Here is a 56182-nt window from a genome sequence, read left to right on the forward strand (position 1 = left end):
GGCCAATGACAGCCCGTGGCTGGACTGGCCATCTGGCGGATACCGCGGAGGGCGGCGACTGGGCAGGCTCAGGGGTGAATGGGTGTCTCGGGTCATGCGTTCAACACACCGGGATCAGGAATCGAATGGAGCGAAGGCATGACGATTGATCAGTACTACCTTCTGGGGCGCTCAGGGTTGCGGGTGAGTCGCCTCGCCCTGGGCACCATGAACTTCGGGCTGGCTGGATATCACGCCGCCTACGGCAAGACGATCGACGAGTCGCGCCCGATCCTTCAGCAGTATCTGGATGCGGGCGGCAACTTCATCGACACGGCGGATATGTACACCGCCGGAGAGAGCGAGACGATTCTCGGTCAGCTGTTGGAGGAGACCGGTTCCCGTGATCGGGTCGTGTTGACCAGCAAGTTCACCAACAGCATGTTCCCGGGAGACCCCAATGGCGGCGGCAATGGCCGCAAGCACATGATGCGCGCCGTCGAAGCTTCGTTGCGACGGCTCAAGACCGACTACTTGGACGTGTACCTGCTGCACACCTGGGACCGCATCACTCCTGTCGAAGAGGTCATGCACACCTTCGACGACCTGGTGCGCTCCGGAAAGATTCGCTACGCCGGAATCTCCGACACCCCGGCCTGGTATGCGGCGCAGGCGCAAACCTACGCATTGGAGAACGGGCTCACCCCGCTGATCAATCTGCAATTGCCGTACTCCCTCATCGACCGCACCATCGAACTCGAGCACATACCGTTGGGACAGGCCCTCGGTCTGGGGGTCACCGCCTGGAGCCCTTTGGCGCAGGGGTTCCTCAGCGGCAAGTACCACGCCCAGGACAAAGGCTTCGGTGGGGACGGACGTCTCAGCGTCACCGGCGGCACCGGCGTGGCACTGACGGACAGGAACTGGCAGCTGCTGGCACCGCTGTCAGAGGTCGCCGACAAGCTGGGAGTGACGATGGCGCAAGTCGCCATCAACTGGGTAGCTACCCAACCCGGCATCGCCGCGGCCATCGTCGGCGCCAGCAGCGCCGAACAACTGGCGGGCACGATGGCTGCGCTGGACTTCGAGATCCCGGCCGACCTTCGGGCCACCCTCGACGAGGCCGGTGCTCCCGAAATGCAGTCGTTCTACTCGATGTTCACCCCCCAGTACCAGCAGCAGCTCATCAGTACCGGCACCAAGGTGGCCGATAAACCTGCCGGATACGCTCTTGGAGTGCGCAATTGGGTGTAAGTAAGCCCGAAGTCGTCGAAGAGCTACGCACGCTGTTCCTGTTCGAGACGCTCACCGATACCCAGTTCAACACACTGTGCCGCCATGGTGAGGTCCGTACATTGGAGCCGGGCCCTCTGCTGTGCGAGGGTGACCCCGCGCAGAAATTGTATGTGCTTGTCAACGGGGAAGTCGCCCTGTCCAAACGCGCCGCAGGCACCGACATCGAAGTGCTCAGAACGGAGCAGCCCGGGGTGTTCTTCGGCGCGGTCAACGCGGTCGTGCCCGGAGCCCAGGTCTACGACATTTCCGTGTGCGTGGTCGCGCCGTCGCGAATGTTCGTCATCGACGCCTGCGTCCTCGGTCGGTTCATGCACGAGGAGTTCACGATGGCCAGCCACTTCCTGATTGGCACACTTCAGGGACAGCTGACACTGACCCGGGTGGTCGGCCCGCACGACCGACTGGCACAGCTGAATGTGCTGACCGCCGGCTTGACGCACGAACTGAACAACCCGGCCTCAGCAGCCCAACGCGCTGCCTCGCAACTAGATGCCCGCGCCGCAGGCGCGAGGCGGGCGTTGCTGTCCGCTGCGGCCGACACTGCACTGAGTCCAGCGGCCATCGCCGCCCTGGACGAGATGGGAGCAGCTGCCGTCGAACTGGTGTCGGCGATGCCGCGGCGATCATCGCTGTATGAGGCCGAAGCCGAGGAAGCCCTCGAAGACTGGCTCCACACCCGCGGCATGGCTCAGGCCCGCAACGTCGCGGTGGACTTCGCCGAAGCTGGCTTTGACGTGTCCTGGTTGGAGTTGGTGGCGAGGCGTGTCGAGGGGGTCGGCCTCGCGCTGACCACCGCGCTGCCGTGGTTACATCACGCCATTCACACCACGGTGTTGACGAGGCAGATCATGGACTCAACTGCTCGAATGACTGCGCTGCTGACCCACGCTGCGCAGTACACACAGTTGGACCGGTCACCGTTCGACGTCGCTGACGTGCGGGTACTGCTGAGCAGCACGGTGGCGATGCTCGCACACCGGCTTGCCGGTGTCACCGTCGTCATGGCGTTCGATGACGACGTGCCGGTCATCTCCTGCTGGCCGGCCGAACTCAACCAGGTCTGGACCTGTCTGATCGACAACGCGGTCGACGCCATCGGGGTAGGCCCGGGCACTCTCACGCTGCGCGCACGGCGGCACGGCGGCGGTGTGTGCGTCGAGGTGTGCGACACCGGGGCCGGGGTGCCCGGCGAGCTGCGCCAACAGATCTTCGACCCGTTCTTCACCACCAAGCCGTTCGGCTCAGGCCAGGGGCTGGGGCTGGACTTAGCGGGCCGGGTGGTCCGCAAACATCGGGGACACCTGTGGGTGGAATCGCAGCCAGGTGACACCCGGTTCATCACCGTTCTACCCGGCGGCCGTGATGACCTCGGCGGCTGACACCACCTGGCTAGGATCTGCGGCATGTGTCGGCCGGCCGCAGATCAGGGGTGACCCTGGGGTGAGCGCAACGAGGCGACCGCGGCGGGCCCCGTTGATCGGGCGGGGGGTTGAACTCTCCGCCCTGCAGAGCCTGCTCACCGACGTCCGGTCGGGTGCGAGCCGGGCCCTGGTGATCCGCGGCGATCCCGGAGTGGGCAAGACCGCCCTGCTCGACGAATTCACCGCTCATGCGCCGAACTGTGTCGTCCTGCGTGCCAGCGGTGTCGAGTCGGAGATGGAACTGGCCTACGCCGGCATCCAGCAACTCTGCGCGCCACTTCTCGATCACGTGAATCACCTTCCACCGCCGCAACGCGAAGCGCTGAGTACGGCGCTGGGGTTGACCGCAGGACCGGCGCCGGACCGGTTGATGATCGGTCTGGCCGTCTTGGAGGTCTTCGCCGACGCCGCCGAGCAGCGGCCTCTGCTGTGCATTGTCGACGACCTGCAGTGGCTCGATCAGGCGTCGGTTCAGGCCTTGACATTTATCGGACGCCGACTTGATGAGGAGTCGGTGGGCCTGATCATTGCCACCCGCAGCCATCACCCCGGAATGCGTACTCTGCCCAGGCTGGAACTGACGGGCCTAGCTGATGCCGATTCGCATGCCTTGTTGGACACGGCTTTGACCGCACCGATGGACGAGCGTGTGCGCGCGCAGCTGGTCGCTGAGACTCGCGGTAATCCCCTGGGTCTGCTGGAACTACCCCGAGGTCTGTCCGCGCAGGACCTGGCGGGCGGTTTCGGGTTGCCCGCTGCAGCGGAGCTGTCGGCGGCGGTGGAGGAACGCTTCCGCCGGGAGGTAGCGGCGTTGCCCGCCGATACCCAACAGCTGCTGCTACTCGCGGCTGCCGAGCCGTTGGGCGATCCCGCGTTGTTGTGGCGCGCCGCAGTTCGCCTCGGAATCGGAACCGACGCAGCGACACCGGCAGTGCACTCGGGGTTGGCGGACTTCGCGATACGGGTGCGGTTCCGTCATCCATTGGCGCGTTCGGCCACCTACCGATCGGCGCCGCTGCGCGCCCGGCAGGAGGCCCATGCTGCCCTCGCCGCCGTTACCGACGAGCGGGTCGACCCGGACCGCCGGGCGTGGCATCGTGCGCAGGCCGCCCCCGGGCCAGATGACACCGTTGCCGACGAGCTTGACTCCTCGGCGGGCCGGGCGCGGGCGCGCGGTGGGTTGGCGGCGGCCGCAGCGTTCTATCAGCGGGCCGCCCTGTTGACGATGGATCCGGCTCGGCGCACGGCACGTGCGCTGGCAGCTGCGGCGGCGAATGTGGAAGCGGGCGCGCTGAATTCGGCAACCGAATTGCTGGCGATGGTGGAGCAGTCTGCGATCGACGTGGCACAGCAGGCTTACGTCGACCTGCTGCGCGCGCAGATGGCTTACGTCACCGGTCGAGGCCGCGACTCACCGGCGCTGCTGCTGCGGGCAGCACAGGGACTCGAAGGAGTCGACGGTGACCAATCACGGGACACGTACCTGGAGGCGATGTCTGCGGCGGTAGAGGCGGGACGATTTTCCAGTGGTTGCGGTGTGCGCGACATCGCTTACTCGGTCAGGCAGTCCCCGGTGCAGTCCAGTGGCCGCAGCACCGATCTGATCCTGGACGGCTTCGCGCTGCTGTACACCGAAGGGCACGCCGCGGCGTTGCCGACGCTGCGTGCCGGTGTACGGGCCGCCCGCGGCGACCGGTCGACGCAGGAGCGGTTGCACCTGCTGTGGATGGCGCACGTCGCCGCGATCGTGAACTGGGACGACGACAGTTGGTTTGCGCTCTCGACGAGTCATCTCGACCTGGCCCGCACGTCGGGGGCGTTGAGTGAGATGCCGCTGGCGTTGAGCGCGCGTGCGGTGATTCTCTTGTTCACCGGTGACTTGACCGCAGTGACCACGTTGGTTGATGAGTTCGAGGCGGTGGCCGCCGCGACGGGTGATGCGTTCACGCCGTACCCAGCGTTGACTCTCGCTGCGTTCCGCGGTGACCGCGCGGAAGTGGACAGGTTAGTGCGTCGAGCGGCCGCTGACGTGGCGCGGCGCGGCGATGGCGGCGGACTCACCGGATATGAACGGGCCCAGGCCGTGGTGCACAACGGGATCGGTGACTACCGCGCCGCAATGGAGGTCGCCAAACGCAATGCCGACAGCTCCGCCGATTTCGGTGGTACCGCGTGGGTTCTGGCTGAACTGGTCGAGGCCGCGGCGCGCTGCGGCGAACCGGTGATCGCGCGGCAGGCCCAGCAGCGTCTTCGCGAGTACACCAGTGTGGCTGCCTCGGATTGGGGGTGCGGAATGGAGGCGCGCACCCGGGCGATGGTCACTGACGGGGAGTCCGCCGGCGCGGCTTTCGAAGAGGCGATTGAGCGCTTGGGCCGCACCCGCATGCGCGCCGAACTCGCCCGCGCCCACCTGCTGTACGGGGAATGGCTGCGACGCCGACGACGGCGCGTCGAGGCGCGGACGCAGTTGCGCCTGGCTCACACCATGCTCGATGAGATGGGCATGCAGGCGTTCGCGGAACGGGCGCGCCGTGAGCTTCAGGCGACCGGGGAGACCGCACACAAACGCGAGATGTCACCGGGTGCCGGACAGCTGACACCACAGGAAGCTCAGATCGCGAGGCTGGCTTCGGAAGGACTGTCCAACATCGACATCGGCGCACGCCTGTTCATCAGCGCGCGGACCGTGCAGTATCACCTGCGCAAAGTATTCGCAAAACTCGACATCACCTCGCGTACCCAGTTGCATCTGGTGCTGCCGCCATCAGGGCACGTGTGACGCGCATCGGTGACCAGCGTGATGGCGGATGCGGACGGCTTCGTCTGTGCGGGATCGTCAATCCATGCCGCAGGATCTCGACACCCTCCCCGAACTCGCTGAGCAGTATCAGCGCGACGTGGTGCCGCTTCTGCCGCGGCTGTCGGGCCGAGCGCGGCAGTTGACCCGCAATTCGCACGATGCCGAAGACCTGCTGCAAGAGACCATGCTGCTGGCTTACCGAGGATTCCATTCCTACCGGCCGGGGACCAACTTGAAGGCGTGGCTGTTTCAGATTATGCAGAACCGTTGGATCAGCGTCAACCGCAGTAGAAGCTGCCGTCCAGGTGAAGTCCTGTTGGGCACTTGCAGTGACGAGCAGTTGCTGGCCGCCGACGACGTGGTGTTGGAGCTGTTCATCGACACCGACCTGCGCGCGGCACTGATGGGTCTCGACGAGGGCGTGCGCGCAGTGGTATTTCTCGCCTACTACCGCGACCTCCCGCACAAGGACATCGCCAAGGCCTTGGATCTGCCCGTCGGAACGGTGATGTCGCGGTTGCATCGTGGTCGTTCTCAGCTGCGCAGGACCATCAGCGCGTAATGAATGCCGCATCGCGACGGCACGTTATATGACAGCGAGAGTCCAATAGTCCTTGAGGAGAATCGAATGCGCAGCGTACGAACACCATTGGCCGCTCTGACTGCATGGGTGTCACTGTTGGCGCCGGGTTGCGCGGTCAGCAACGCAGAACCGGCCACCGGTCAGGAAGTGGTCCGAGACATCCTGCAGACCACCGCGATCGAAGCGCCGGTGCCACAGAACGCAGTCACCGGCCTGGTGATCTTCCCCCCGGGATCCTCAGCGGGACATCACATCCACCACGGCGTTGAAAGCGGCTACGTCCTCAGCGGGGAGCTGGAGATCATCAAAGACGGTGAGCCCCCACGTACCTATGGTCCCGGCGAAACGTTCGTAACCACACGCGATCACCCGCACATCTCCCAGAACACGGGCCCGGTCGAAGCGCGCGCAATCGTCACCTGGATCGTCGATGCCGGTGCCGCATTGACCACGCCGGTGCCTGAGACAGGCCAGGAGCTCCAGTGACTCGCGGCGCGGCTCCACTCAACGGGCGCCGGTCAGTACATCGGTAGGCCCGCATCCAGACCCAGATGAACTCGACCGGCGATTTCGAGATACTGGTCGGATTGAAGTGCGTGCTGGGCCAACGCCATTCCGTCGCGGCACAGCCCTTCGAGCCTGTGCGAGCGGTAGAGCGCCGCCGACCCTGCGAGGCGGTAGGCCGTCACGAAGATCTCCGTGCAGACCTCGGCGACGTTGCTCATCGCTGCACGCAGTCGGGCCCGTTGGCTCGTCGTTACCGTCGCCGCAGCCTGCGCAGATTCCTGCAGCGAACCAGCTGCGTCGTGCAGGAGCAAACGCGCCGCCGAGAGTTGAGCGTCAGACTTCGCGACCAGGTACTGAACGCGCGGATTGTCGGCTACTTTTCTGGCGGTGACCACCGTGACGAGTTCGTCTAGCGCCGCGGTAGTGACGCCCAGCAGCACCGCCGAACAGCCCGGGAACACGATCGAGGGCAGGTAACCCCGGTAGAGCGCACGGTTGATCACCGGCGCGCCGGCGAGCGGCGCCGCCAAGTCCTCAGCGATGAACGCATTATCGACCACCACGCCGTTGCTGCCGGTAGCCCTCATCGCCGTGACATCCCAGGTGAAGTCAATGCTGAACTGCTCGCGGTGGGCCATGACGAACCAAGGCTGCGGCATGCCGTCCTCGCCGGTCACGGGTGTGCCGTTCTCGGTGATGATCACGGCCAGCAACACCCAGTCTGCGTAATCGACGCCGCTGACGATGGGCCAACGGCCGGAGAGCCGGTATCCACCGCGGACGCGTTCGGCGGTTCCGGGTGTCCCGGAGTTGGCCAGCAGTGGTTCTTGAGTGCCGGCAAAGATCCGGCGCGCTCCGCTGTCGGGCAGCAGCGCGGCGACGAAGCCCATGTTGAGATTCCAGACCAGCGCACCGGTCGAGGCGTCGATGCGGCCGAACTGTTCGTATACGGTCAGTGCGGTAGTCAAAGGTGTTTCCCAGCCGCCGAATTCGCGCGGTGTGAGGAGCCGGAAGGCGCCGGCGTCACGCAACGCAGTGCACACGCGGGTAGTCATGTTGCCCTGCGCCTCGGCTTCGGTGGCATCAGCCTCGATGACGGCGCGCAATGCGGCGGGAAGGTCGGTGGCGCCGAGTTGAGGTGTCGTCATCATCGACCTACCGGGCTCCCAGTAGCCCGGCGAACGACTTCTTCAACGTGGCGGGTGCGGCCACAGGCAGCAACGCCGCCAGCGCCTTGCGTGTGAAACCGGCGGGCTGTCGGGTCAGCTCGACCTCGATGCGGGTGCCACCTCCGGGTGCGGGTGTGAGGCGAAACAACCAACCGCCGCCGGGGCCGAACACCTTCGAATCGTGTGTGGTGACCGTGACCGTTCCGTCGGCGTCATTCCAGTCGTAGCGTGCTCGCTCCCACGCCGACGCGGTTCCCTCGGTGACTTCTGCCCAAGTGTCGCCCAGGCTGTGTACCTCGAAGTGTTCGGAATCGATGGTCGGCCACATCTGCGCTCGTCGCGGGCTGAAATCGGTGAGGACGGACATCACCTGAGCCGGGTCCCAGCGGGAGTCGATGTGGAAACGGACAACGGGCATTCGGGTGTCACCTTCGCGTCGGTTGGGGCGTCTGTTCTCTACAACGCAGCGGCCCCGGATCGCATGCGCGCAGCAGGATTGTTCGAAGGAGAGGTTGGCCGCCGCTACGCCGTGCTCACATGGCGTGCACCGCGGTCACGGCGTCGGCGAAGGCTGCCGGCGCTTCCTGGGGCACGTTGTGCCCAATTCTGTCGAGCACTCGGTGCGAGTATGGCCCGGTGAACATGCCGCGGTAAGCCTGCCCATTCTTGTTCGGGCCGTCGAAGTCACTGCCGATCGTGATGGTGGGCACTGCGATGGTAGGGCTGGCGCCCAGAAGCCGATCCAATTCGGTGTATCGGGGGTCGCCGTCGGCCAAGCTCAGGCGCCACCGGTAATTGTGGATCACGATCTGCACGTGATCGGGGTTATCGAAGGCCGTCGCGCTGCGATCGAAGGTCGCGGTGTCGAAGTTCCACAGCGGTGATGCCTGCCGCCAGATGAGCTCGTTGAAGTCGCGGGTGTTGGCGCGATAACCATCCTCGCCGCGCTGGGTGGCGAAATAGTACTGATACCACCATCCAAGCTCGGCGGCCGGCGACAAGGGACGGAGGTTGGCAGCGAGGTTGACGATGAGATACCCGCTGACCGATACCAGTCCCACACAGCGTTCCGGCCACACCACGGCAACGCAGTCGGCGACCCTGGCACCCCAATCGAAACCAGCGAAGATCGCGCGATCAATCTGAAGTGCGTCCATGAAGTCGACGGCGTCCTGGGCCAGCGCGGCCTGTTGCGCAGTTCGCATCTCGGACTCCGAGAGGAACCTTGTGGAGCCGAAGCCACGCAGATAGGGGATCAGCACTCGGTAGCCGCGCGCGGCGAGCAGCGGAGCCACCTCGACGAAGCTGTGGATGTCGTAGGGCCAACCATGGAGCAGGATCACCACCGGCCCGTCGGGTGGTCCCACTTCGGCGTAGCCGACGTCGAGGACGCCGGCCTGAACCTGATGAAGTGCGGTGAAGGTGCCGGCTTGCGGCGCCGCGCCGGCGCTACCCGGCAGGGTCGAGGCGGCGATCGTCAAGCCCAGCCCGGTGGCGAAGGCGCGGCGTGTCAGTGGTTCCATCAGTCGCGTCCTGCCTCGATGATCTTCTCCGCCAACCCGACTGGGTTGGTGTACATCAACTCGTGCCCGCCCGGTAACTGCACCAACCGGTAGACACCCAGACGGGCGGACAGTCTCGGGTGCCATCCCCACTCACCGGGTGGCAGCGCGATGTCCTCGGTGCCCATGAGCCAACTGCGCGGGATGGTCAGCTTGTGGAACGCGGTCAGATCGACGGGCTCTGTCAACATGCTGTAGGGCTGCGGCGACAGTCTGTTGTATACCCACTGCGCGGTTTCCAGTCCGGCGTCGTTCATGAACGTTTCCCGGAACAGGGCGAACGGCATCATCACGGTGTTGTCGCCGGACTTGGCTGCCAGCTCACCCAAGATCTGCCGGGCGTGCGGCGGCCACACATCCATCACACTCTCGCCGATGTCAGGCACGATGGCGCTCCAGAACACCAGGCGCCGGATGCGATCGGGGACCACCTCGGCAGCCTTGGCGACCAGGGTGCCCCCGACGCTGTGGCCGAGCAGAATGACGTCACTGAGGTCACGTTCGGTGATGTAGTCGACAACCGAGGTGACCGACTGCGCAAGCGACACCCGCTTGTCTGCATTCTTGCCGTGGCCGGCCACAGTAGGTGCATGGGCCTGATGCCCGAGCTCGACAAGGCGTGCGAGCACCGCATCGAAGGCGGTGCCGTCATGACTGGCGCCGTGCACTAGGACGAACGTGGGCATGCGCATCCTCTCCATGACTTGTTCTCCTCAGCGTGTAACGCAGGATGCACCAACTACATTCATGCGTGCGCGGCCCACCGGTCGGGCGTAGCATCGCCGCTCATGACTGACGCTGCGGGGCTCCACGCCATCGGCAACACCCCTCTAGTGCGGCTGGGAACGCTCGGAGGCGCCGAGAGCGCAGAGGTCTGGGTCAAGATGGAGGCCGCGAACCCCACCGGCTCGTACAAAGACCGCATGGCGCTGACGATGATCGCCGTCGAGGAGGCCGACGGCCGGCTCGCTCCAGGACAGCCGGTCGTGGAATAGACCGGTGGCAGCACCGGATCCCGCATCGAACGTGCGGATGAGCTGCACCGACGGACCGAATTCGGTCCGTCATCAACGTCGTCTTGGCCCGCTACGCGACGCGCACGGGCAGCCGGACCGGTCCGTCGGCAGCTGCTGGGAGGCCACCGACGGCGCCAGCAGTGTGAGCCCGTGGGCGTCGGTGTACCGGAAACTGCGGTGTAGACGGTGACATGCATCGGCCCTTTAGGCTCGCCTGATGATCGATGGCCAAGGGCGAAGCGCAGCCGTCTGTGTGTTTTGTGGTGCTTCAGAGGGGAATCGGCGGGTGTTCGTCGACGCAGCGCGTGAGTTGGCTGAGGTTCTCTCTGGTGAGGACCTCGGCCTGGTGTACGGCGCGGGTGGTGTCGGGGTGATGGGTGCATTGTCGGAGGCGATGCTGCGGGCCGGGGGTCGTGTCGTGGGCGTCATTCCGCGTGATCTGGTGCAGCGAGAGATGGCGCGTCCTGATCTGGACGATCTGCGGGTGGTGGGGTCGATGCACGAGCGCAAGAAGTTGATGCACGACTTGTCGGATGGGTTCGTGGTGTTGCCGGGCGGGTTGGGGACCTTCGAGGAGTTCTTCGAGGTGCTGACGTGGGCGCAGTTGGGGTTGCACGACAAGCCGATCGCGGTGGTCGATGTCGCGGGGTACTTTCAGCCGTTGCGCGCGATGATCGCTCATTGCGTCGCATCAGGTTTCGTCAGCGAGGAGGATCGCAATTTGGTGACTTTCCTGGATTCGGTGGGTGATGTTCGCAGCTGGCTCCGCGATCGACTGGTCGGGTGAATACCGTGGTTGCCGTTGCCGACCGGGGTCGGCAACGGCAACCACGGTGTCCTCTCGGGGTGTTGGGCGGTTAGGGGATGATCTTCTGCGCCCGGAGGTCGTCGAACAGGTTGCGGAACATCTCCTCTGTGTCGATGTACTCATGGAAGCCGGCTCGGCGGATCTTGGAGGAATCGGCGAAGAAGTCGTAGTCGTAACCGAAGACGTGATCACCGAACGGCCAGGTGGATACCTCGTCGTAGGTGTACTTCAGGCCGTACTTCTGCGCCATGCGGTCCCAGAGGTCGTCGTGGCCTGCCATGGCTTCGGTAAGCGAGAAGTGCAGCGGGTCACCGACTTCGATGTCGAAGTACTTCGCGATCGCCGGCCAGAGCTGGTTCCACCGGAACAAGTCACCGTTGGCGACGTTGTACTCGTCGGCGCCGCTGCGGGGGTTGGTGGCGGCCCACACGGTCGCCTTGGCCAGCAGCGAGGCGTCGGTCATCTCCATGAGGGTGTGGTAGGCGCCGGGCTTGCCGGGGAAACGCAGCGGCACACCGAGTTCCTTGGAGATGGCCGCGTAGACGCCGATGACCAGCGCCAGGTTCATCGGCGTGCCGATGGCCGATCCGCCCACGACCGAGGGCCGGATGGCCGACCAGGTCCAGCTCTTGCCCTTCTGGCGTTCGACGACATACTTCTGCTGTTCGATGTTGTATTCCGGGGAGGCATGGGTGCCGTCGGATTCCTTGGCCGGGGTCTTGAACTGGCCGAGGTGGGCGCCGTAGACCTTGTAGCCCTGCATCAGGCTGATGTGCTGCAGGTCAGTGGCGATCGGTTCGACGACGTCGACGACGTTGGTGAGCAGCGCCAGGTTGGGGGCCACCATTTCGGCCCAGGTCGGCGCGGCGATGAACCCGCTGAAGAAGATGTGTGTGACCTCGGTGAGGTCACCCAGTTTGGCGCGGGTGTCGTCGGCGTCGAGCAGGTCGACCGAGATGTAGCGGGTGTCTGGGCTGTCGGTCCCGCCGCGGCGGGACAGGCCGATGATCTGCCAGTCACCCTGGGATTGCAGTTCTTCGACGAGTGTGGTGCCGACAACGCCGGTGGCGCCGATGATCAGGGCGGTCTTGGTGTGGGCGGTCATGCTGTGTCCTTCTTTGTTGGTGGTGTGGGGTGTTTTCGTAGTGGGGTTAGTCGGCGAGGGCACGGCGGCCTCCGGCTACTTCGAGGACGACGCCGGTGATGTAGCTGGCCTCGTCGGAGGCGAGGAACACCACGGGTGCGGCGATTTCCTCGGGTTCGGCGATGCGTCCCATCGCGGTGGTGTCGGCGATGGACTTCAACGTCACCGGGTCCATGTCGTCGGTGCCGGCCGAGCGGGTCGGGCCGGGTGCGACGGCGTTGACGCGTATCCCTTTGTCGGCGTATTCGGCCGCCCACACTCGGGTGAGCTGTTCGAGGGCCGCCTTGGACGCGGCGTACATGCCGGTGCCGGTGGTGGGCACGGTTGCGGCCAGGGTGCTGATGTTGACGATGGATCCGCGGCCTCGACGCGCCATGCCCGGGGCGAGGGCCTTTACCAATAAGTACGGAGCCCGAGTGTTGAGGTCCATGTGCAGGGCGAAGCGTTCGTCACTCATCTGCGCGGTCGTCAGGAACTGGTAGACGCCGGCGTTGTTGACCAGAATGTCGACATCGCCAGCCTCGGCGGCCAGTCGTTCGACGTCGTAGCCGTCGCCGAGGTCGGCTCCGACGAATCGGGCCCGGCCACCGGCGGCAGTGATCTCGTCGACGACTTCGCGGCCGCGCGCGGGGCTGCGCCCGTGAAGCACGACGCCTGCGCCTGCGGCGGCCAGTTGCAGTGCGATGGCGCGTCCGATACCGGCGGTGGCGCCGGTGACCAGGGCGGTCCTTCCTGATAACCCAGCCATCTCAGTCTCCTTGTCATTGAACGGGTGCTGGACTATTGAAGGAACCTTCAACTAAGCGGGCGCATTCCCTGCCCCGCGTACCGTTGTTGATGCAGGAACCTGAAACGACCGGAGGTGGCACGGTGCAGACCGAGCTCGACGAGTCCGAGGTGGCCCTCGGAGACCCGGAGTCAGTGGGTGCGTTGGCCTATCGACTGAAACTTCTCGACAATGCGCTCGTAGCTCGCAAGTCTGCAGCCGTGCGTGCTCTCGACCTCACCGAATCGCAGTGCAAGGTCCTCACCCTGCTCGCCGACGGCGTACCGAAGTCGGCCACCCACCTCGCGCGCGAAGCGCTCGTCACATCACAGACCATGACGGGGATCGTCAAGAACCTGGAGGTCAAGGGGCTGGTGACGCGTCACCCGTCCCCAGATCACGCCCGCGTCATGCTCATCTCGCTGACCGAACTCGGGGTCACACGCGCCGATCAGGCACACGAACTGGCACGGCACGTCGAAGCCGCTCTACGGAATGCGATGTCGGACAACGACTATCAACGTCTGCTTCGGCTACTGGAACAAGCCGTAGACCTCGCGCCGGCCCTTGACATCGACAGCTAGCACGACGACATCCGCCGCAGCGACGGCGGCGAGGCCGTCCACCGGGTGCTCGGCTCCATCTTCGCTCCCATCATGGCTGCGGGGGTTCATCCGAGCGCGACGGTGTACTTCTTCGGCTCAGCGGCGGCTCATTCTGGCCGCCGTCGCCCCTGGGACGGAGCCAGGGCGACGTTCTCGACACTTTCGTCTACATCACGATCGAGACGGGGCGCTGGTCGACGGTGACGGTCGACGGCCAGGTCCTTGGGGGATTCAGGCGTGTCGGCGCCGCGATTCGACGACGATCAGCCAGATTGCCGCGATCAGGAAGTAGAACGCGCCGAACGCGGCGTACGGAGCGATGACGGTGATCTGGGGCGCGGCGTCTGCTTGGGCCTTGGCGACGAATCCCACTCCGGCAGCGGTCGACTGGAGGCCACTGAGGATCATGGGCCATTGCCCGCCGCTACGCTTCCAGCGCCTTGCGGCGGTGGCCAACTGCAACAGACCCGTCAGGCCCGCCCACACCCCGAAGACTCCGAGGACGGCATTCATGCCCTGGGTGAGCGCGACGATGACGGCGACCGTCGTCACGGTGCTGACCACCAGGTTGAACGCTTGTGTCGGGTTGCTTCGAAGTCCACCGTTGTGCTGTGCATCAACGACATTGGCGATCGCATCCCACGCCGGGTAGATCACGAGGAGCGCGGCGACGAGCGTGGCCGGACCGTCGGCCAAGCCGAACGCTGCCGCCACCCACACGACGGAGAAGCCGGCACGGGTGAGGTAGTAGCGCTTGAGCCACGCGTTGCTCTCGGCCAGGTCGAGCGTGTGGTCAACCGTTTCCGTCATGTGTTTCTCCTGGGTCCGTAGAAGGCGCAACGAACGGCCGCGCCGGCTCGGCGCGGTCACGCCGCATGCGTGTAGTCGTGTGACTACACGCAACCTACACTGAATGTAGTCGATCGACTACACCGCTGCGATGGGCCAGATCTGGGGACATCGGGATGCGAGACGGAATGTGGGCGATGTAGTTGATTCAGTCGGCGCCAGTAACTGTCCGGACCGGCGGTGTTCACCACGACGCGTCACAAGCTGTTTAAGGCAGCAGACCTATCGCGCCGATCTAGGCCGGCGGGCCATCCACGGCACGGTGACGCGATCACCCACGTTGACCTGGTGGCGCACGTGATGTTTGAAACCTGGGCCAGCCTTCTACCGGAGAAGTTCAACGCAAGCTGGGTGGACCCGAACGGAAATCCGGTTCAAAACAAGGTGAACCTGCAGCCTCGACGAGATTTGTGGCGCAACTGCCTGCATGGGGGATTCCCGAGCTTCAAACAGGACTCGCGGGGCTACGGCACGGGTGACTAAATGCGCGACCTCCGCAAGCTCCGCAACCGCGTTTCACACGCGCATAGCGGTCCCGCGCAGCCCGCTGTTCTGCATTTGCGGTGTCTCTGTTGAACTCTGACGCCAGATCGTCGTAGTGGACATCGAAGTCATCGGGCACAACGAGGTCGGGTAGTTGACCAAAGCAGCGTGTCAGCGGCTCCGAGGTGTCGTCGCCGTCGCTCCTCACGCTTCCAAGGTGGGGAGTTAAACGATGGTGTGTCGCAAACCCGGACGAGATCCAGGCGGTCTCAGATCTAGAGAATGTGGACGGCTCAGATCCTGTCTCGGCTCAGAGGTCATTGGGGTCTGGGCACAGTTCACCGATGGGCGCTGTGACGGTATTGGTGGCGGGCTCCACCCACACTGCGCGGTCGTCGACGATGCGCGGATCCAAGATGCGCTGACCGGCGATAGGCCACTGCACGAACTCAGAGCCGGTCAATTCGTACTGAACGTCGTAAGCCAGCCACACCAGTGCCTGCGTAGGCGAGGTGTCGAGCCGGTAGTCCACGCAGCGTTGATACACACTGACGTCGGCCTCACCGCGTGTATCGAAGCCCACTGCTATCCATTCGTCGGACACCTGGAAACACCACAACACGTTGGCGAAGGTGATCGGACGACCGTGCCGGCGACAGGCGAGGTCGCGGGTTACCGCGCGGGTGGCGGTGGCCCACGGGGCGGGGAGATCAGCCGGTGGGTCGCCGTCGACGGCGAACCGCCATGATCGATCCGGTACGGCGAACCGCCATGGCGGATCCGGTACGTCCCACGACATGACTACACCGTCGCAGCACAAAGGCGATGATGTCGAACGCATTTCGAACCGGCTCCGGTGTAATCGGAGATCAGTGGTGGGCGGTCGCTGTCGCCGAACCTACGCAGATCCGGAGCGATCACGCGGTACCTGGCGTCGCGAAGCGCCCAAATCTGGTGGCGCGCCGCGCAAGATTGGGAAATCCGTGCAGCTGACGCGCAACGAGCCGGGTCCCCCATCTTCGCCCGTTGGCGGGGTACTTCAGGAGCAGAGATCCAGTCCTCGGGAAATCAGCGCGCTGGTATCAGGGCCTGCGTCTACGGGCTGTCTCTCGCCGTTGATCTCACGTACCCCAGGGGTCCGGGAGGGCGGGGACGGGCGATGGCCCCGATGTCTGCGAATTGACCCGACTGCACTGCTTTACTGTTGAGGGCGTACTCCACGCCGTTAGCCGCGAAAGTCACCTGATACGAATACCGGCACCTCAACACGCCCTCGGAGACGGTGAGTGGCCACGGTCCGGCCGTCCACGTCGCGTCCGATACCGCAGTGGCAATCGGTGGGGGCGCTTCAGCTGACGAGTTCGAACATCCTGCTGCAGCCATGGCGCCGATCAGCCCGGCACCGGCGATCGCTGCCCTGATTCGCACAGTTCGAGTTTAACTTCGCAGCTAACTTAGACTGTCTCGTTTACTCGAGATTCGAGATCGATCAAATCCCGTCTCGGCCGTCGGTCCGCACTACGCTGTCAAGTTCGACGCGGTATCGCTCTACGCCCGGATACTTCTCGCCGAGCGAGGCCACCGTGAACCCCGTGGCTCTGTAGAAGCCGACTGCGTCGCGGTCCGTTTCGGCGATGACCGGCAGTTCAGGTGGCGCGGCACGTCGAACCTCCGCTAGTAACCGACGACCGACCCCCATACGCCGGGCGTGGGGGGCCGTGGCGACGTGCAACAGGACAACCGTGGTGTCGCCGATCACCCTGTAACCGGCCAGGCCGAGCGTTTCGCCCGCCAATGTCGCGATGAGGAGCCTCGCGCTGCTGGCATCTCGATACTGGCGGACCGCCTCGTCGACGCGGGACTGACCGCCTCCGGCTGCCAGCGCGAGCAGGCTGTGCACAGCGGCGTCATTGGTGATGTCGCTGGGCACAGCGAGACCTCGATCGGGCCGCCCTTTCCCCCGGCTTCGAGTCGAGGCCGCATCTCGGTGCTTTGCCAATCTCGTCAGAGGGCTTGCGGCATGTTCCGGAACCCGGTGGCCCACGATCCGCATGCGCTACGCGCGGTGACCGACACCCAGCTGCTTGAACTGGCGACGACGCTGTCGCTAGTGCACCGGCGGCTAGATGTCGCCACCGTGGCGCATCCATCCGCCGCCCAATCGCGCAATACATGAAAGTGATTCCAGCACAACAGAATACGATCGCCTTTTAAGGGTCGGGGTGCTCCCCTTCGTCGTCTTCGTGGAGCCAGTCAACGTCCTCGCTGAAAACTTCCGGCGCCGCCGCCGCAAGTTCGCGGAGTGTCTCATAACGGTCGGTATTGCAGATCGCGTCATCACGCACGGGACCTGAACGCGGCGCCGGCGACGACCGAGTGGCACGAAACTGGTGGATGCAGCACTGTCGTTTCAGCACATGAGAGTGGCCTCGCCTGGTCGGAGGCTACGTCGAGTCGTCGGCTGAAGCGGTGAGAAGGCGGGTGACCTGGAGGTCGACCGCGCGTTTCAGCTCCGCCTCCGGCACGTCCTCGAGTCCGGCGGCGGCGCGCACGAACGGGCCGAAGAGTCGCCAGCCCAGCCCTAGTGCCACGGTGTGCGCCACGGCGAGTCGTGCGTCGGCTTCGCTGTCGTGACAGTTCCGGAAGCGGTCGACCAGCGTGGCAACGGTGGGGAACTGCCGTTGCAGCTCGCCCGGGTCGTAACCGTCGAGGACGCTGCGCGCCAGTACCTTCCATTGACGTTCGATCAGCGTCTCGATGATCGCCGGGTCGGCGGACGCCTCTCGGGCTGAATCGAGTTCCCGGGCCAGGTGGTCGAGCACCGCGCCGACGAGCTGATCCTTGTTGCCGACGTGCCGAAAGATCAAGCCCTGGTTGACGCCGGACCTCGCGGCGACGTCGCGCAACGACGTGGCTGCGGGCCCGCGCTCGGCAAAGAGGTCCGCGGCATGCGTCAGCACCTTGGCGGTGGTGGCGGCCCGGCTGGAGCCGGTGGCCGCGCGCGGCTCCTCCTGCGGCGTGGTCATCCGACCAAGCTAGCGTGTAGGTTGGTGTAGTCGATCGACTACACCAGGGTCACGGACCACGAGGAGCCGTCATGACGACCACTCTGCCGACCGCGCCGGAACCGCCACACCCCACGGTGCTGCCTGGTTTTCCCGTCGTGGCAGGCCCCTTCGGGCATCTTGCCGTCGAGCGAGAGCGTCTTTCCGCACTGCGGTGGAAGCACTTTCACGCGAAGCAGATAGGTGCGACGTTGGGGGCGGAGATCTCCGGCGTCGACCTCGACCCCTCCCTCGACGAGGCGGTGATCGCCGAGATCCGCCGTGCACTGCACAAGTACAAGGTGCTGTTCTTCCGCGACCAACACCTGACTGGTTCACGGCACGCTGCCGTCGCCAGGCGCTTCGGCGACCTGGAGGTCCATCCCGTCCTCGCCAAGAGCGGTGACGAGGACACCCTCGTGCGATTCGAGAAGAATGCCGACACGTCCGGCGTGGAAAACCTTTGGCACCACGACGTCACCTGGCGCCCACTGCCCTCGATGGCAGCGATGCTGCACGCCGTCACGGTGCCCGACATCGGCGGGGACACCTTGTTCTCCGACATGTACGCGGCCTACGACGCGCTCGACGAGCAGACCAAGGAGGAGATCGACGACCTGTACGCAATCCACGACTTCACCCACGCGTTCGGGCCGCTCCTGAACCCAGAGGAGGCGGCAAGAATGCGCGCCACGCACCCGCCGGTGCGACACCCGGTCGTCTGCACGCACGCGGTCACCGGTCGCAGGCACCTGTACGTCAACCGGGCGTTCGTCAGCCATTTCGAGGGCCGAGACCGAGCAGAGAGCCTCGAACTGCTCGACCGACTCTGCAGGTTCGCCGACTACCCCGAGCATCAGGTCAGGTTCACGTGGTCGGTCGATGCGGTGGCTTTCTGGGACAACCGCGCGGTACAGCACTACGCGGCCAGTGACTACTGGCCCCAGGTTCGAATCATGGAACGCGCATCGATCATCGGGCCCGCGCCTGCACGTTAGGGGCCCGCAGGGGTGGGACGCCGGGACGGGCGACGTGACGCAGGCGACCGCCGCGGAAGTGGCGCGATCCAGCCGCCCATCGCGACACTCGGAAGGCCCTTCAGCGCGGGTCGACGAGTTTCACTTTGAGGAACTGCGGAATCCCGACGCGCTCATAGGTCCTTGCCTGCTTCGGTGAGATCATGGGCAATGCCTTCGACGCGTCGATCAACTCGGGTTCGGTCACGTCGTGGGTGACGCCATCAACCGATAACGTGGCCGTGCCGGCGGCAAACACGTTCTGCAACCAGTCCACGTGGGTCCCGTACGCGACCGGGATGACGTACCCCTCAGGGGTGCGCTGCGCTCCGACTGGCGTCGAGTACTGTTTGCCCGATTTCCTGCCGGTATGTCGAATGCTCGCGGCGTACGCGTTCTTTCGGCCGGCGAGTGGACGCATCAACGGGTTGAGCACGTACTTGTTGAAGACGCGAACTCCGCGCAGCAGAGGACGGGGCCAGGTTCCTGGAGCAATCGCCACGCCCCTGACGATACTCATCGATGGTGCGCAGGAACGTGTGGAAGGCGCACCGCCCCTCGGCCATTGACGTCTCCTACGTCCGAGTCGTCGGCGCGCGCAGCGTCTCCCAGTCGTGTTCGCGTTCCAACTCGCGGAGGCGGTCGGCGGCGCGGTGCCGCAGGAGCAGCGTCGCGCCGACACCGATCACCACGGCGCAGACGAGCGCGACCCACGAGAACCGCGAGAGCCACCGTTCGGCCGCGACGCCGAGGTAGTAGACCACCGCCGTGGTGCCACCGGCCCAGACGAGCCCGCCGGTGGCGTTGGCCAGCAGGAAACGGGGATAGGGCATGTGCAGCGCACCCGCCAGCGGCCCGGCGAAGATCCGCAACAGGGCGATGAACCGCCCGAAGAACACCGCCCACACGCCCCATCGGGTGAAGAACTGCTTGGCCAGCGCCACGTGGCCGACGCCGAAGTGCCGCGGGAAGCGTTGCCCCAACCGTTCGAAGAGCGACATGCCGAAGCGTCGGCCGATGGTGTAGCCGATGGTGTCGCCGACGACGGCGCCGAGCGTGGCGGCCGCCCCGACGGCCACGGGATTGATGTCCAGCGTGTGCCGTGAGGCCAGCAGTGCCGCGGTGACGAGGGCGATTTCCCCGGGCAGCGGTATGCCGAGGCTCTCGAGGCCGATCACGAGGGCCACGACGACGTAGACGGCGGTCGGCGGAATCGTCGCCAGCAGCGTATCGACGGTCATCACAGGAGGATGCACCATGCACGCCGGAGGTCGCTGCCGTCCTGGCCCGCGGCGCCGACCATCCGAACGGTCAGCCGGGTCGGTCCGTCGGCAGCTGCCGCGAGGCCGCCCACGACGCCAGCAGCGTGAGCCCGTCGGCGGTCGGTGTACCGGTGGCTGCGGTGTAGACGGTGAGGTGCAGGGTCGGTTCGTCGGGGAGGTTCATCGACTCGACGTCCAGGTCGAGCCGGCCGACCACGGGATGCCGCAGCCGCTTGCGGCCCGACCGGTGCCGTCGCACGTCCTGCGACGCCCACCGTTGTCCGAACACCTCACTGCACGTGGACAATTCGCCGACCAGCGCGATCAACTGCTCGTCGTGCGGGTTGCGGCCGGCTTCCATCCGCAGCTTCGCCGCCACGTCCCGCGCGATCTGGTCGTAGTCGACGAAGAAGTCGCGCGCCTCTTCGGGGCGCAGGTAGACGAACCGCGCGGTGTTCGCCGCCGGGTGCGAGTCGACCAGCACCGGGGAGAACAGTGCACGCGCCATCGAGTTGGTCGCGAGCACGTCGTAGCGTCCGTTGCAGATCCAGGCGGGTGCATCCGAGAGCGCGTCGAGCACCTGCTGCAGGGCCGGCCGCACCGTCACCGCCGACGTGCGCCGACGTGGTCGAGCGGTGACCCCCGATCGGCGTGCGAGGTGGAAGAGATGATCGCGCTCCGCGTCGTCGAGTCGAAGGGCGGCGGCGACGGCGTAGAGCACGCCGTCGGAGGCCCCGGCGAGGCGGCCGCGCTCCAGACGCACGTAGTAGTCGACCGAGACGCCGGCCAGCATCGCGACCTCTTCCCGGCGCAGACCCGCGACCCGGCGGTTCGTGCCGTACGCCGTTAGGCCGGCCTGCTCCGGGGCGATGCGTGCGCGTCGCGAACGCAGGAATTCCCGGATCTCGGTCCGCGGGTCCACGGTGGTCATGCCTTCACGGTAGGCGCGCGCCCACGGAGCGGGGAGGTCCTGCCGGAACCCCCTACGGCGTGCCCGTCGCGGTCGTGGCCACGCCGCCGTCGACCGGGATGACGGCACCGGTGAGGTAGGACCCGGCACGGCTGGCGAGGAACACGGCCACCCCGGCCATGTCGTCGTCCCGACCGAGCCGGCGCAGCGGAGCCGCGGCGGCGATGGTGTCGCCGATCGCCTCGATGGTGGCGTCCATCATCTGCGAGGGGAACACCCCCGGCGCGACCGCGTTGACGGTGACGTGCTGCGGGCCCAGTTCCCGGGCCAGCACCCTGGTGAGCTGGTGCAGCGCTGCCTTGCTGCTGGCGTAGGAGTAATTCGGCGATTGCGCGACGTGGATGGCGGCGATGCTGCCGACGTTGACGACCCGCGCGGGATCGTCGGCGGTGCCCGCCGCCAGCAGCGCGGGCAGCAGGGCCCGAACCAACCAGAACGGCGCCTTGAGGTTGAGGTCGAGCACCGTGTCCCAGGCTTCGTCGGGGAAGGTCGCCAAGGGTTCGCGCCACATCGCGCCCGCGTTGTTGACGAGGATGTCGAGGCGCTCCGAATCCGACGTCACGAGGTCGGCGAGGCGTCGGCACTCGGCGTGTTGCGACACGTCGGCGGGGATCGCCCGGACGTCGCCGAACGCGGACAGCTGCTGCTGCGCCGCCGCGCACGCGTCCGCACTGCGGGAGCTGATGACCACGCGCGCGCCTGCCTGCAGCAGACCGCGAGCAATCATCAACCCGATGCCCCTGGTCCCCCCGGTGACGACGGCGTACTTGCCCGTCAGATCGAAAAGTGCGGTGTGCGAGGAGGATCGGTTGGTCGTCATCCTCTCCACGCTGGCAGCGGCTCACCGCGGTCGGGAGACCCCGGTGTGCCGGGTACTGCGAGGCCCCCGCGCCGATGGACGTTCGGAGCGCGAGGGCGACCGGCACGGCGGCTGATCATGCATCCGAATGAACGACTGCGGGTGTGCTGGGGTGGCCGGCACGTCCTGAACGTCGGGCGCCAAGACGGGCTGTGAAAGGCGCGGTCCAAGAACAGATCAGCCAATCGAATGTCGGGGGACGTGCCTGTGCATGCGGTCGAGTTTCAATCCGGTGCCGGTGGGGGGTGAGAGGTGTTGGCCCGCTGCTCAGCCCGTTGCCACGGTGAGGTGCAGGCGATCGATGATGCGTAGTGCTTGTGCAGGGTCGCCGCCGTCGAAGACTGCAGCGTGTATTCCGCGCATTGCGCCGGTGATTTCTCGCGCCGCTGCCGGCACGTTGGTGTCAGGATCGATTGCCGCGCTTGCGCGGCACCTCTCCAGGATCTGCTCGACGGCCTGCTCGAAGGTGTCGTGCCAACGCTGGGCGAAACAGTCGGAGCGCGGAACTCCCAGGTCGCGGAACAATACGTGCGCCGACGGTGTGGCGTAGATGGCTTCGGCCGACAGCCGCAGGAAGGTGCTCAACTGCAGGAGCGGTGCAGTTGGCCATTGGGCGCCTTCGTAGTGGTGACGCATTGCCTCGACAAGGACCATGGCAGCGTTGTCGATCGCAGCGCGAAAGAGTTCGCGCTTGCTCTCGAAGTGGTGGAAGGCCGTTCGCAGCGCGACACCGGAGTGACGGGCAACTTCCTCGACCGTTATCCGGCCGTAGTCCTGATCGCGGAGCAATTCCTGCGTGGCGTTCATCAACCGCAGGTCGGTGGGAAGCGACCCCGTGCTGCCGGCGGTCGCGTCGCTGACCCATCGGTGCACGGTGGCAGCGTGCACACCGACCTCTTTGGCAACCGTCGACGCACTTTGGCCGCCGAGCACTCGCTCGACGGCCGCCTGCCGTTCGGCGGCGCCACGACTCGACCTACCGGCCATTCGACGATCGTACGAGCATCACCACTTGCGACTATTGCACTTGAAATGCAATAGTCGCATCATGGAGGCGGCGTTCGCGGCCCCGTGATCGCCCTCGGGCCACCGACACGCATTGGAGGCAGCCGTGCGCAATGACTACCGAACGGCGCGCGCGATGGTGACGGGTGCAAGCTCGGGGATCGGACAGGCCTTTGCGAAGGCACTCGCTGCGCGCGGCTGTGACCTGGTCCTGGTCGCCCGCCGCCAGGACCGGCTCGACCTGCTGTCCAACGAACTGGAGGCGCGACATGGAGTCTCGTGCACTTCGGTGGCCTTCGACCTATCGGTCCAGCACCCGGGAGCCCGATTGCGGCGGCTCGTCGACGGTGACGTGGACATCCTGATCAACAGCGCTGGGTTCGCCGTTCAAGGTGCCTTCATAGAGGGCGACGCGGCAGACTTCGCGCGCGTGCTGGCCGTCGACGTCGCAGCGGTCGTCGACCTCTGCCACGCCTTCTTGCCGGACATGGTCCGACGTCGTCGGGGCGCCATCGTGAACGTATCCAGCACGACTGCGTATCAACCGGTGCCGAGCCTGGCCGTCTACGCTGCGGCCAAGGCGTTCGTCCTCAGCTTCAGTCAATCGCTCTGGTACGAGACACGACGACACGGTGTCACGATCTTCTCGTTCGCGCCGGGACCCACCCGCACCGAGTTCTTCGACGTGATCGGCGAAACTGCCACTGCGGTGGGCCACATGCAGTCCGCCGACCAGGTCGCGGCGGCCGGCCTGCGAGCGCTTGATCGTCGCCGTACGCCGCCCTCTGCCGTGTCGGGACTCAGCAACACGATCACCGCTGCGCTGGCACGGCTGATCCCACGGCGTGTGCTGATGCCCGCGCTTGCACGGTCGCTGCGATCGGTGGGGCCGCAATGAAGACCACCAACATCGTTCATCGCACGACGGTCCCGTTGAATCCTGAAGGTAGGAGCACGTCATGATCCTGGTTACCAGCGCAGCGGGCGGTGTCGGACGTCCTCTGGTTCGACAGCTCGTCGCCAACGGACGAGTCGTGCGGGCGTTCGTCAAGAACGAGGACCAGGCGCGACGATCGCGGGCAGACGGGGCAGCCGAAACCGTGATCGGCGACCTGCGGCGACCGGGCGATCTGGAGAACGCACTGCGCGGAGCCCGGCAGATCTACCATGCAGCCCCCACCCAGCTAGTCGTCGAAGTGCCCGTGGCCGAACGCCTGATCGCGGCTGCCAAGGCGGAACGGCTCGATCAGGTCGTGTTCCACTCGGTCATCCACCCTGACATCGCCGAACTCCCGCATCATCGGCAGAAGCTCGAGGTCGAAGCGATGCTGCACGACTCGGGTCTGCCCGTGACCGTGCTTCGTCCCTCGCACTACATGCAGAACGTGCTGGACTTCTGGAACTTCTTCGGCGCGGGGCTGCTCCCGTACCCCACCTCGCCGCAGAGCCGCATGGGCGTGGTCGACGTCGACGACGTCGCCTCCGCGGCGGCGAACGTGCTGACCCGCCCAGGGGATCACATCGGCGAGACCTATGACCTGTCGACGGTGGAACTCACCCGCCATGACATGGCGCGAGTCTGGGGCCGAGTGCTCGGTCATCCGATGGTCGCCGTACGAATCCCCCCGCAAGCACTGACGAGTCCGCTGTCGGCGGTGGGTCCCTTCGGGCCTGCCATCGTCAAATCACTGCTGTCGACCAGATTGCGTTCCCTCTCCCACGTCGTTCGAGGACTGCGCGCGGCACCGAACACACGAGGGTTTCAAAGCTGGTCGCCGGAAGCGCAGGACACGTACGTGCAGATGATGAAGTACTACGACGTCCACGGACTTCCGGCAGGCCATCTTGACCATCTTCCGATGGTTTTGCGAAGGTCACCAACCAATTACGAGCAATTCGCTCGTCGTGTCGTGGCGTCGCGGCGAGTGGACGACGTCGTATAGAAGGTCTCATTCACGCGGCGGTCCAGACGAGTGCGCACTGGTCCCCGAAGACCCGGCCGCCGCCGGTCACGCGGAGACGTCGAGCGCTGCGCTGACGATCGCGTCGTCGTCGATCCCGTGGTAGCGGTAGACGGCGTCGAGGTCGCCCGCTTGGCCGAAGCCGCTGACTCCCAGTGACTTACAGCGGACCCGATTGACCGTCGCCAAGAAGTCCAGCGTGTGGGGATGCCCGTCGAGGACGGTCACCATGGGCGCGGCCCGCTCGGCGGGGAATACCTGCTCGAGGATCCACGAAGGTTCCTCCGCAAGGCCGGCGCGGGCGCGGACGGCGCGGTAGAGCAGGTCGGCACTGGTCACACACACCACCTCGGCGTCCACTCCCATGCCGGCAAGCCGCGCGGCCGCTCGGAGCGCCTCGGTCACCAAGGCGCCCATCACCACGATGGTCACTGCTGGACTGCTGGCAGTGCGCAACGTGTATGCACCGGCGAGCACGTGGCGGCGCCGCCGATCGCGGGCTGCGGGGTCCTGCGGAACGAGGGCCAACTCCTGGCGTACCGGGCGTGTGGACAGCCGAAGATACGACGAGGTCCCGTCGGGTCGACCCAGTCGGCTGATGCAGTGCAGCAGGATCCATTCGACCTCGACGGCGAAGGCAGGTTCGTAGCTCAGGCAACCGGGTTGTTCCAACCCCACGGACGGCGTCGTGATCGATTGGTGGGCGCCGCCCTCGGCGGCCAGCGTGACGCCGGACGGGGTACCGACGAGGATGGATTGTCCGCCGGCGTAGATACCGAACGACCAGGGTTCGAGGGCGCGTTCGACGAAGGGGTCGTAGAGGACGCCGATGGGGAACAGCGGTTGCCCCCACCTGCTCCAGGAGGTGCCGAGTTCGCCGAGCAGGCCCACCAGGTTGACTTCGGCGATGCCGAGTTCCATGTGCTGCCCCGTCGGCAACTCGCGCCAGTGCATCAGCGTGTCCGCGTCGTCGGCGAACCAGTCGGGCCGCGCGGAGGGTGACCACACCCCGACCTTGTTCAACCATCCGGCGAGATTCGTGCTGGAGCTGACGTCGGGGCTCACCGTCACGACCCGCCGCGCGACTTCCGGGGCCTCTCGGGTGAGGTCGAGCAACGTGCGCCCGAGGGCGCTCTGGGTGTTCGACACGGCAGGCGGGGTGCGGCCGAGGTCGACCGGCACGGCCGGCGGTTCGACCACGTGCACGTCGGGCCGGCGGAGACGTTCGGCGGTCTGCCGGCACAGTTGGCCCAACGACGACTCCGGATCGAAGCGCCGGAAGGGTTGCCGAAGGTCTTCGCCGAGAGTCGCTGCCAGCTCGGCGAATTGACCGTCGGTCAGCAGCGAGGAGTGATTCTGCGGGTGGCCCTGCGTGGGCAGGCCGTGCCCCTTGATGGTGTAAGCGAGGATGACCGTGGGACGTGAGTCGTCGATTGCGGCGTAGGCGTCCTGCAGGGCCGCGATGTCGTGGCCTCCGAGGTTGGCGATCGCCCGTAGGAGCAAGCCATCTTCGAGTTCGGCGATGAGCGCGGCGACCGCGGCCGCGTCCGGTCCGTCACCGGGCAATCGTTGGCGTAGTTCGGGCGCGGCGCAACGCAGCAGGCGCTGATACTCCGGATTGGGCATCGCGAGGATGCGGCGTCGCAGAGCGTCGCCACCAGGGCGGCCGAACAGCGTCTCGAGCACTTTTCCGAACTTCACCACGAGCACCTGCCAGCCCGCTGCGGTGAACATGTCGTGGAGGCGCTCGGACGCGATGTGGGGCACGACGCGATCCAGCGATTGGCGATTCATGTCGACGATCCAGACGATCTCGCCGAGTTCGGGCACCGTGGGGTCCAACACGGCTTCCCAGATCGCGCCTTCGTCGAGTTCGGCGTCACCGACGAGCGAGTACTGGCGTCCCGTTCCCGCGCCGCCGAACGCGGTGTCGACGTAGCGCCGGGTGATCGTGGCCCAGATCGGCGCCGTGGCACCGATTCCCACGGATCCGGTGGAGTAGTCGACCGGGTCGGGGTCCTTGGTGCGGCTCGGGTAGCTCTGCAGGCCCCCGAATTCCCGCAGTGTCGTCATGTAGCGCTCGTCGAGCGTGCCCAGCAGGTAGTGGATGCCGTGCAGTACCGGGGACGCATGCGGTTTCACCGAGACCCGGTCACCCCGGCGCAGGTGCCCAAAATAGAGCGACGTCATGATCTCGACCATGGAGGCCGACGACGCCTGGTGCCCGCCGACCTTGACACCGCTCGGATTGGGGCGGACGCGGTTGGCGTGGTGCACCATCGCCGTGGACAACCACAGCACCCTGGCAGAGACGCGCTGCAGGTCGGGCACCGCTGCCGCGGGGTCGGCGATCGTCATGGGCGTTGGCTCTCGGCCCGAACGGACGTGGGCTTCCCCGGATCGTTCCGGCGGGGGTGGACCTGCTGCCACGCGTGGTCGACGAACTCGGCGAGCTGATCGATTCCCCCGCCGGAGCGGGTGCGCCACACGACGTGCCCATCGGGTCGCACGACGACGGCACCGTGCTCACCGACGTCGAAGAGCGCGATCAGCGCAGCCTGCCCGTCCTCGCTCGGTGCGGCCAGGGTGACCACCGTGAGCGGCGTCGCATGCCAGTTCGCCAGATGCGTGCCCCAGAGTCGGGGGTCCGCGGTGAACAGCGTGAGTCCCCTTGGGGCGATCGCGTCGTGGGTGGTCGTCTGCGAGCCGTCATCGCGACGGATGCAGGCGTGCGGCAGGCGAGCACCGGGATGGGTGGTGGGGTGGTAGCGCGCGACGTCGCCGCTGGGGCAGGGACCTTCGGCGTCGGCGATGAGGGGGCCGGTATACGAGTAGCCGAATTCGAGCCCGCTGGCGACGAAGTGCTCCTCTTGGTTCGGGATGGCCCTGGCCATCTGCTCGCGCAGGCGACGGCTGCGCGGGTTCTGGCGCAGTAGGCGACGGGTGCGGGAGGTCTGCGCGAGGGTCAGCGCGTCGGCGACGCGCGCGATGACGTCGTCGGGAACCCTGGACAGGGGCAGCGTGCCGAACAGCTCGGTGGCTCGGTGCAGTGAGCGGTTGGTGATGCCGAGTGGGGCGGTCACGTCGTCCAGTGTGAAGTGGTTGTGCGCGCTCTGGGCGGCGAATCGTTCGACGACCGGCCTCCGCTCGATCTCGTAGGTGTCCAGCAGCGTGTCGGGAGCTCCGGCGTGTAGGACGGCGTCGAGTTTCCAGGCGAGGTTGTGCGCGTCCTGAACGCCGCTGTTGAGTCCGAATCCGCCGGTGTGGGGGAAGCGGTGGGCCGCATCCCCGACGAGCAGCAGCGGTCCGCGACGGAAGCGATCCGCGATCTGCTTGGTCATGGTCCACGTCCCCGTCGAGCGGATGCGGTAGTCAGTGGAGCCGATCACGTGCGGCAGGACGCGGTCCCAGAATCGCCGGCCGTCGCGTGCGACCCGTTGAGCTGAATGAAGATACGGGGTCATGAGCACGTAGTCGTCGTCGGCGTGGGCGATCATCACTCCGCTGAAGCGAGGGTGGTAGATCCAACTGAGCAGTGGCCGGTCAGCACCGGCGGGGTACAGGTTGGGCGCGTGAAAGAAGACGCTGCCCATGTTGGCCAGCACCGGGCCGCGCATCGCGATTCCGACCGCGTCACGCAACGAGCTGTTGGCGCCGTCGGCGGCGATGACGTAACGCGCTGCGGTCGAACACGTGTCGCCGCTCGAGGAGCGCAGGGTCAACCGCTCGCCGTTCCACTCGGCGCGGTGTCCCCGCCGGAAGTCGATCAGGGGCTCCTCGTCGAGGGCCTCCCACATCGCGGGCATGAGCAGGTGCTGACCGATGTGGGAGATGAGGTAGGGACTGTGCGAGCGGACCTCGGCGAGCCGCTCGGGTTGCGAGAGCAGGTCGATCTCTCCGAGCGGTTGCGCTCGCACGTCGGTACACCAGCGGATGAGGTTCACGGTGTCGATGGCGGGGGTGATCGCCTCCAGGACGCGGCCGAGCGTCGGGGAGGCCTGGTTCCAGATCTCCAGCGTGCGCGCGTTGATGACGTGCGCAGCTGGATGCAAGCGTGGGTCCTCACGCTGATCGACCATGGTGCTGGGGATGTCGTACCGGGCCAACAGGAGCGCGAGGGTGGATCCGGCGGCGCCGGCACCGACGATGACGATGGGATCAGAGGCCACGTTTCACAGCGTCTTCCACGTGATGGCTCGTTTGTTGGCGCGAGGCTTGGTCCCCGGGCGTACTCCGGCGCCGCGCGTCAGCAGCTCGTCCGGGGTCGCGCCGGCCCGCAACTTCTCGAGCAGGTAGCTGGGATCGATGTTGGTGCCGATCGGATTCTCGGCGAACTCGTGACTGCCGAAGTACTCGGCCGTCTGTTGAGCGGTGGGGAAGTTCTCGGTCTGAAACTCGAGCCGAATGCCCTCCGGGTCCTCGTAATACAGGCTGGTGGTCGGCCCGTGGTAGATCGACCACACCGGGGTGATCCCCACCGCCTCCAGCCGTTCGTAGGTCAGCAACAGCCGTTCGATCGAGGTGAAGGTGAATGCGAGATGGTCGATGCCGTAGGTCTTGCGGCGCAACCGGGACAGCGGAAAGACGTAGCGCACCGGCGGCGGCAGCTTGACCAGAGCCAGCCGGTGGCTCTCGTGATCCCATGTCAGAAAGGCGATCTGGTGGTCTTCGTGCACCACGCGGGCGCCGAAGACGTGTCCGTACCAGTCGATCATCTCCGCACTGCGAGCGGTCTTGACCACCCAGTGGGCGATGAAGTCGGGAACCAGACGGTCGGGCAGCTCCGCGAGATCGGGCGTGGTCGTCGAGTCCGGCTCGTCCGGCTGGGAGGGTTGCAGCGGGCTGGGTGTGGCGCTCATGACGGCTCCTTGCACGTGGTGGGGGCGACGATGACGTTTCGTTGGGTGCCCAGGTCGATGGTTCCGGAGGCGTTGCGAATGGAGGAGGTGACGACGTCACCGGGTGACAGGTAGGGCTTGCGCTGGTTCCGTGCGATGAAGGCCGCCCACATCCTGTCCTCTGGCAGCAATGCGGTTGCCAGGCGTCGAACCGCGGCGGGTGGCGAGGTCGCCACACAGCCGTGTGGGGTGCCGGTCAACAGGACGTCACCCGGGCTGGTGTCGCAGAACTCGCTCAGTTCGGTCAGCGTCTCGGCCGGGCGGTAGAGCATGTTGGCGGTGTTGTCGGCCTGGCGCACCACGCCATTGACCGCCAACCGCAGATCGAGGTCGTCGAGCAGAGGCACGTCCTCTGGCTCGATGACGGCCAACACGGGTCCCAGGGGACAGAACCCGCGGTAGCTCTTGCCCTTGAGGTACTGCCCCTGCGGCAGCTGCACGTCCCGGGCGGAGACGTCGTTGGCGATCGTGATGCCGAAGACGTACTCGTGGAGGTTCTCCGCGGTCACGGTGACCGGCGCCGTAACCGGCTGCCGCAGGACGAGCGCCAGCTCGATCTCGTGGTCGAGCAACGTGACGTGCGCCGGCCGGGTGATGGCGGCGGTCGGCCCGGTGACGGCGGCATCGGTCTTGTCGAAGAACAGGTTGAAGGCGCGTTCGTCGGGATTCATGCCGGATTCGATGGCGTGCTGGCGATAGTTGGCGCCCTGGCACATCACGCGGCATGGCGTGGTGACGGGGGAGAGCAGTTCCACATCGGAGAGCGGCACCTCCCCGGATCGGGTTGCCGCGGCGAGCCAGTCGGATCGGCCCCCGGCGATGAGGTCGGCGGTGCGACGGTACCGCCCGGTCAGAGGCGAGATGGCAGCACCCGTGCGGACGCCCCAATGGGTCTGCGTGTTGTCCCGGTACCGTACGAGATGGACGACCACCGACTTCTCCACGTCTGCCCGTCGGGCGACGGGCTCGGCTACCAGTCAAGCGGGCCGAGGCGCACCGCCACTCGTGGTCGAGTCCACATTCGGTCGTCGCGCGTTGGACGTCAGTCCATGGCGGTGGTGTGCCGGTCGTCGAGGATCGTGTCGCCGAACTCCTCGACGATCAGCAGCGCGGCATGCAGTTGCACGCGGCGCTCGCTGACCGGGCGGCCCCGCAACTGTTCGGCGCGCTGCACTCGATAGGCGACGGTATTGCGGGCGACGTGGAGTTCGGCGGCGGTGCCTGCCAGGCTCCGGTCGCGGTTCAGGTAGCAGGTGAGGGTGTGGCGCATCGTGGCCACCGACGCGCCGGCGCCGGCCAATTCGCCGAGTTCGCGTGAGACGAACTCGCGAGCCGTGGGAAGGTCGGCGGTGAGCATGGCGACGATGTCGACGTCCGAGTAACGGAACGCTTCGCCACCGCGCGCGGACATGCGGCCGACCCGAGCCGCTTCCTGGGCCTGTTGATGGCTGCGTCGGAAGCCCTCCACTCCCCGGTGTGCAAGTCCGACCGCGGTGCGGACGCCGATCGGCGAAGACGACGTCGACGTGTCGGGCTGCGGCGGGTGCGCGGTGCGCGAGCCCCACGCCCACACCTGGTGGGCACCCACCGGAAGCACCAGCGTGGCGGTGCAGCCCGCTGTCGAAAGACACTGTTCTGCAGCCATTCTCAGATCGCGCGGTCCGGCCGCCGTGGCGGGTCCCGACCACGCGACCACGGCCAGATGCCAACGCTCGAGGTCGTAACCCAGGATTCGCGTGGCGCGCTCGGGCGGCACGGCGGTCCCGTTCAGCAGGTCCTCGACGATCTCCATCCGCAGGGCAGCCGAACTGGTGAGCCAGGCCTCGTGGGCACGGGCGTACTCGCCGGCCATCCTGTCGGTCAGGAGGTCGACGATCCCGAACAGCACCTGGTTGATGCGTCGCATCTCGACGAAGCGCTGCGGCTCCGGCACCATCTGTTCGGCGGCGTCGAGCAGCACACGGGTGGCCGTGCCATGGGCAACGTGGATGCTGCGCAGCATGTGTTCGATGCCGATGCCGCGCACGACCACCTCCGGCGGCCCGGACAGCACCTCGGGCATGACCGCGAACGTCACGTCGTCGTCGAGGGCGAGTGCGGTCAGGGCGCCCAACGCGACGGCTTCGCAACCCTTGTGGACTTCCGCGGCGACCGCATCCGATCCCAGTTCGGGAACGGCCGAGGTGATGCTGGCCGCCATCCGTGCCCCGAGTTCGACGGCCCATCCCGCCGGTCCCTGCCCCAGCGTGGTCGCCACCTCCGTGGCGCGGTGGGGTAGGACCGACGCCGTGAGGAACGCGTCTTCGGTGGCGGGTGCGAGTGCGGTGAACCAGGGACGTGTCATCGTTGGAGTCGCGGTCCTCCGGTCACCGGGTGCGTCGGTGGACGACGGCGACGCCGCCGGCTGCGGGCGCGTTGGCGATGCCCCGGGATCGGGGCTTCTCGGCGGGCTCGGTGGTGGGTTCGAACGTGAACGCGCGCAGCATCTCCCGCAGCGTGATCAGCATCTCGGTATTGGCGAAGGCCGCCCCGACGCAGCGTCGTACCCCGCCGCCGTAGGGAATCCACGAGCTGGTGTCGGGCTTGTCGTGAAGGAAGCGGGTCGGGTCGAAGCGGGCGGGGTCGGGGTAATTGGCGGGCGAGGAGTGCGACAAGGCGATGCTGGCGATGACGGTGTGCCCGGCGGGAAGCACCCAATCCCCCAATCGGGTACGACGCGTGGTCCTGCGCAGCACGCCGGGGATCACGGGGCGGCTGCGCTGCACTTCCCACACGGTGGCTTGCAAGAGGTCGGAACTGTCGGAGTCCACCTCGTCGACGAGGCGGGAGAGCATCTCGGGGTGTCGGCGGAGCCGCTCGACGGCCCAGGCCAGCGTGGTCGCCGTGGTCTCGTGACCTGCGGCCAGCAGGGTTTGTAGTTCGTCGATGACGTGATCGTCGGGAAGCGGCCTGCCGTCCTCGTCGCGGGCGGCCACCAGCATGGCCAGTACGTCGGTGCGTTCGTCGAGATCGGCTGCGGCCCTGGCCCGGTGGATGAGGCCGGCGATGACGTCGTCACACTCACGGCGCATCCGCTCCAGGCGGCCCCATGGGCTCCACGGGCCCAGGTCGCGGCGTAGTCCGGCGGGGAGCACGGTCAGGCGGGACGCCAGCAGCACCGCGGGTGGAAGGATGTCGCGCAAGGCTGCCAGCTCGGGTCCGTCGGCGCCGAACACCGCGCGCAGGATCGCGTTGAGGGTGATGCGCATCATCGACGGCAGGGTCGCGAACGGCACGCCGATCGGCCAGGTGGCCAGCTCGCGGGCGACCTCTTCTTCGATGATGCGTTCGTAGACGTGCATGCGTTTGCCGTGCAGAGGCGGTGCGAGCACTCGCCGACGGGCCAGATGTGGCGGTCCGTTGAGGCTGAACGTCGAACCCGGGCCGATGACGTCACCGAGATTGGTGATCGTCTCCACCAGGTCGCCGGCGGTGAACAACTCCTTGATCAAGGCCGGATCGCTGAGGACGACGGTGTCGCCGAAGAGCGGAAGCGAAGCGCTGAACGCCGAACCATGGCGTTGGCGTGCCCATTCGAGGGCGCGCGGTCGATCGACGAGCATCGCCGCGCCCTGGACGATCCGCGGTAGGGACACCCCGGGTGGCAGACACACCGGGTCACTGGTCGGCTGAGCCACGAGGCCTCCTTGGTACAGACGCGTACTGCAACGTTAGTACACGTCTGTACCAGACGCGAGCGGCGGCCTAGGATCGGTGCGAAGGAGGATCGACCAACGTGGACCGAGCGATGCATCGCGGGCGGGTGCCCGGCGAGGGCAGCGATGCCACCGGGGGCTATCGGCGCCGCATCCTGGACGCGATGGGGGAGTGCATCGCCGACGTCGGCTATGGCAACACGATGGTGGCCGATGTCGTCCGCCGGGCCAAGACCTCGAAGAGCAAGTTCTACGCCGAGTTCACCGACCGCGAGGCCTGTCTCGTGGCCCTGCTGTCGGAGACCAACGACGCGAACCTGGATGCCGTTGCCGCCGCCGTCGATCCGACCGCACCGTGGCACGTCCAGGTACGTCAAGCGGTGGAGACCTGGTTCGACTGGGCCGAACGTCGTCGGCACCTCACGCTCACCTGGATCCGCGACGTGCCGGCGCTGGGTCCCTCGGCCCGCTCCCTGCAGCGCATCGCGATGGACCGGTTCGTCGGCCTGGTCCGCACCTTGAGCGACACCGACGAACTCAAGTCCGTCGGGATCGATCCGGTGCCCCACGCGCGCGCCGTGTTGTTGATCGGTGGTCTTCGAGAACTGGCGGCCCACACGGTCGAGCACGAGCGTCCCTTGGCGGCCGTCACCGAGGAGGCCGTACGTAGCGCCATCGCGCTGATCAATCCCGCCGTCCCGACCCACTGAGCCGGCGCTTCGATCGCTGCGGTCGTCAACGGTCGAATCGGCGGGCGGACTGCCGTACGCTCATCGAAACGGCAGCAGCTCTCGCAGCGCGATCGAGCTGTCCACGTCGATCATGACCAGAGTGTCTGCGTTGGCCGCGTCGAGCTGGATGACGAACTCTCGGCAACGCCCACAGGGTGCGAGTATCGCGCCGTTGCGGTCTACCGCCACCATTCGCACGACCTTGCCTTGACCGGCGGTAAGCATCGCGGCCGCGGCTGAATGCTCAGCGCAGAAACCCAGCGACGACGACGTGTCCACGCAGACTCCCACGAAGACGTCGCCGTCCGCCGTCTCGATTGCAGCGCCGACGGTGCCGCACACCGCGGATTCGGTCAACCGACGGGGGGCGACCACGGCCCGCGCCGCGGCGAGCAGAGCATCGAAACCACTCACCGCTCGAGGATGCACCTATCCCCGGCGTGTCACCAAACACCCGTCCAACACCGGAACGAAACAGAGAGAGCTGATCCCATGCCAGACGACCTCGTGCGACACGGCACCGAGCGGTCGATCATCGAGAACCTACTCGACCACAACCGCAACGCCCTCATCGAGACTGCCCGCGGCCTCACCGAAACCCAGTCCCGCAGGCGACTCGTTGCATCGCTGACGACACCGATTTCCTTGATCAAGCACGCCGCTGGAGCGGAGAGGATTTGGTTCCAGCGGTTCTGGGCGGGGCTGCAGGAATCCGAATGCGACGGATACTCGCGTCGCGACGAAGGCACCTTCTGCGTCACCGAGGACGAGTCGTTGGACGACGTCATCGCCGAGTTCGAACGCGCCAGCAGAAGGTCCCGCGAGATCGCGGCCAGATTCGACCTCGACGACACCAAGGAACACCCGCGAGAAGGGACCGTCAGCATGCGGTGGACGTTGCTTGCCATGATTCAGGAATTCGCCCGGCACGCCGGACACGGAGACATCTTGCGCGAGCAGATCGACCGTCCCATCACCACGGGGCCCTAGCGTCGACGTGGCGATGGCATTCCCGCTACAGGAGATGATCATCAACACCGGTGCGAAGGTTGCCGACAAGCCCACGGGATACGTTCCCTCCGTGCGCAATTGGTGCCGAGAACAACGGCCCCAAGATCGGACGAGCCACCTGCGCGGTGCTTGCGAAGCCACTCGTCCACAGCTCGTGGCTCGGTCTCGGGCACGGTGGCGCTCCAGAACACCCACGCGTCGGTCCCTGATCAGCCGACGAGCATCGCGCGTGCCGCCGAGACGAAGTCGGCAACCAGCGGGTTCGTCTCCCCGATTCGGGTGGCGACGACGACACTGCTGGCGGGAAACCCTTCCAACGGTACCGTCACCAGATCCGAGCGCACCGCGCTGCGTCGGTCACCAACCGGAAGGACCGCGACGGCCTTCCCGCTCGCCACGAGTTCGATTCTGTCCTCGAAGCTTTCGACGACCGGGCCGGTCGATATCGGGCCGGGGTCGCTCGGCTGGTAGGAGTCCGTCGGGAAGATCGCTCGAGTTCCGCCGTGCGAGCAGATGATCGACTCGCCTTTCGCGAAGTCGTCCAACGACACCGACGTCCGGCCGGCCAGCGGGTGATCGGCGGGCAGCACCAGCATGCGCGGCTCGTCATAGAGCGTGGTGACGCGGAGGTCATCGGTCGGGATGAACAGGGGCGCCCTGGCGACCAGCGCATCGACCTGTCCGTCGACGAAGACGCCTTCCTCGTGGCATTCCAGGTGGCGGGTCGAGATGTCGGCGTGCGGGTGCCGGCGACGCAGTTCCCGGACCACTGGGGTGATGATGAGGTCCTCGACGTAACCGACGACGAACTTGCCTGCAGGTGCGTAGGCGCGGGCGGTGAGCGCCGCCTGGCGTGCCGCGCGGAGCAGCGCCTGTGCCTCGGCGAGGAACGCCTTACCGGCTTCGGTGAGCAGTGCGCCTTGCGGTGTGCGGTCGAAGAGCTGAACACCGAGACGGTGCTCCAGGCGTTGGATCTGCCTGCTCAGTGCTGGTTGTGCGACGTGGAGTTCGGCAGCAGCGCGGCTGAAGTTGAGATGTTCGGCGACCACGGTGAAGTACCGGACCAGCCGCAGCTCCAGATCGAGTCCGAGATCGTTCACGCGACGTCCAACTCGGTCGTCGTCGCGCCTATTCCGTTTTGGCATCGCGGCATGCGAACCAGGTCTTGGACGGGCGTCGTCGGCCGTCGAAGACTCGAGGACATGAGCAGATACGACGGCAAGAACGTGGTGATCACCGGTGGGAGCAGCGGCCTGGGACTGGCTACCGCGCGCTACCTGATCCAGCACGGCGCGCGAGTCATGGTCACCGGGCGGAACCAGGACACGCTCGATGATGCCGCCCGTGAACTTGGTGATCGCGGGACGATCGTCCAGAGCGACACGAGCTCCCTCGCGCAGATCGATGCACTGGCCGACCGGGTCCGAAGCGACTTCGGTTCCATCGACGCATTGGTCGTCAACGCCGGCATCGGGAGCTTCGACCCGTTCTTCGCCGTCACCGAGCAGACCTTCGACGACGTCTTCGCAATCAACACCAAGGGCCCCTTCTTCACGGTGCAGAAGCTGGCGCCGCTGCTGACCGAGGGCAGCGGGGTGGTGCTGACGACCTCCATCGCCAACCAGACCGGATGGGATGCTCTCAGCGTCTACTCGGCGAGCAAGGCGGCGCTGCGATCGATGGCCCGCACGCTCAGCAAGGAGTTGCTCCCGCGGGGAATTCGCGTCAACGCCATCAGTCCGGGCTCGATCGACACCGGCAAGTTGGAGAAGGAAGCGCCAGAAAAGGCCGCACGACTCAAGGCGGAGTTCGAGGCGAGCAGCCCGATGGCGAGGTGGGGGCACCCCGACGAGTTCGCGCCTGCCGTGGCGTTCCTGGCCTTCGACGCGACGTACGTCGCCGGAATCGAACTCGTCGTCGACGGCGGCGAATCGCAACTGTGAAAGGAGATCTGGCGATGAGCGAACACGAGGGCAAGAGGGTGGTCATCACGGGAGGGACGAGCGGAATCGGGCTCGCCACGGCCAAGCTGCTGGCCGACGGCGGCGCCCGCGTACTGGTGACGGGTCGTACGCCGTCCTCTCTGGAGTCGGCGCGAACGACCTTGGGTGCCGATGTCATGGTCGTCGAGAGTGATGCCGTGTCCGGGGTCGACTCCCTGGTGGACCGGGTTGCGGCAGAGTTCGGTGGCGTCGATCTGCTGGTGCTCAATGCCGGCGCGACCGACACCGCGACGCTCGAGGACACCGGGGAAGACATGTACGACAGGCTCTTCGAACTGAACACCAAGGCGCCGTTCTTCACGCTGCAGAAGTTCCTCCCACTGCTGCTCGCAGGGAGTGCCGTGGTCCTCACGACATCGGTCAGCAACACGAAGGGGATTGCGACGACGGGGGTGTACTCGGCGACCAAGGCGGCATTGCGATCGATGACGCGGACTTTCGCCCGTGAACTCCTCGACCGGGGGATTCGAGTGAACGCCGTATCGCCCGGGCCGATCGACACCGGAATCCTCGAACGCACCATGTCAGCGGAGGCCGCTCGCAGCTTCCTGGAGCAGGTCAAGGCCGACAACCCGATGCAGCGCTTCGGTGAACCCGAGGAGGTGGCGAAGGCGATCCTCTTCCTGGGGTTCGACGCCACCTACACGACCGGCGCCGAACTCCTCGTCGACGGTGGGGCATCGGATCTGTGAGCAGGCCGCTGAATGCGCGTGAACGCCGATGACGGCTTCGCGGGGCATGCGTGGGGCCGGTCGCGGTGCTTCGTCTCAGAGATCCTTCTCGCGTAGCCAAGCGCGGATGGTGTCGACGAGTTCCCTCTTGCGCTCCAGGGGTAGCCAGTGCCCGGCCGGCATGCTCGTCACGGTCAGGTCGTCGCACGCCGCACGCATCGGGTCACCTTGACGGTTTCCCGTGATGGTGCAGATCTGATCGAACTCGCCGTTGACGAACAGCACCGGTTGCCGCAGGCGGCCGCGGTCGGGCGCCGTGCGCGCATAGGCGACGGCGGCGTCGTCGTTGAGATACCACGCGCAGCCGGGCCGAAAGCCATTCACCTCGAACGACTTCACCAACACCTCGAAGTCCGCGGGGGGCCAGAGCGCCGGATCGGGCGCGGTGGCCGGCGCGCGATGTGCGGCCCCAAAGCGCCCGCCGTTGCGCGATACCAGGGCATTCGGTGAGATCTTGCCGACCCCGTCGGGATCTCCCGGCTGGAAGATCGAGGCCAGCGAGGACGCCAGGTCGGCGTCCAGATCGGCGACTGCGTCCTCGAAATTGGTCGTGTAGTAGCGGTAGTAGTCCCACTGACCATCCGGATACTGGTCGGTCGGGTAGATGCTCCGGTCGACCAGCGGGACGACTGTCTGCAGGGCGTGCCCATCCGGTTGATAGGCCAACGATGTCAGGACCGCGCCGCGGACGCGTTCGGGTGCGTGCGCGGCGAGGTCGGCGACCACGACGCTGCCCCAGTCGTGACCGACCCAGATCGCGGGCTCGCCGCCAAGGTGATCGTGGAGTTCGACCATGTCCGTCACGACGTCCTCGATGGTGTAGGCGTCGTGGGCGACCGGGATGGATGATCCGCCGTAGCCGCGCAAATCGGGTGCGACGCAGTGCCAGCCGTCGGCGGCGAACGCTTCCAGTTGCGCCCGCCACATCAATCCGATGCTGGGCCAGCCGTGGACGAACACCATCAAGGGCCCGTCCGCCGGCCCAGCCTCCAGGAAGTGCGTCGCGTGCCGCGACGTGTGAAGACCACGCGAAACCGGTATCGCGGCGGACCTCACCTCGCCCTCCGATCGGTCGAGCATGTCACCTCCTGCCTAAAGCAATGATCTTTGCTTTTGTGACGGTACGCGGTGAGCGGAGAAAAGCAAAGTTCTTTGCGTAAACTGGCGGAATGTCCGAGGGAACCGCCGTGAATCACCCGCAGGGGCGAACCAGTCGGGTGCTGGCCGCGATCTACACGGCGGTCGGCGAACTCGTCGGAGAGGGTGGCACCAGGCTCAGCTTTCCCGTCATCGCGGAGCGAGCCGGGGTCAATCCGACGACGTTGTACCGGCGCTGGAACGACGTGGGCGCTCTCCTCGAAGAGGTCGCGGTCGCCGCACTGACCCGAGACGGCGAATCGATACCCGACAGCGGATCGCTCGAGCAGGACCTGACGGAGTGGGCGACCGTCATCGCGTCAGATGTCGCCCGCCCCGAACGGACGCGCTATCTTCGCGCGACGGCATCGGCACGCACCGAGATCGTGTCGGCCTGCCCCGTCATGGAGACGCGACGCGAACAGGCGGCGGAGATGGTGCGCCGTGCCCGCGACCGCGGTGAAGCGACGCCGACCGTCGCGCAGATCCTCGACCACGTCATCTCTCCGCTCTACCACCACGTCGTCTTCGGTCTCGAGATCGACGGCGAATACGCCCGCCGGTTGGTTCAGGACGTGCTGGCCATGGTTCGGTGACGCGATGGGACCGAAGACGTCGGCGGCGTGCTTCAGTAGGGCACGGTCGGTAGGTATTTGCCGTCCAGCGTGATGACGGCGCGTTCCCCACCGTCGGGGTCGGCTACCTTCTTCACGTCGAGCCGGAAGTTGATGGCCGAGACGATGCCGTCGCCGAACTGCTCGTGGACGAGCGCCTTGAGGGTCGTTCCGTAGACCTGCAGCATCTCGTAAAAGCGGTAGATGGTCGGATCGGTGGGTACGCCGCCGGACATGGAGCCGCGAGTCGGAATGGTCTGCAGTAACCGCACCGCGTCCTCGTCCAGTCCCAGTAGAGCGCCAACGGCCTTGGCAGAGGCTTCCGGCAACGCGTGCTGGCCCAGGATGGCTGCGGTCGTGAAGGCTACCGACAGCTCGGCCGCGTCGGCGATCTGCTGCCACGAGAGGTCCTTGCGAGTCTTGGCATCGACGGCCGTGGCCGCCAGTAGCTGACGGGCGGTGGGATCGAACTGTGCGTGAATCATGGATGGTTTCCTACCTTTTCATGAGGACGTACGCCTCGTGGATGTGAGCGGAGACGATCCGCCCGTGGGAGGGGCCGCGCGTTCTCGGACGTACGCCTTCGCGGGCACCGGCGATTCGAGGTGCGGACGCGAGCAGACGGTCACAGACCGAGTTCGGACAAACTTGGATGATCCTCCGGCCGTGGCGCATTCCGGTCCCAGTGGAACGCCCGCTGACCTTCCTCGATCGGCACGTCGTTGATGCTGGCGTGGCGGTGTGTCATCAGGCCGTGGTCGTCGAACAGCCAGTTCTCGTTGCCGTAGGCGCGGAACCATCGACCTGACTCGTCGTGATACTCGTAAGCGAAACGGACCGCAATGCGATCGGCGCCGTGTGCCCACAGTTCCTTGATGAGGCGGTACTCGTGTTCACGGTCCCACTTGCCGCTCAAGAACTCGGTGATCGCAGCGCGGCCCGTCACGAACACGGAGCGGTTGCGCCAGACGCTGTCGACCGAATAGCCCTGCGCCACGCGGTGCGGGTCGCAGCTGTTCCAGGCGTCCTCGGCCATCCTGACCTTGCGCACGGCAGCATCGTCGTCGAAGGGCGGAACGGGCGGTCTGACCGCCGTGGCGGAGGTGTTGGTCATGGTCATCTCGCTTCTCTCGGGGGAGCGAATCGAATCATCGATCCATGTAGACGGACCTGTCTACATGCAGAGAACCTTAGCGCATGTAGACAGGTCTGTCTACCTACTCTCGAGACTTATGTGGACAGACTTGTCTACGATGGTGGAGTGAGCATTGCCCAGACACTCGACCCGCAGCTCGACGTGTCGACGCTGCCGGCTCGGGAACGGATCCTGGCCACTGCGTACCGGCTCTTCTACGGCGAAGGAATTCGAGCGACGGGCATCGACAAGGTGATCGCCGAGGCCGGCGTCACCAAGGTGACCTTCTATCGACACTTCCCCCGCAAGGACGCACTGATCCTGGCGTTCTTGGACATGCGGCACCAGCGCTGGATGGACTGGTTCGTCGACGCACTCGATCGCCACGCTGCAGGCAGCCGTCGCCGGCCCGCGGTGGTATCGGCAGTCGAGGAATGGTTGACCGCGGACTCCTTCCGCGGATGTGCGTTCATCAACAGCGTCAACGAGATCGGTGCCGACCTGCCGGAGGTCCACGCCATCACCGCTCGCCACAAGGCAGACATGGTCGCGGCCATCAGGGCGACACTGCCACCGAGTACGAATCGAAACCGGACGGCCCACGCGCTCGGCCTGGCAGTCGATGGCGCCATCGTGCAGGCGCAGTATCAGCGCGACGCCACGTCGGCGGTGAAGGCGCTCGCCACGATCGCGGCGGCGCTCCTGCAGGCGAATCCCTCGACGTAGCCGACCGTTCTCCACCGACCGGGCTCGCGGCTACTCCTTCGTCGCCACCACCGTATCGCCTCGTGGGTGCCGGCACCTCATCGCACGGTCCGGGTGCACGAGGCCGTCGAGCGGCAAGGTTCCGTTCTCATTGGCTGCGTCGCCGGCGTTTCGTGCGACGGTAGGGGCATGACAACATTCGTCATCGACGCACCGTTGGCGATAGAACTCGCCACCAACGAGGTGGCCGTTCCCGCCGCACACGGCCTGACGGCACCGACGCTCTTGCGCTCCCAGGTGCTTGCACTCGTCTACGGCTCGGTGCGCCGTGGTGACATCGATGAACGAGCAGGCCGGACGCTGCTCGACGGGATCCGGCGATTGCGCATCCGGCTGCTCGGTGACCGCTCGTTGCAGGATCACGCGTGGAAGATCGCTGCTCAGTTGGACTGGCCTGATACGTATCGGGCGGAATACATCGCACTGACGCAGCTGCAAGCAGACGCCTTGGCGACGGCGGACACCGCACTGTCCACCGCCGCAAGCGCTTTCGTCACCACCGTGTCGCCGGCGGACATCCTGCGTTCGTAGAGGCTGCAGAGATGGGCGTCATTTCGCGTTGAGTGCGACCGCCGCCCGGATGAGTGCCACGAAGGCCTTCTCGTCGAGTGCGTCGCCCTCTCCGATGTCGATGGCCCGCCTGGCGTTGCCGCCGAGGCTGGAGTTGAACAGCCCCGTCGGGTCGTCGAGCGAAGCCCCCTTGGCAAAGGTGACCTTGACCTTGTCCTTGTACGTCTCACCGGTGCAGATCATTCCGTCGTGGTACCACGTCGGAACGCCTCGCCACTTCCATTCCTCGATCACGTCCGGGTCGGCCTGCTTCACCAGCTTGCGGACGAGCGCCAGGGTTTCTCCGCGCCAGTCGCCCAGTTCCTCGATGCGCGCGTCGATCTTCTCGGACGGTGAATCGCCCATGCTCACTCCACCTCCTGAATGCGGATCATCGTGCCGGCCGGATCGCGCAGAGCACAGTCGCGTACACCGTAGGGCTGCTGCGTGGGCTCTTGGACGATATCGGCGTCACTGGCTTGAAGGCGTTCGAAGACACCGTCCAGATCCTTGGTGGCCAGCACGATGATCGAGTAGGTGCCCTTGGCCATCATCTCGGCGATGAGCCGCCGCTCGTCGTCGGTGACACCCGGGTCGGCGGCCGGCGGGTGAAGCACGATCGACGTGTCGGGCTGATTCGGCGGGCCGACCGTGATCCAGCGCATCGCGCCGCCTCCGACGTCCAGACGTACCTCGAAGCCGAGGACGTCTCGGTAGAAGGCCAGCGAGGCCTCCGGATCGTCGTGGGGGAGGAACGTGGTGTGAATCGTCAGGTCCATGTGCGTCACGCTAGATGCAGTGCTGCGGCGGGCGCTTCTCGATTCCTGATCGGTCTGCTCACGTGCCTTTCCATGCACGACGGCAGGCCCGCGGTCACGCCGGCCGTGTGGTCGCGGTAGACGCTGGGCGGCATTCCGACCAGTTCGGTGAACCTGGTGCTGAACGTGCCCAGCGACGAGCACCCCACGGTGAAGCAGACCTCGGTGATGCTGAGGTCGCCCCGTCGCAGCAGCGCCATGGCGCGCTCGATGCGCCGGGTCATGAGGTACGCATACGGCGACTCTCCAAACGCGGCCTTGAAGCTGCGGCTGAAGTGGCCGGCCGACATGTCGACGCCGCGGGCCAACGACTCGACGTCGAGCGGTTGCGCGTAGTCGCGATCCATCCGGTCGCGTGCGCGGCGGAGCAGCTTGAGGTCGGCAAGATGTCGCGCGGCAGCGGGCTCGCTGGTCACGCGCCTCATCTTGCCACTGACGTCGCCATCGCGGCACCTGCAGATCGGTGAGAGATCGGCGATCGCGGAGCTGCCGGCCCGAGCCTGAGACGGCGTCTTTCGATGGGGGTCTCGTCGTGCCCGAGACGGGGTGTCTACGGTCCGGCGACGAGCGGGTTCCACACCTGACTGAGCGACGGGTGAGGTGCGATGACGTGTCGCAGCACCGAGAGCGGAACGTCGGCAACGACGACAACGGTGGCCGCGTGAACCAGATCCGCGACGTCGGGACCGACGAAGGTGGCCCCGAGGAGCGTGCCGCGGTCGGCGTCGACGACCAGTTTGCCCTCAGCGTCGAACCCGTCCCGGAGAATGGACAGCTCGCCGAGCGCGCCTGGGTAGGTCGCCGACCGCGTGGTCACGTTGAAGCCCTCGGACCGCGCGGCGGCCTCGGTGCGGCCGACTTCCACCACCTGTGGATCGGTGAAGATGACTTGCGGCAGAGTCCCGGCGTCGCGAGCGAGGAACTCTGGTCCTGACGGCTCGACCCCTCGCGCCCGGCTGGCCACCACGCTCGCCACGATGCCCGCGTGGTACTGGGACACGTGCGACAGCATGGCGCGTCCCGTGGTGTCTCCGATCGCGTACAACCATTCACCCTCGACACCGGTCGCGGTCAGGTGATCGTCGACGGTGACGAACTCGCCGCCGTCGAGACCGACGGTCTCCAGTCCCAGTCCGTCGGTGTTGACGGAACGCCCCGTCGCGACGACGACCTCGTCGGCCTCGAAGCTCACGTCACCCGCCGCCAGCGTGACTCCGCCCGAACCGGTGCGTGCGACCGACGTGGCCGACGTGCCGAAGACGATCTCGACACCGCGGCGTCGGAGTGCGTTGGCCACCCGCTGGCCGACGAACGGCTCCGAGTCGCGCAGCAGCGTAGACGCCCGCGCCAGCAGGGTGACCTCACTGCCGAGGCCCGACAGGATGGTCGCACACTCGACACCCACGACTCCGCCGCCGAGAATGATCGTCCGGGCGGGAACGCGTGTCATCGTCGCGAGATCCCGATTCGTCCACGGCGCCGCCGATCTCAGTCCGTGGACGTCGGGGACGAACGGTCGTGTGCCGGTCGCCAGAACCACTGCGTGCTCGGCGTGAAGGCGTCGTTCACCTCCGTCGGGCAGGTCGACCACGACGGATCGTTGCCCATCGAGTCGGCCTCGTCCGTGCACGACGTCGATGCCGGCCTCCGTCATGCCGGCCACGATGTCGCGGTCGACCAGGTGATCGATGACGGCGTCTCTCTTGGCGAAGACCGCGTCGACCTGCACCCTGTCCTTGGCCAGGACCTCTCGCACCCCGGGGACGGCCCTGGCGAGTTCCAGGACCTCGATCGGACGGATCAGCGTCTTGGTCGGATTGCATGCCCAGTAATGGCATTCGCCGCCTACCAGACGGTCTTCGACGACTGCCACGGTCAGCCCGAGACGTGCGAGGCCGAGTGCCGCCGTCACGCCACCCGGTCCGCCCCCGACGACCACTGCCTCGTAATCCTCATGTTCGCGCATGTTCCTCCTCAGTCGTGTCTTCGGCGTGACCGCAGCCCCTCGATCGGAGCGACCGCTGCGTTCAGACGGGCTTGGACCTAGTCGGTGCGGCTGGGTTCTCGGGGTGGGTGAACGCTGCATGGGTGACGCCCTCGAGCGCTCGCCGCAGCGGCGCCACGTCACCGCTCACGCTGCCGAGGAGGACACCGCCCTGATAGGCCGCCAGTACGGCGGCAGCCAACGTACGTGGGTCCGAACCGGCTGTCAGCCCGCCGCCGTCGGCGACACGCTGAAAACCGGCCTCCAGCAGGTGCTCCCACCGGGCGAAGCCGGTGACGAGCGCACGGCGGGCTGCGTGGTCCTTCTCGCCGAGCTGGTGGATCAGCGACCCGATCGGACAGCGCATCGACGCTCCAGCTGCCGCGTGAAAGGCGACCACCTCGTCACACCAGGCGTACACGTCGGCGGCCGTGGTGATGCCCTCCAGCTCGGGGGTGAGCGCTGCCACCACCCGTTCGACCTGAACCGCGACCACCTCGGCAACGAGATCCGTCTTGTCGACGAAGAAGTGGTACAGCTGGCCGCGCCCCACGCTGGCTGCGGTACCGATCTCGTCCAGGGTCGTCGGTCGGATGCCCTGCGTGTGGAAGAGGTCGCACGCCGCGTCCAGTATCCGCTCGACGGTTGCCCGTCCCCGGTCCGTCGTCGGCGTCACCTTCACGTCAGCCTCCGTCACCTTGCCCGGTCCTACATTCTGGACTAAAAAGTACAGTGTCTGTATCGAATAGTCCAGTGTGGCCAATGCGGGCAGCTGCGTTCGTGTTTCGCACATTCACCGATGCCCGCACGGGGCACGACCAAGGGGACGTCATGCGCGAGAACATCGACAAGGGGTCGATACCACCACGTGAATCCGAGGAGCGCAGTTCCGTCAGTACGCTGAGGTGGGGATTCTCCGAATCCCGTACCACCGCGGTGTCCGCGCGGCTCGGTGTCTGGCTCGGTCTCGCCGCCGCGACGTGCATGGCGACTGGTCTGATCAGTCACTTCATCCAGCATCCGCAGCCCTGGTTCTGGTGGCCGACGCGACCGGTGTGGCTCTACCGCTTCACCCAGGGGCTGCACGTGGCGACCGGGATCGCGGCAATACCGCTGCTGGTGGCCAAACTCTGGTCGGTATGGCCGAAACTGTTCGCACGCCACGTGATCGGCGGCCTCACCCGTCAACTCGAACGGCTGTCGATCCTCGTGCTGGTGGGGTCGATGATCTTCCAGCTCAGCACCGGACTGCTCAACATCGCGCAGTGGTACGCGTTCGATTTCTTCTTTCCCCCGGCCCACTACGCGGTGGCGTGGGTTGCCACCGGGGCGATCATGGTGCACGTTGCCGTCAAGCTCCCCATCATTCGGCGTGCGCTCGGCGAACCGGTCGATCCCACAGCAGTCGCGGGCGGTGGTGCCCTCGGCCCCACCCGGCGCAGCGTGTTGATCGGAGCCGGAGCCGCCGCGGCGGTCGCCACCCTGGCGACCGTCGGACAGACGGTGCCGTGGTTGCGCCGCGTGTCCGTCCTTGCGCCGCGCTCCGGACAAGGGCCCCAGGGGGTTCCGATCAACCGCACGGCGGTTGCCGCGGGAGTGCTCGGCAGTGCGAGGTCACCGGACTACCGGTTGACGATCGTTGGGCCCGACGCGCGCCGGGATCTCACCCTGGAGGAACTGCGCGCCATGGACCAGGCGACACGTGAACTGCCGATCGCGTGCGTGGAGGGCTGGAGTGCGAGCGCCCGCTGGACCGGGGTGGTCCTTGCCGATCTCGTCGCGTCGGTCGGCGGCTCACCGGACTCCGACGTCCGGATGATCTCGCTCGAGCCGCCTGGGCCCTACTCGCGCACCACGCTACCCGCGCGACACGCGCGGGATCCGCTGACGCTGATCGCACTTCGACTCGACGACGAGGAACTCGACATCGATCACGGGTATCCGTGTCGGTTGATTGCTCCATCGAGACCCGGTGTGCTACAGACGAAGTGGCTGACCCGCATCGAGGTGATCGGGCGATGAACGATCCGACCGACGCGCCGAACGATCATGTCGGCGGCGACCATGCGGACACCGCGTCGAAGTCGTCATCACGCGCGATGACGCTCATGCGGTCCGGGCTGATGGCCGTCGGACTGTTCGCCGGGCTCTACGGCGCCTGGTTGCTGTGGGACTTCCCCTTCGAGGTGATCATCCGCATCGCGGTGTGGGTCGCCGCGGGAGTACTGCTGCACGACTTCGGGTTCGCCCCGGTGACCGCGGTGCTCGGCCACACGTCACGCCGATGGATCAAGCGCGCGTGGTGGACACCCGTTGTCGTGGCCGGCGCCTGCTCGGCGACGCTGATGCTCCTCGCCGTTCCCGTCCTCGACACCCCCGGAGCGAAGGCAGACAATCCGAGTCTCCTCGACCGCGATTACCCGCTCGGTCTGGTCATCTCGTTGGGGGTGGTGTGGGCGTGCGTGCCGATCTACCTCGTGATCGCCGGCCGCCGCCAGCGGCATCGAGACGTCAGTCGGTGAAGGTGGCCAGTGTCTGCCGACGGCGATCCACCATCAGTCGGGTGACGTCTGGTCGGCCGTAATGACCGACGGGATCGAAGTTCTGGCGCTCCCGGCGAACCTCCCCATGATCCAACGTAGCGACCGTCAGGCCCTCCCCGGTGTTCATGGGTTCGACGACCCAGCTGCCGTCCGGGGCGGCGATGCACGTCCCTCCGGTGCTGATCTGTTCGTCGCTGGCCGCCCGCATCATCTCCGCTCCGGGCATGTCGTCCGGGATGTCGTCCCGACGATAGACACCGGATACCGAGATGACGTAGGAGCGGGACTCGAGCGCGATGAACCGGGTGATGTCGATGGTGTCGGAGACGTCCCCGGGCCACAGCGCCACGTGCAGATCCTCGCCCTGGGCGTAGAGTGCCGTGCGCGACAACGGCATCCAGTTCTCCCAGCAGTTCAGCGTGCCGAAGGTGAACGCTCCCAACCGATGAGTCACCAGGCCGTGCCCGTCGCCGTTGGACCAGCTCAGGCGCTCTTCGTAGGTCGGTATCAACTTGCGGTGCACGGACGCGATCTGGCCCGCTGCGTCGATGGTGACCGCCGAGCAGTAGACGCTGTGTCCGCCGCGATCCCCGGGACGTTCGGCGATGCCGACGACCACCGAGAGCGCGTTCCGCCGAGCCGCCTCACGGACGCCGTCGAGGTGACCCGCCTCGATGTCGACGGCCTCGTGGAGATACAGGGAATGGATGTCCCGCTGCAGCTCGGAGTTGAACCTGGCCCCGTCCGTACGTCCCAGCCAGAACGGATAGCCGGGGACCACGGTCTCTCCGAAGGCTACGAGGTCGCAGCCGCGCGTACCGGCTTCGTCGACGTAGGCCTCGACCTTGGCCAGGGTGGCCTCACGGTCGAGGAAAACCGGTGCCATCTGCACGGCACCAACCACTTTCGTCTGATCACTCGCGATCGTCATGTCATTCCTCCATCGTTACGACGGCACGAAGGTGGCCGACGCGTCGCGTCGAGCCGCGGCCTGAGCGTACTTCGGGCCGGCCTCGGCGCGTCCGATGCGCCTCCTGAGGACCAGGAGCCACCACACCGCGGCCAGTGCCATGGTGGTCGCGAAGACGACCGCATTGGCGCGAAAGTCGGGCAGGAGCAGCAGCGCCGCCTCGACCGCTCCGAAGACGACGACGCCCAGCACGTACATCGGCAGGCGGAGCCGGCCGAGATCGAAGACCCCCGGGACGCCCTGTGGAATCCGCTTGCGGGCGTTGGCCACCAGCAGTCCTCCGGTGGTGAGCAGGTAGACCCCGAAGAACCCGAGTGCCGACATGCCGATGATGTAGGAGAACGTCTTCTCGTTGGCGAGCGCGGACAGCAACAACGCCAGCGAGACCAACCCCGTCGCCCACACCGCAAGGGTGGGCACCTTGTGGGTCGCAGACACCCGGCGGAGCAGCCGCGATCCGGGCACCATGTTGTCCCGACCCAGTGCGTACACCAGGCGGGTGGCGACGAGCATCGTCGCCAGCACGCATACCAGGATGTTCGTCAGCGCCACCGCGACGACGAGTTTCGAGAACCACGGTGAGACCTGCTCGGCGAACAGATCGGTGATGGGTGATGCGCTGTCGGACAGCGTGGTTGGATCCTTGATGACCAGGAGGAAGACGACGTACATGAAGAACTCGATGACCGACGCCACCCCGAGCGCCAAGAACATCGTGCGCGGGATGGTGCGACGCGCGTTCTTGGTCTCCTCGGCGACGTCGGCGGCCGCTTCCACTCCCAACAGTCCGAAGATGCAGCCCAGACTTGCGGTCAGCCAGACGATGACGTACGGCGAGGTCGAGTCTCCCGGGGCCGCGGAGAACAGGAACTCGACCCCCTGGTGTTCGTTGGTGACGAAGAACGCGACGATGCCGATGAACGCCGTCGCGCCGATCGTCACCACCAATTCCAAGGCGACACCGATGTTGTTGAGTAGCGTCGCCAGTCGCACGCCGTAGACGTTGATGAGCACGCAGAGCAGTACCACCGCCATCGACGTGAAGATCTGTACGGGCAGGGTCATCTCGATGCCCAGGAGGCTGCCGATGTACCCAGCCATCACGAAGGACACCCCCGTAAAGCCACTGATGAACCCCACGGCGCCGGCGAATCCCGTGAACCATCCCAGGTGGGGACTGACCAGCCGGCTCGTCCACTGGTAGGCGTACCCGGCGAGCGGGAGCTTGACCACGAGGTCGGCCGCGATCAAGGCCCAGACGAAGAAGATGGCGACGGCGAGGGGGAAGGTCCAGACGAAGGCAGGTCCCGCCGTGTTGAACCCGAACCCGAATCCGGAGAACACGGCCGTGGTCGCGCTGATCACCGAAAAGCCCAGGAAGAACGAGGACACGCCCCCTACCGATCGGCTCAGCTCTGGGTATAGCCCAGTTCGCTGAGTTGGCGATCCTCCTCGGAGCCGTCCATGTCCGTTCCTCCCCTGGTTGCGTCACGAGCTGGTGGGTCAAGCCAAGGACGAGCCTAGGAATGGGCTGAGCGAAGGACAACCTTGTGAATGTCGATCGTTGCTATCGTGTCAGGCTATGAGTCTGTCGCTGATTCAGCTCCGGGTCTTCGTGGCGTCGGCGCACAGCGGCTCCTTCACCGCGGCGGCCAAACAGCTGCACATGTCCCAACCAACCGTCTCGGAAACGATCAGGCGCCTCGAACAGGCCTATGGCACACCGTTGTTCGTGCGCGGCCCACGCCGGTTGATCCTGACCGCACCCGGGGAGGAATTGATGCCCTTGGCCGAGCAAACGCTCGCGTCCGCGGACGGGGCCGACCGCGCGTTGAAGGCAGTCACGGGCCTGCAGGCGGGTGTCGCGTCCTTCGGACTGCCGCGCAACGCCAAGTACTACGCGATGGCGAACCTGCTCACGTCGTTCCACTCGCGCTACCCGAACGTTCGCCTCCGGGTCGTGGGTGTGAACTCCGCTGACGTCGCCGACCTCGTGCGCGACGGCGCTCTCGAGGCGGGATTGGCCGTGCTGCCGGTCGAGACTCGCGAACTGTCCGTCACGCCTCTCCTCGCAGACGAAGTGCTGTGGGCGACGTCCGCTCCCCGCCGTCGGCCCGTGTCCATCGAGGACGTGGCCGCGGCCAACCTGATCCTCTACGACGCGCATGCGGGATGGCGTGACCCCACCCGCCGGCAGCTCGCCGAACGGGCGCTCCTCAAGGGCCTCACCTTGACGCCACGCATCGAGGTGGAACAGGTCGACACCGCGCTCGAACTCGTCGCCACCGGCGCGGGCGAGACGTGCGTGTCGCACGCGGTCGCGACGAGTTCGAGCGCACCATCGGGTATCCACTACGTGCCGTTCAAGGAGCCGCTTCACGACACGATCGCCTTGCTGCAAAAGGAGTCGGCCGTCCTGTCGCCCGCGACGAGAGAACTCGCCAGGCTCGCACGGGAAACGCTCGCAGGCTTCCGCCCGACCTGACGCCGGCTCCCGACCGATGCTCCCGCGATCGTCGCGGTGTCGCGAATCGACGCTAGGGGATGTCCCTGGGTCCCTGGGTCCCTGGGTCCCTCATCGCACGTGCGCGAGCCTCCTCGCCGACCACTGGGTGAGACGGAACCGACCGTCCCGCACGACGGCAACCGCCACGTCGTCGACCTGCAAACCCGAGTGGTCCTCGGCGGAGAATGCGTACGTGCCCGCAGCCGTCTTGCACGTCAGAGTCTCCATCGCGTCGCGAACGGCGTGGCGATCGTCGGTCTTCGCGGTTTCGACGGCTGCTGCGACGAGTTCGACGGCAATGTAGCCGTCGATGGCGAACTGTGAGGGCGTGGCGCCATGAAGCGACTCGTAGGAGCGGGTCAGGTCCTCGATCGCGCTGCGTGTCTCGGACTTCGGGAGATCCGATCCGACACTTGCCATTGACGTCGCGACGATCAATCCTTCGGCTCCGGACCCCACCGACTCGAGGAATCCCGGGCTCGCCGCCCCGAGGCCCATCACCGTCGGCATCCCCGGCTCCAGATCGGTCAACGCGCGGGCCAAACCGACCGCCGGAGGACCGGTGACCCAAGCCATCAGCGTCTGAGCCTGGCTCGCGCGCGCTCGGAGCACGGTCGGACCGAAGTCCGCGGTGTCCACGTTGACGCCGTCGACGACGACCGCATCGATGGCGTAGCGACTCAGCATGGCTTCCTGAGCCGCCCACGCGTCCCGATTGAACACACTGTCGGAGTCGAAGACGACGGCGATGCGTCGGATCCCGGAGTCGTGGAGAAATCGCAAGAGCTGCTCGGCAATCAGCGGCCCTGGTGGGGGAGTCATGAAGACATAGGGCCGTGGCGGACACACCTGCTGGTGAGCCGCTCCGGTGGAGACGTACAGGAGGCGGCACTCATCAGTGTGCGGCAGCACCGCCAACGACGCGTTGGAGAAGGACGTTCCGATGACTGCTGCCGCGCGTTGCCCGTCGAGCCGCAGGTAGGCCTCCACGGCGCCGTGCGGATGACTCCCGTCGTCCGTGACGAGCAGATCGACACGGCGTCCCAGCACGCCGCCCGCCGCGTTGAGCTGTCGGACCGCCAACTCGGCGCCGAGCTTGTTCTCCAAGCCCATGTAATTGGAGCCGGACAGCGACGCGATCTGTCCGAACACGATCGGGTCACGCGGCGTCGTGGACATTCTCCTGGCCGCCTAGCGCGATGAAACGGTTCGGGCATGCGCGGGCGCGTACCGGTCACCCTGAATGGTGCCTGGCGCGAAGAGATCCGAGAGGTAGGCGGATTCATCGGCGCTCAGTGCGACGTTGGTGGCGGCGATGTTCTCGGCGACGTAGTCGGCCCGCTTGGTGCCGGGTATCGTCACGACGGAAAAGGGGCGATGCATCAGCCATGCCAAGGCCAATTGGCCTGGCCGGCATCCCTTCTGGTCGGCCAGCTCGGTGAGCGCGGCTACGGGCGCGAGGTTGGGGCGAAGGTTTTCCGGGGCGAAGCGCGGGTTGGTGGCACGCAAGTCCCCATGGGTGAAGGTGGCGTCGGTGGCCAAAGCCCCAGTGAGCGCCGACCGCCCGAGCGGGCTGTACGCGACCAGTGTGATGCCCAGAGCGGCGCAGGTATCGGCGAGGTCCTTCTCGAATCCGCGTTCCCACAGCGAGTATTCGCTTTGCAGTGCAGCGATCGGGTGCACCGCGTGCGCCCGGCGCAAGGTGTCCGGCCCGACCTCGCTGAGACCGATCGCGCGGACCTTACCGGCGCGGATCAGCTCACCCATCGCACCGACGGTGTCCTCGATGGGGATCGCCGAATCCAAGCGATGGTAGTAGTAGAGGTCGATCACATCGGTCTGAAGTCGTCGTAGGCTGGCCTCACATGCAGTGGTCACGTACTCGGGACGTCCGTCGATGGCGATTCCATCGCGAGAGTCGTTGATCCGGGCGGCGAACTTCGTGGCGAGCACCACCGTGTCGCGACGCCCGTAGATGGCTTGGCCGATGAGTTCCTCGTTGTGTCCGAACCCACGGATTGGCACACCCCAGGTGATGTCGGAAGCTCCGTAGACGTCCGAGGTGTCGATATGGTCCACCCCCAGGTCGAGTGCGACGCGGATGGTCTGTGCCGAGGTCTCGTCGTCGGCCGGTCCGTAGCTCTGCGACATACCCATGCATCCGAGGCCGACCGGCCTGACGTACAACTCCGAGCGCCCGACGCGGACTCGCGCCGAGCCGTCGATTGACGTCATCGCGGTACCTCCCACATAAGTGATAGCGTCACTATCGAATGTTACGCCGTCGGTGCGGTCAGGTCGGCGGTCTCGGCGGCCGCGGTCGGTGAGACTCCGTGGACCCCAACGACCTCTGGGCGTCCTTCGCGGTCGATGGCGGACGCATGCCTAGCGGGCGGCGCTGGATGGACCGCCGTCAGTGCGGACAGGACGTCGTGGCGACCGCGCTGTGGTAGCCGGATCTGATGTGCGCCCGCATGATCGACTCCACCCATTCGGGATCGCGGTGGGCGATGGCGTCGACGATCTCGAGGTGATGCGACGCGCTGCGCATCAACTGCGACTCGCTGTACCCGCGGAAGGTGCGCGAGGCCACCAGCGGCTTGAGCAGTCCCAGCGTCATCTCCGCGACGCTGGGATTCGGGCATCTGGCCACGATCGCGGTGTGAAAGGCGTTGTTCAGCGCCGCGATCTCGGCCATGTTGGGTTCCGCGGTCACCTTGGCATACATGTCGTCGGCCAGCTGCCGCAGCGCGGCGACGTCGTCGTCGTCCATGGCCATCGCCGCGAGACGGGCTGCGTACGGTTCGATCATCGACCGTGCCGCGTACATCGACTCGACCGCGTCGGCCGAGTAGTCGACGACCCGCGCACCCTTGTGCCGTTCCATCGAGATGACGCCGCGACTGCCGAGCGTCTTGAGCGCCTCCCGCACCGGGGTGCGGCTGACGCCGAACCGCTCCGCGAGCTCGCTCTCGTTGAGCTTCTCGCCGGGGCGGTAGGTGCCGGCGACGATCAAGTCGAAGATGGCGTCGCTGAGTTCGGACATCGGTACCCCCATCCCGGGTGATCAGGCCCGTCGATCAGGCCAGTCGGTCTGGCCATTGTGCACGAGCCACCGCCTCGCGGGTACCGCCACGCGACAGGAACGAGTAGGAACCGACACCGGTGGTCTGCTCCGCGAAGCGGACCAGCTCCAGGTAACGGTCGAGGTCGATTCCGGTGGTCACGTCGAGTGCGTGCAGCAGGTTCACGACGTCTTCCATCGGGGCGTTGCCGAGCACGGCGGCGTCGCCGGGGAACCACAGGTCGCCCCCGAGTCCGCCGAACGATGCCTCGACCCAGTCCGCGCCGGCGGCGAGGCTCGCGACGGCGTTGACGGGACCGAAGCCATTGCGGTTGTGCAGGTGCACGCCTGTTGGCAGGTGCGGTACCAGAGCCTTGCAGCGCCGCACTCCGCGGTCGAACTCAACCGGCGTCTCCATGCCGCTGGTGCCCGCCAGATACAACGAGTCCACGCCGGCATCGGCCACGCGCCGTACGACGTCCTCGAGTTCGCGGGCGTCGATCGGACCGCGGCACGTCGCGAAGAACGCGGTGGCCAGGGCGGCGCAGATGCGCTTGCCCGACCGGTGTGCGTGTTCGACGACGTCCTCGAGCGCCGAAAGCAGTTGCGCCGGGGTGGCGTTCTGGTTTCGCCGCGCCGTCTCTGCGTCGATGGGGATGACCATGACGAGTTCGTCGATCGAGGTCTCGATGGCCCGCAGCGCGCCCTTGAGGTTGGGTACCAGCGCCTTGTAGGTGACATCGGGCAGGCGCGGGGCGCCCGCGATGACGGCTTCGGCGTCGGCGAACTGCGGGAGCACGCGTGGATGGGCGAACGAGGTGATCTCCAGGGAGGTGAATCCCGCTGCCAGCAGCCCGTCGAGGATCGCCAGCTTGTCGTCGGTGGCGATCACGGTCTCGACGGCCTGCAGCCCGTCGCGCAGGCCGACCTCGACCAGCCGGGCGGTGCGGGGCAGGTGCTCGACGACCATCAGATGGCACCCGCACGGGAGAGTTCGGCGATCGCATCCTCGGTGTATCCGCCCAGCCGTGTGAGGACGTCGGTGGTGTGCTGGCCGAGGCGGGGTCCGGGCCAGCGCACGGCGCCGTCGGTACGGCTCAACCGGGGAAAGGTGTTCTGCATCGGGATGGAACCGAGGACGGGATGCTCGGTTTCGACGATGCTGCGACGGGCGAGGAACTGCTCGTCGTCGAGCATGTCCACCGGACGGTAGATCTTCCCGACCGGGACCGAATGCTCCAGCAGCAGCTCTTCGAGCTCCTTGGATTCGTGCTCCGAGGTGAATTCAGCCACCAGGGCGTCGAGTTCGACCTGTCGCTCACCGCGCGCACCGTGAGTGGCGTAGCGCTCGTCGCGAGCCAGCTCGGGTCGGCCCATGGCCTTCGCGAGTCGTGCGAAGACCGTGTCCTGATTGGCCGCGATGAGGATCCATGCGCCGTCCTTGGTCGGGTAGACGTTGCTCGGCGCCACGTTGGGCAGAATGGCACCGCTGCGCTCGCGCTGGTAGTTCGCGATGACCCATTCCGGGATGATCGATTCCATGATGCCGAGAACCGCTTCGTAGATCGCCGAGTCCACCACCTGACCCCGGCCGCTGCGGCTGCGTTCATACACCGCGCTCAGCGTTCCGAGCGCGGCGAACATCGCAGCCAGGGTGTCGCCGATCGAAATCCCCACTCGGGACGGCGGAGTCGACGGATCGCCGACCACGTACCTCAGGCCGCCCATCGCCTCGCCGATCGCTCCGTAGCCGGCCCGAGTCGCGTACGGTCCGCTCTGCCCGAAGCCCGACACCCGCGTCAGGATCAAACCGGGATTGTCGGCCGACAGTTCGTCGTAGCTCATTCCCCACCGCTCCAGGGTGCCGGGGCGGAAGTTCTCGACGACGATGTCGGACTTCGCGATGAGCCGTTTGGCTATCGC

Annotated in this window: 59 protein-coding genes (1 of these 59 only partly in view); 21 read left to right on the plus strand and 38 right to left on the minus strand. The window is 66.4% G+C overall.

Annotated features, from left to right (window positions below):
- Nucleotides 1-138 precede the first annotated feature (138 nt).
- From AC30CM_RS06065 to AC30CM_RS06085, 5 genes are all read left to right on the plus strand, one after another.
- Nucleotides 139-1233, plus strand: a complete 1095-nt coding sequence (locus AC30CM_RS06065) for an aldo/keto reductase (RefSeq protein ID WP_490115929.1) — start codon at nt 139-141, stop codon at nt 1231-1233.
- On the plus strand, nt 1224-2654 hold the full coding sequence (locus AC30CM_RS06070) for an ATP-binding protein (protein ID WP_490115930.1): 1431 nt from the start codon (nt 1224-1226) through the stop codon (nt 2652-2654). The genes AC30CM_RS06065 and AC30CM_RS06070 overlap by 10 nt, the downstream gene beginning before the upstream one ends.
- A 61-nt stretch (nt 2655-2715) precedes the next feature.
- Nucleotides 2716-5475 (plus strand): helix-turn-helix transcriptional regulator, encoded by a 2760-nt coding sequence (locus AC30CM_RS06075; protein WP_490115931.1) that lies wholly within the window; start codon nt 2716-2718, stop codon nt 5473-5475.
- A 64-nt stretch (nt 5476-5539) separates the two neighbouring features.
- Nucleotides 5540-6058, plus strand: a complete 519-nt coding sequence (locus tag AC30CM_RS06080) for a sigma-70 family RNA polymerase sigma factor (RefSeq protein ID WP_490115932.1) — start codon at nt 5540-5542, stop codon at nt 6056-6058.
- Between the two features lie 66 nt (nt 6059-6124).
- Nucleotides 6125-6565, plus strand: a complete 441-nt coding sequence (locus AC30CM_RS06085) for a cupin domain-containing protein (RefSeq protein ID WP_490115933.1) — start codon at nt 6125-6127, stop codon at nt 6563-6565.
- A 32-nt stretch (nt 6566-6597) separates the two neighbouring features.
- Here AC30CM_RS06085 and AC30CM_RS06090 read toward each other — a convergent pair whose 3' ends face one another.
- From AC30CM_RS06090 to AC30CM_RS06105, 4 genes are all read right to left on the minus strand, one after another.
- Complete coding sequence (locus AC30CM_RS06090; protein ID WP_490115934.1) at nt 6598-7737, minus strand: acyl-CoA dehydrogenase family protein; 1140 nt, start codon at nt 7735-7737, stop codon at nt 6598-6600.
- A gap of 4 nt (nt 7738-7741) precedes the next feature.
- Nucleotides 7742-8122: a hypothetical protein gene (locus tag AC30CM_RS06095; RefSeq protein WP_490115935.1), complete on the minus strand. Its 381-nt coding sequence runs from the start codon at nt 8120-8122 to the stop codon at nt 7742-7744.
- A 166-nt stretch (nt 8123-8288) separates the two neighbouring features.
- Complete coding sequence (locus AC30CM_RS06100) at nt 8289-9278, minus strand: alpha/beta fold hydrolase (protein ID WP_490115936.1); 990 nt, start codon at nt 9276-9278, stop codon at nt 8289-8291.
- Nucleotides 9278-10003: an alpha/beta fold hydrolase gene (locus AC30CM_RS06105; RefSeq protein ID WP_490115937.1), complete on the minus strand. Its 726-nt coding sequence runs from the start codon at nt 10001-10003 to the stop codon at nt 9278-9280. The genes AC30CM_RS06100 and AC30CM_RS06105 overlap by 1 nt, the downstream gene beginning before the upstream one ends.
- 102 nt (nt 10004-10105) lie before the next feature.
- On the opposite strand from AC30CM_RS06105, the gene AC30CM_RS06110 reads away from it, so the two are divergent.
- Nucleotides 10106-10312, plus strand: coding sequence for a pyridoxal-phosphate dependent enzyme (locus tag AC30CM_RS06110; protein WP_490115938.1), 207 nt, complete (start codon nt 10106-10108; stop codon nt 10310-10312).
- 238 nt (nt 10313-10550) lie between these two features.
- On the plus strand, nt 10551-11120 hold the full coding sequence (locus tag AC30CM_RS06115; RefSeq protein ID WP_490115939.1) for an LOG family protein: 570 nt from the start codon (nt 10551-10553) through the stop codon (nt 11118-11120).
- A 70-nt stretch (nt 11121-11190) separates the two neighbouring features.
- On the opposite strand, the gene AC30CM_RS06120 is transcribed toward AC30CM_RS06115, so the two are convergent.
- The gene (locus AC30CM_RS06120) at nt 11191-12246 is read right to left on the minus strand and encodes an SDR family oxidoreductase (protein WP_490115940.1); all 1056 of its coding nucleotides are present in this window, start codon (nt 12244-12246) and stop codon (nt 11191-11193) included.
- A 46-nt stretch (nt 12247-12292) separates the two neighbouring features.
- The gene (locus AC30CM_RS06125; protein ID WP_490115941.1) at nt 12293-13033 is read right to left on the minus strand and encodes an SDR family NAD(P)-dependent oxidoreductase; all 741 of its coding nucleotides are present in this window, start codon (nt 13031-13033) and stop codon (nt 12293-12295) included.
- A gap of 122 nt (nt 13034-13155) precedes the next feature.
- Here AC30CM_RS06125 and AC30CM_RS06130 point away from each other — a divergent pair, with 122 nt between their 5' ends.
- Nucleotides 13156-13635: a MarR family winged helix-turn-helix transcriptional regulator gene (locus tag AC30CM_RS06130; RefSeq protein ID WP_490115942.1), complete on the plus strand. Its 480-nt coding sequence runs from the start codon at nt 13156-13158 to the stop codon at nt 13633-13635.
- A gap of 252 nt (nt 13636-13887) precedes the next feature.
- Here AC30CM_RS06130 and AC30CM_RS06135 read toward each other — a convergent pair whose 3' ends face one another.
- The 4 genes from AC30CM_RS06135 to AC30CM_RS06150 all read right to left on the minus strand — a co-directional run bounded on the left by AC30CM_RS06135 (nt 13888) and on the right by AC30CM_RS06150 (nt 18014).
- Entirely contained in the window at nt 13888-14526 is a 639-nt protein-coding gene (locus AC30CM_RS06135; protein ID WP_490115943.1) for a DUF308 domain-containing protein, read from the minus strand.
- Nucleotides 14527-15298: 772 nt separating this feature from the next.
- A complete protein-coding gene (locus AC30CM_RS06140; RefSeq protein ID WP_490115944.1) occupies nt 15299-15787 on the minus strand; it encodes a hypothetical protein in 489 nt (162 codons plus the stop codon).
- A gap of 690 nt (nt 15788-16477) precedes the next feature.
- Nucleotides 16478-16918 carry a GNAT family N-acetyltransferase gene (locus tag AC30CM_RS06145; RefSeq protein ID WP_490115945.1) on the minus strand — a complete coding sequence of 147 codons (441 nt, stop codon included), beginning with the start codon at nt 16916-16918 and terminating at the stop codon, nt 16478-16480.
- A 514-nt stretch (nt 16919-17432) separates the two neighbouring features.
- Nucleotides 17433-18014, minus strand: coding sequence for a TetR/AcrR family transcriptional regulator (locus AC30CM_RS06150; protein WP_490115946.1), 582 nt, complete (start codon nt 18012-18014; stop codon nt 17433-17435).
- 71 nt (nt 18015-18085) lie between these two features.
- Between AC30CM_RS06150 and AC30CM_RS06155 the strand changes: the two genes are divergently transcribed.
- Nucleotides 18086-19030: a TauD/TfdA dioxygenase family protein gene (locus tag AC30CM_RS06155; RefSeq protein ID WP_490115947.1), complete on the plus strand. Its 945-nt coding sequence runs from the start codon at nt 18086-18088 to the stop codon at nt 19028-19030.
- Between the two features lie 100 nt (nt 19031-19130).
- Here AC30CM_RS06155 and AC30CM_RS06160 read toward each other — a convergent pair whose 3' ends face one another.
- From AC30CM_RS06160 to AC30CM_RS06180, 5 genes are all read right to left on the minus strand, one after another.
- Entirely contained in the window at nt 19131-19550 is a 420-nt protein-coding gene (locus AC30CM_RS06160; protein WP_490115948.1) for a nitroreductase family deazaflavin-dependent oxidoreductase, read from the minus strand.
- Nucleotides 19551-19623: 73 nt separating this feature from the next.
- Nucleotides 19624-20289 (minus strand): DedA family protein, encoded by a 666-nt coding sequence (locus AC30CM_RS06165; protein WP_490115949.1) that lies wholly within the window; start codon nt 20287-20289, stop codon nt 19624-19626.
- A gap of 70 nt (nt 20290-20359) precedes the next feature.
- Nucleotides 20360-21241: a helix-turn-helix transcriptional regulator gene (locus tag AC30CM_RS06170; protein WP_490115950.1), complete on the minus strand. Its 882-nt coding sequence runs from the start codon at nt 21239-21241 to the stop codon at nt 20360-20362.
- Between the two features lie 52 nt (nt 21242-21293).
- The gene (locus AC30CM_RS06175) at nt 21294-22100 is read right to left on the minus strand and encodes an SDR family oxidoreductase (RefSeq protein ID WP_490115951.1); all 807 of its coding nucleotides are present in this window, start codon (nt 22098-22100) and stop codon (nt 21294-21296) included.
- Between the two features lie 306 nt (nt 22101-22406).
- Complete coding sequence (locus AC30CM_RS06180; protein WP_490115952.1) at nt 22407-23126, minus strand: TetR family transcriptional regulator; 720 nt, start codon at nt 23124-23126, stop codon at nt 22407-22409.
- Between the two features lie 124 nt (nt 23127-23250).
- On the opposite strand from AC30CM_RS06180, the gene AC30CM_RS06185 reads away from it, so the two are divergent.
- Complete coding sequence (locus AC30CM_RS06185) at nt 23251-24042, plus strand: SDR family NAD(P)-dependent oxidoreductase (protein ID WP_490115953.1); 792 nt, start codon at nt 23251-23253, stop codon at nt 24040-24042.
- A 61-nt stretch (nt 24043-24103) separates the two neighbouring features.
- Entirely contained in the window at nt 24104-25087 is a 984-nt protein-coding gene (locus AC30CM_RS06190; protein WP_490115954.1) for an SDR family oxidoreductase, read from the plus strand.
- 66 nt (nt 25088-25153) lie between these two features.
- Here AC30CM_RS06190 and AC30CM_RS06195 read toward each other — a convergent pair whose 3' ends face one another.
- The 6 genes from AC30CM_RS06195 to AC30CM_RS06220 form a co-directional block, all read right to left on the minus strand.
- On the minus strand, nt 25154-27463 hold the full coding sequence (locus AC30CM_RS06195) for a transketolase-like TK C-terminal-containing protein (RefSeq protein WP_490115955.1): 2310 nt from the start codon (nt 27461-27463) through the stop codon (nt 25154-25156).
- Nucleotides 27460-29274, minus strand: a complete 1815-nt coding sequence (locus tag AC30CM_RS06200; protein WP_490115956.1) for an FAD-dependent monooxygenase — start codon at nt 29272-29274, stop codon at nt 27460-27462. The genes AC30CM_RS06195 and AC30CM_RS06200 overlap by 4 nt, the downstream gene beginning before the upstream one ends.
- Before the next feature lie 3 nt (nt 29275-29277).
- Complete coding sequence (locus tag AC30CM_RS06205) at nt 29278-29964, minus strand: VOC family protein (RefSeq protein WP_490115957.1); 687 nt, start codon at nt 29962-29964, stop codon at nt 29278-29280.
- On the minus strand, nt 29961-30935 hold the full coding sequence (locus AC30CM_RS06210; RefSeq protein WP_490115958.1) for a fumarylacetoacetate hydrolase family protein: 975 nt from the start codon (nt 30933-30935) through the stop codon (nt 29961-29963). The genes AC30CM_RS06205 and AC30CM_RS06210 overlap by 4 nt, the downstream gene beginning before the upstream one ends.
- A 110-nt stretch (nt 30936-31045) precedes the next feature.
- Nucleotides 31046-32347 carry a PucR family transcriptional regulator gene (locus tag AC30CM_RS06215; RefSeq protein WP_490115959.1) on the minus strand — a complete coding sequence of 434 codons (1302 nt, stop codon included), beginning with the start codon at nt 32345-32347 and terminating at the stop codon, nt 31046-31048.
- A gap of 22 nt (nt 32348-32369) precedes the next feature.
- The gene (locus tag AC30CM_RS06220) at nt 32370-33680 is read right to left on the minus strand and encodes a cytochrome P450 (RefSeq protein ID WP_490115960.1); all 1311 of its coding nucleotides are present in this window, start codon (nt 33678-33680) and stop codon (nt 32370-32372) included.
- A 98-nt stretch (nt 33681-33778) separates the two neighbouring features.
- Between AC30CM_RS06220 and AC30CM_RS06225 the strand changes: the two genes are divergently transcribed.
- The gene (locus tag AC30CM_RS06225; RefSeq protein ID WP_490115961.1) at nt 33779-34408 is read left to right on the plus strand and encodes a TetR/AcrR family transcriptional regulator; all 630 of its coding nucleotides are present in this window, start codon (nt 33779-33781) and stop codon (nt 34406-34408) included.
- Nucleotides 34409-34468: 60 nt separating this feature from the next.
- Here AC30CM_RS06225 and AC30CM_RS06230 read toward each other — a convergent pair whose 3' ends face one another.
- Nucleotides 34469-34843: a cytidine deaminase family protein gene (locus AC30CM_RS06230; RefSeq protein ID WP_490115962.1), complete on the minus strand. Its 375-nt coding sequence runs from the start codon at nt 34841-34843 to the stop codon at nt 34469-34471.
- Between the two features lie 78 nt (nt 34844-34921).
- On the opposite strand from AC30CM_RS06230, the gene AC30CM_RS06235 reads away from it, so the two are divergent.
- Nucleotides 34922-35419, plus strand: a complete 498-nt coding sequence (locus AC30CM_RS06235) for a DinB family protein (protein WP_490115963.1) — start codon at nt 34922-34924, stop codon at nt 35417-35419.
- Between the two features lie 230 nt (nt 35420-35649).
- On the opposite strand, the gene AC30CM_RS06240 is transcribed toward AC30CM_RS06235, so the two are convergent.
- Nucleotides 35650-36489 (minus strand): LysR family transcriptional regulator, encoded by an 840-nt coding sequence (locus AC30CM_RS06240; protein ID WP_490115964.1) that lies wholly within the window; start codon nt 36487-36489, stop codon nt 35650-35652.
- Between AC30CM_RS06240 and AC30CM_RS06245 the strand changes: the two genes are divergently transcribed.
- Entirely contained in the window at nt 36442-37383 is a 942-nt protein-coding gene (locus AC30CM_RS06245) for an SDR family oxidoreductase (RefSeq protein ID WP_490115965.1), read from the plus strand. The two genes, AC30CM_RS06240 and AC30CM_RS06245, sit on opposite strands and share 48 nt — an antisense overlap.
- A 14-nt stretch (nt 37384-37397) precedes the next feature.
- Entirely contained in the window at nt 37398-38135 is a 738-nt protein-coding gene (locus AC30CM_RS06250) for an SDR family oxidoreductase (RefSeq protein WP_490115966.1), read from the plus strand.
- 75 nt (nt 38136-38210) lie between these two features.
- On the opposite strand, the gene AC30CM_RS06255 is transcribed toward AC30CM_RS06250, so the two are convergent.
- The gene (locus AC30CM_RS06255; protein ID WP_490115967.1) at nt 38211-39137 is read right to left on the minus strand and encodes an alpha/beta fold hydrolase; all 927 of its coding nucleotides are present in this window, start codon (nt 39135-39137) and stop codon (nt 38211-38213) included.
- Between the two features lie 206 nt (nt 39138-39343).
- Here AC30CM_RS06255 and AC30CM_RS06260 point away from each other — a divergent pair, with 206 nt between their 5' ends.
- Nucleotides 39344-39907, plus strand: coding sequence for a TetR/AcrR family transcriptional regulator (locus AC30CM_RS06260; RefSeq protein WP_490115968.1), 564 nt, complete (start codon nt 39344-39346; stop codon nt 39905-39907).
- A gap of 32 nt (nt 39908-39939) precedes the next feature.
- On the opposite strand, the gene cynS is transcribed toward AC30CM_RS06260, so the two are convergent.
- Together cynS and AC30CM_RS06270 are read right to left on the minus strand one after the other, a co-directional pair.
- On the minus strand, nt 39940-40410 hold the full coding sequence (cynS, locus tag AC30CM_RS06265; protein ID WP_490115969.1) for a cyanase: 471 nt from the start codon (nt 40408-40410) through the stop codon (nt 39940-39942).
- A 140-nt stretch (nt 40411-40550) separates the two neighbouring features.
- Nucleotides 40551-41039: a nuclear transport factor 2 family protein gene (locus AC30CM_RS06270; RefSeq protein ID WP_490116007.1), complete on the minus strand. Its 489-nt coding sequence runs from the start codon at nt 41037-41039 to the stop codon at nt 40551-40553.
- Between the two features lie 147 nt (nt 41040-41186).
- Here AC30CM_RS06270 and AC30CM_RS06275 point away from each other — a divergent pair, with 147 nt between their 5' ends.
- Both AC30CM_RS06275 and AC30CM_RS06280 read left to right on the plus strand, forming a co-directional pair.
- Nucleotides 41187-41786, plus strand: coding sequence for a TetR/AcrR family transcriptional regulator (locus AC30CM_RS06275; RefSeq protein ID WP_490115970.1), 600 nt, complete (start codon nt 41187-41189; stop codon nt 41784-41786).
- Between the two features lie 93 nt (nt 41787-41879).
- Nucleotides 41880-42356, plus strand: a complete 477-nt coding sequence (locus AC30CM_RS06280) for a type II toxin-antitoxin system VapC family toxin (protein WP_490115971.1) — start codon at nt 41880-41882, stop codon at nt 42354-42356.
- 18 nt (nt 42357-42374) lie between these two features.
- Here the strand turns inward: AC30CM_RS06280 and AC30CM_RS06285 are convergent, their stop codons facing one another.
- The 5 genes from AC30CM_RS06285 to AC30CM_RS06305 all read right to left on the minus strand — a co-directional run bounded on the left by AC30CM_RS06285 (nt 42375) and on the right by AC30CM_RS06305 (nt 45873).
- Nucleotides 42375-42740, minus strand: coding sequence for a DUF1801 domain-containing protein (locus AC30CM_RS06285; RefSeq protein WP_490115972.1), 366 nt, complete (start codon nt 42738-42740; stop codon nt 42375-42377).
- A gap of 2 nt (nt 42741-42742) precedes the next feature.
- On the minus strand, nt 42743-43153 hold the full coding sequence (locus tag AC30CM_RS06290; RefSeq protein WP_490115973.1) for a VOC family protein: 411 nt from the start codon (nt 43151-43153) through the stop codon (nt 42743-42745).
- Nucleotides 43154-43158: 5 nt separating this feature from the next.
- Nucleotides 43159-43608, minus strand: coding sequence for a helix-turn-helix transcriptional regulator (locus AC30CM_RS06295; protein WP_490115974.1), 450 nt, complete (start codon nt 43606-43608; stop codon nt 43159-43161).
- Between the two features lie 134 nt (nt 43609-43742).
- Nucleotides 43743-45158, minus strand: coding sequence for a dihydrolipoyl dehydrogenase family protein (locus AC30CM_RS06300; RefSeq protein WP_490115975.1), 1416 nt, complete (start codon nt 45156-45158; stop codon nt 43743-43745).
- Nucleotides 45159-45219: 61 nt separating this feature from the next.
- Complete coding sequence (locus AC30CM_RS06305; RefSeq protein ID WP_490115976.1) at nt 45220-45873, minus strand: TetR/AcrR family transcriptional regulator; 654 nt, start codon at nt 45871-45873, stop codon at nt 45220-45222.
- Between the two features lie 134 nt (nt 45874-46007).
- Here AC30CM_RS06305 and AC30CM_RS06310 point away from each other — a divergent pair, with 134 nt between their 5' ends.
- Nucleotides 46008-47198 (plus strand): molybdopterin-dependent oxidoreductase, encoded by a 1191-nt coding sequence (locus AC30CM_RS06310; RefSeq protein WP_490115977.1) that lies wholly within the window; start codon nt 46008-46010, stop codon nt 47196-47198.
- Entirely contained in the window at nt 47195-47698 is a 504-nt protein-coding gene (locus tag AC30CM_RS06315; RefSeq protein ID WP_490115978.1) for a hypothetical protein, read from the plus strand. The genes AC30CM_RS06310 and AC30CM_RS06315 overlap by 4 nt, the downstream gene beginning before the upstream one ends.
- Here AC30CM_RS06315 and AC30CM_RS06320 read toward each other — a convergent pair.
- Both AC30CM_RS06320 and AC30CM_RS06325 read right to left on the minus strand, forming a co-directional pair.
- Nucleotides 47688-48650, minus strand: coding sequence for a carbon-nitrogen hydrolase family protein (locus tag AC30CM_RS06320; protein WP_490115979.1), 963 nt, complete (start codon nt 48648-48650; stop codon nt 47688-47690). The two genes, AC30CM_RS06315 and AC30CM_RS06320, sit on opposite strands and share 11 nt — an antisense overlap.
- Nucleotides 48651-48665: 15 nt before the next feature.
- Nucleotides 48666-50081 carry an APC family permease gene (locus tag AC30CM_RS06325; protein WP_490115980.1) on the minus strand — a complete coding sequence of 472 codons (1416 nt, stop codon included), beginning with the start codon at nt 50079-50081 and terminating at the stop codon, nt 48666-48668.
- Nucleotides 50082-50271: 190 nt separating this feature from the next.
- Here AC30CM_RS06325 and AC30CM_RS06330 point away from each other — a divergent pair, with 190 nt between their 5' ends.
- Nucleotides 50272-51174 (plus strand): LysR family transcriptional regulator, encoded by a 903-nt coding sequence (locus tag AC30CM_RS06330; protein WP_490115981.1) that lies wholly within the window; start codon nt 50272-50274, stop codon nt 51172-51174.
- A 90-nt stretch (nt 51175-51264) separates the two neighbouring features.
- Here AC30CM_RS06330 and AC30CM_RS06335 read toward each other — a convergent pair whose 3' ends face one another.
- From AC30CM_RS06335 to AC30CM_RS06355, 5 genes are all read right to left on the minus strand, one after another.
- Nucleotides 51265-52374 carry an ABC transporter substrate-binding protein gene (locus tag AC30CM_RS06335; RefSeq protein ID WP_490115982.1) on the minus strand — a complete coding sequence of 370 codons (1110 nt, stop codon included), beginning with the start codon at nt 52372-52374 and terminating at the stop codon, nt 51265-51267.
- Between the two features lie 12 nt (nt 52375-52386).
- Nucleotides 52387-53430 carry an aldo/keto reductase gene (locus tag AC30CM_RS06340; protein WP_490115983.1) on the minus strand — a complete coding sequence of 348 codons (1044 nt, stop codon included), beginning with the start codon at nt 53428-53430 and terminating at the stop codon, nt 52387-52389.
- Nucleotides 53431-53608: 178 nt separating this feature from the next.
- Nucleotides 53609-54241: a GntR family transcriptional regulator gene (locus AC30CM_RS06345; RefSeq protein ID WP_490115984.1), complete on the minus strand. Its 633-nt coding sequence runs from the start codon at nt 54239-54241 to the stop codon at nt 53609-53611.
- Between the two features lie 34 nt (nt 54242-54275).
- The gene (locus AC30CM_RS06350) at nt 54276-55229 is read right to left on the minus strand and encodes a beta/alpha barrel domain-containing protein (RefSeq protein ID WP_490115985.1); all 954 of its coding nucleotides are present in this window, start codon (nt 55227-55229) and stop codon (nt 54276-54278) included.
- Nucleotides 55229-56182: the 3' portion of a CaiB/BaiF CoA transferase family protein gene (locus AC30CM_RS06355; RefSeq protein ID WP_490115986.1), read on the minus strand. 270 nt of this gene lie beyond the right edge of the window; only the last 954 of its 1224 coding nucleotides appear in the window; its start codon lies beyond the right edge, outside the window — the gene reads right to left on this strand; it ends in the stop codon at nt 55229-55231. Before AC30CM_RS06355 ends, AC30CM_RS06350 begins: the two co-directional genes overlap by 1 nt.

The organism is Mycobacterium sp. DHQP2018-32-09, assembly GCF_058148405.1.

Excerpts from the sequence above, each read along its gene's own strand:
- AC30CM_RS06320 (WP_490115979.1), bottom strand. The coding sequence starts at position 48,650 with ATGACGATCGCGAGTGATCAGACGAAAGTGGTTGGTGCCGTGCAGATG.
- AC30CM_RS06120 (WP_490115940.1), bottom strand. The coding sequence starts at position 12,246 with ATGACCGCCCACACCAAGACCGCCCTGATCATCGGCGCCACCGGCGTT.
- AC30CM_RS06290 (WP_490115973.1), bottom strand. The coding sequence starts at position 43,153 with ATGGACCTGACGATTCACACCACGTTCCTCCCCCACGACGATCCGGAG.
- AC30CM_RS06150 (WP_490115946.1), bottom strand. The coding sequence starts at position 18,014 with ATGACCACGCCGCAGGAGGAGCCGCGCGCGGCCACCGGCTCCAGCCGG.
- AC30CM_RS06300 (WP_490115975.1), bottom strand. The coding sequence starts at position 45,158 with ATGCGCGAACATGAGGATTACGAGGCAGTGGTCGTCGGGGGCGGACCG.
- AC30CM_RS06335 (WP_490115982.1), bottom strand. The coding sequence starts at position 52,374 with ATGTCCACGACGCCGCGTGACCCGATCGTGTTCGGACAGATCGCGTCG.
- AC30CM_RS06285 (WP_490115972.1), bottom strand. The coding sequence starts at position 42,740 with ATGGGCGATTCACCGTCCGAGAAGATCGACGCGCGCATCGAGGAACTG.
- AC30CM_RS06270 (WP_490116007.1), bottom strand. The coding sequence starts at position 41,039 with ATGACCAACACCTCCGCCACGGCGGTCAGACCGCCCGTTCCGCCCTTC.
- AC30CM_RS06345 (WP_490115984.1), bottom strand. The coding sequence starts at position 54,241 with ATGTCCGAACTCAGCGACGCCATCTTCGACTTGATCGTCGCCGGCACC.
- cynS (WP_490115969.1), bottom strand. The coding sequence starts at position 40,410 with ATGATTCACGCACAGTTCGATCCCACCGCCCGTCAGCTACTGGCGGCC.
- AC30CM_RS06310 (WP_490115977.1), top strand. The coding sequence starts at position 46,008 with ATGCGCGAGAACATCGACAAGGGGTCGATACCACCACGTGAATCCGAG.
- AC30CM_RS06155 (WP_490115947.1), top strand. The coding sequence starts at position 18,086 with ATGACGACCACTCTGCCGACCGCGCCGGAACCGCCACACCCCACGGTG.
- AC30CM_RS06080 (WP_490115932.1), top strand. The coding sequence starts at position 5,540 with ATGCCGCAGGATCTCGACACCCTCCCCGAACTCGCTGAGCAGTATCAG.
- AC30CM_RS06115 (WP_490115939.1), top strand. The coding sequence starts at position 10,551 with ATGATCGATGGCCAAGGGCGAAGCGCAGCCGTCTGTGTGTTTTGTGGT.
- AC30CM_RS06190 (WP_490115954.1), top strand. The coding sequence starts at position 24,104 with ATGATCCTGGTTACCAGCGCAGCGGGCGGTGTCGGACGTCCTCTGGTT.
- AC30CM_RS06255 (WP_490115967.1), bottom strand. The coding sequence starts at position 39,137 with ATGGTGTTCGTCCACGGCTGGCCCAGCATCGGATTGATGTGGCGGGCG.
- AC30CM_RS06095 (WP_490115935.1), bottom strand. The coding sequence starts at position 8,122 with ATGTCCGTCCTCACCGATTTCAGCCCGCGACGAGCGCAGATGTGGCCG.
- AC30CM_RS06250 (WP_490115966.1), top strand. The coding sequence starts at position 37,398 with ATGAGCGAACACGAGGGCAAGAGGGTGGTCATCACGGGAGGGACGAGC.
- AC30CM_RS06140 (WP_490115944.1), bottom strand. The coding sequence starts at position 15,787 with ATGTCGTGGGACGTACCGGATCCGCCATGGCGGTTCGCCGTACCGGAT.
- AC30CM_RS06235 (WP_490115963.1), top strand. The coding sequence starts at position 34,922 with ATGCCAGACGACCTCGTGCGACACGGCACCGAGCGGTCGATCATCGAG.
- AC30CM_RS06180 (WP_490115952.1), bottom strand. The coding sequence starts at position 23,126 with ATGGCCGGTAGGTCGAGTCGTGGCGCCGCCGAACGGCAGGCGGCCGTC.
- AC30CM_RS06170 (WP_490115950.1), bottom strand. The coding sequence starts at position 21,241 with ATGACCACCGTGGACCCGCGGACCGAGATCCGGGAATTCCTGCGTTCG.
- AC30CM_RS06340 (WP_490115983.1), bottom strand. The coding sequence starts at position 53,430 with ATGACGTCAATCGACGGCTCGGCGCGAGTCCGCGTCGGGCGCTCGGAG.
- AC30CM_RS06215 (WP_490115959.1), bottom strand. The coding sequence starts at position 32,347 with ATGACACGTCCCTGGTTCACCGCACTCGCACCCGCCACCGAAGACGCG.
- AC30CM_RS06110 (WP_490115938.1), top strand. The coding sequence starts at position 10,106 with ATGACTGACGCTGCGGGGCTCCACGCCATCGGCAACACCCCTCTAGTG.
- AC30CM_RS06090 (WP_490115934.1), bottom strand. The coding sequence starts at position 7,737 with ATGATGACGACACCTCAACTCGGCGCCACCGACCTTCCCGCCGCATTG.
- AC30CM_RS06260 (WP_490115968.1), top strand. The coding sequence starts at position 39,344 with ATGTCCGAGGGAACCGCCGTGAATCACCCGCAGGGGCGAACCAGTCGG.
- AC30CM_RS06125 (WP_490115941.1), bottom strand. The coding sequence starts at position 13,033 with ATGGCTGGGTTATCAGGAAGGACCGCCCTGGTCACCGGCGCCACCGCC.
- AC30CM_RS06330 (WP_490115981.1), top strand. The coding sequence starts at position 50,272 with ATGAGTCTGTCGCTGATTCAGCTCCGGGTCTTCGTGGCGTCGGCGCAC.
- AC30CM_RS06100 (WP_490115936.1), bottom strand. The coding sequence starts at position 9,278 with ATGGAACCACTGACACGCCGCGCCTTCGCCACCGGGCTGGGCTTGACG.
- AC30CM_RS06315 (WP_490115978.1), top strand. The coding sequence starts at position 47,195 with ATGAACGATCCGACCGACGCGCCGAACGATCATGTCGGCGGCGACCAT.
- AC30CM_RS06165 (WP_490115949.1), bottom strand. The coding sequence starts at position 20,289 with ATGACCGTCGATACGCTGCTGGCGACGATTCCGCCGACCGCCGTCTAC.
- AC30CM_RS06205 (WP_490115957.1), bottom strand. The coding sequence starts at position 29,964 with ATGAGCGCCACACCCAGCCCGCTGCAACCCTCCCAGCCGGACGAGCCG.
- AC30CM_RS06105 (WP_490115937.1), bottom strand. The coding sequence starts at position 10,003 with ATGCCCACGTTCGTCCTAGTGCACGGCGCCAGTCATGACGGCACCGCC.
- AC30CM_RS06085 (WP_490115933.1), top strand. The coding sequence starts at position 6,125 with ATGCGCAGCGTACGAACACCATTGGCCGCTCTGACTGCATGGGTGTCA.
- AC30CM_RS06065 (WP_490115929.1), top strand. The coding sequence starts at position 139 with ATGACGATTGATCAGTACTACCTTCTGGGGCGCTCAGGGTTGCGGGTG.
- AC30CM_RS06350 (WP_490115985.1), bottom strand. The coding sequence starts at position 55,229 with ATGGTCGTCGAGCACCTGCCCCGCACCGCCCGGCTGGTCGAGGTCGGC.
- AC30CM_RS06175 (WP_490115951.1), bottom strand. The coding sequence starts at position 22,100 with ATGACGACCAACCGATCCTCCTCGCACACCGCACTTTTCGATCTGACG.
- AC30CM_RS06195 (WP_490115955.1), bottom strand. The coding sequence starts at position 27,463 with ATGACGATCGCCGACCCCGCGGCAGCGGTGCCCGACCTGCAGCGCGTC.